This is a genomic window from Parabacteroides sp. CH2-D42-20 (assembly GCF_003670185.1).
GTDB classification, from domain to species: domain Bacteria; phylum Bacteroidota; class Bacteroidia; order Bacteroidales; family Tannerellaceae; genus Parabacteroides; species Parabacteroides distasonis.
In genome coordinates this window covers 1-57,671 of record NZ_RAYG01000013.1, presented here as the reverse complement: position 1 = coordinate 57,671, position 57,671 = coordinate 1, and the positions used below count along the sequence as shown (strand labels likewise).

The 57,671-nt window shown below is 46.2% G+C and carries 43 protein-coding genes (1 of these 43 running past the window's edge); 10 read left to right on the top strand and 33 right to left on the bottom strand.

Going from position 1 to position 57,671, the window contains the following annotated elements:
• On the bottom strand, positions 1–170 hold the beginning of the coding sequence (locus D7V92_RS09950) for an acyloxyacyl hydrolase (protein WP_121772796.1). 1,039 nt of this gene lie to the left of the window's left edge; only the first 170 of its 1,209 coding nucleotides appear in the window; the start codon lies at positions 168–170; the stop codon falls past the left edge of the window.
• Positions 171–190: 20 nt separating this feature from the next.
• Complete coding sequence (locus tag D7V92_RS09945) at positions 191–1,591, bottom strand: sodium:alanine symporter family protein (protein ID WP_005863901.1); 1,401 nt, start codon at positions 1,589–1,591, stop codon at positions 191–193.
• Between the two features lie 175 nt (positions 1,592–1,766).
• On the opposite strand from D7V92_RS09945, the gene D7V92_RS09940 reads away from it, so the two are divergent.
• Together D7V92_RS09940 and D7V92_RS09935 are read left to right on the top strand one after the other, a co-directional pair.
• On the top strand, positions 1,767–4,094 hold the full coding sequence (locus tag D7V92_RS09940; RefSeq protein ID WP_121772832.1) for a TonB-dependent receptor: 2,328 nt from the start codon (positions 1,767–1,769) through the stop codon (positions 4,092–4,094).
• 39 nt (positions 4,095–4,133) lie between these two features.
• The gene (locus tag D7V92_RS09935) at positions 4,134–4,640 is read left to right on the top strand and encodes a flavin reductase family protein (protein ID WP_008778870.1); all 507 of its coding nucleotides are present in this window, start codon (positions 4,134–4,136) and stop codon (positions 4,638–4,640) included.
• Between the two features lie 2 nt (positions 4,641–4,642).
• Here D7V92_RS09935 and D7V92_RS09930 read toward each other — a convergent pair whose 3' ends face one another.
• The 8 genes from D7V92_RS09930 to D7V92_RS09895 form a co-directional block, all read right to left on the bottom strand.
• Positions 4,643–5,407: an AAA family ATPase gene (locus tag D7V92_RS09930; protein WP_036613843.1), complete on the bottom strand. Its 765-nt coding sequence runs from the start codon at positions 5,405–5,407 to the stop codon at positions 4,643–4,645.
• A 125-nt stretch (positions 5,408–5,532) separates the two neighbouring features.
• Positions 5,533–7,179, bottom strand: a complete 1,647-nt coding sequence (locus D7V92_RS09925; protein WP_121772795.1) for a hypothetical protein — start codon at positions 7,177–7,179, stop codon at positions 5,533–5,535.
• 11 nt (positions 7,180–7,190) lie between these two features.
• Positions 7,191–8,477 carry a hypothetical protein gene (locus D7V92_RS09920; RefSeq protein ID WP_121772794.1) on the bottom strand — a complete coding sequence of 429 codons (1,287 nt, stop codon included), beginning with the start codon at positions 8,475–8,477 and terminating at the stop codon, positions 7,191–7,193.
• Between the two features lie 10 nt (positions 8,478–8,487).
• Complete coding sequence (locus D7V92_RS09915; protein ID WP_008773280.1) at positions 8,488–11,427, bottom strand: hypothetical protein; 2,940 nt, start codon at positions 11,425–11,427, stop codon at positions 8,488–8,490.
• 20 nt (positions 11,428–11,447) lie between these two features.
• A complete protein-coding gene (locus D7V92_RS09910; RefSeq protein ID WP_057328947.1) occupies positions 11,448–14,405 on the bottom strand; it encodes a hypothetical protein in 2,958 nt (985 codons plus the stop codon).
• A 132-nt stretch (positions 14,406–14,537) separates the two neighbouring features.
• A complete protein-coding gene (locus tag D7V92_RS09905) occupies positions 14,538–16,229 on the bottom strand; it encodes a helix-turn-helix domain-containing protein (protein WP_121772793.1) in 1,692 nt (563 codons plus the stop codon).
• Between the two features lie 86 nt (positions 16,230–16,315).
• Entirely contained in the window at positions 16,316–17,047 is a 732-nt protein-coding gene (locus D7V92_RS09900) for a helix-hairpin-helix domain-containing protein (protein ID WP_008773283.1), read from the bottom strand.
• 77 nt (positions 17,048–17,124) lie between these two features.
• Entirely contained in the window at positions 17,125–18,489 is a 1,365-nt protein-coding gene (locus tag D7V92_RS09895; RefSeq protein ID WP_008773284.1) for a sodium-dependent transporter, read from the bottom strand.
• A 118-nt stretch (positions 18,490–18,607) separates the two neighbouring features.
• Here D7V92_RS09895 and D7V92_RS09890 point away from each other — a divergent pair, with 118 nt between their 5' ends.
• The 7 genes from D7V92_RS09890 to D7V92_RS09860 all read left to right on the top strand — a co-directional run bounded on the left by D7V92_RS09890 (position 18,608) and on the right by D7V92_RS09860 (position 33,424).
• Positions 18,608–19,567, top strand: a complete 960-nt coding sequence (locus D7V92_RS09890; protein ID WP_057328944.1) for a site-specific integrase — start codon at positions 18,608–18,610, stop codon at positions 19,565–19,567.
• Between the two features lie 642 nt (positions 19,568–20,209).
• A complete protein-coding gene (locus D7V92_RS09885; protein WP_057328943.1) occupies positions 20,210–20,800 on the top strand; it encodes a DUF3575 domain-containing protein in 591 nt (196 codons plus the stop codon).
• Between the two features lie 19 nt (positions 20,801–20,819).
• Positions 20,820–22,280: a DUF3868 domain-containing protein gene (locus tag D7V92_RS09880; protein ID WP_121772792.1), complete on the top strand. Its 1,461-nt coding sequence runs from the start codon at positions 20,820–20,822 to the stop codon at positions 22,278–22,280.
• 36 nt (positions 22,281–22,316) lie between these two features.
• Positions 22,317–24,404 (top strand): Mfa1 family fimbria major subunit, encoded by a 2,088-nt coding sequence (locus D7V92_RS09875; protein ID WP_121772791.1) that lies wholly within the window; start codon positions 22,317–22,319, stop codon positions 24,402–24,404.
• A 166-nt stretch (positions 24,405–24,570) separates the two neighbouring features.
• A complete protein-coding gene (locus D7V92_RS09870) occupies positions 24,571–25,689 on the top strand; it encodes a FimB/Mfa2 family fimbrial subunit (protein ID WP_036651596.1) in 1,119 nt (372 codons plus the stop codon).
• 24 nt (positions 25,690–25,713) lie between these two features.
• Positions 25,714–27,351, top strand: coding sequence for a hypothetical protein (locus D7V92_RS09865; protein WP_172681352.1), 1,638 nt, complete (start codon positions 25,714–25,716; stop codon positions 27,349–27,351).
• 46 nt (positions 27,352–27,397) lie between these two features.
• Complete coding sequence (locus D7V92_RS09860) at positions 27,398–33,424, top strand: hypothetical protein (RefSeq protein WP_121772790.1); 6,027 nt, start codon at positions 27,398–27,400, stop codon at positions 33,422–33,424.
• A gap of 59 nt (positions 33,425–33,483) precedes the next feature.
• On the opposite strand, the gene D7V92_RS09855 is transcribed toward D7V92_RS09860, so the two are convergent.
• The 13 genes from D7V92_RS09855 to D7V92_RS09795 all read right to left on the bottom strand — a co-directional run bounded on the left by D7V92_RS09855 (position 33,484) and on the right by D7V92_RS09795 (position 49,467).
• Positions 33,484–34,140 (bottom strand): ABC transporter ATP-binding protein, encoded by a 657-nt coding sequence (locus tag D7V92_RS09855; protein WP_005860615.1) that lies wholly within the window; start codon positions 34,138–34,140, stop codon positions 33,484–33,486.
• Positions 34,137–34,853 carry a ThiF family adenylyltransferase gene (locus D7V92_RS09850; RefSeq protein ID WP_121736572.1) on the bottom strand — a complete coding sequence of 239 codons (717 nt, stop codon included), beginning with the start codon at positions 34,851–34,853 and terminating at the stop codon, positions 34,137–34,139. Before D7V92_RS09850 ends, D7V92_RS09855 begins: the two co-directional genes overlap by 4 nt.
• Positions 34,854–35,033: 180 nt before the next feature.
• Entirely contained in the window at positions 35,034–37,016 is a 1,983-nt protein-coding gene (locus D7V92_RS09845; protein WP_121772789.1) for a glycoside hydrolase family 97 protein, read from the bottom strand.
• Between the two features lie 34 nt (positions 37,017–37,050).
• A complete protein-coding gene (locus D7V92_RS09840) occupies positions 37,051–38,322 on the bottom strand; it encodes an MFS transporter (protein WP_008773293.1) in 1,272 nt (423 codons plus the stop codon).
• A gap of 11 nt (positions 38,323–38,333) precedes the next feature.
• Complete coding sequence (locus D7V92_RS09835) at positions 38,334–39,260, bottom strand: ROK family protein (RefSeq protein ID WP_005863941.1); 927 nt, start codon at positions 39,258–39,260, stop codon at positions 38,334–38,336.
• A gap of 15 nt (positions 39,261–39,275) precedes the next feature.
• On the bottom strand, positions 39,276–39,998 hold the full coding sequence (locus D7V92_RS09830) for a galactosamine-6-phosphate isomerase (protein WP_008773295.1): 723 nt from the start codon (positions 39,996–39,998) through the stop codon (positions 39,276–39,278).
• Positions 39,999–40,004: 6 nt separating this feature from the next.
• Positions 40,005–40,811, bottom strand: a complete 807-nt coding sequence (locus D7V92_RS09825; RefSeq protein ID WP_005863943.1) for a DUF1080 domain-containing protein — start codon at positions 40,809–40,811, stop codon at positions 40,005–40,007.
• 98 nt (positions 40,812–40,909) lie between these two features.
• Positions 40,910–42,454 (bottom strand): Gfo/Idh/MocA family protein, encoded by a 1,545-nt coding sequence (locus tag D7V92_RS09820; protein WP_034531815.1) that lies wholly within the window; start codon positions 42,452–42,454, stop codon positions 40,910–40,912.
• 72 nt (positions 42,455–42,526) lie between these two features.
• A complete protein-coding gene (locus D7V92_RS09815; protein WP_005863947.1) occupies positions 42,527–44,095 on the bottom strand; it encodes a RagB/SusD family nutrient uptake outer membrane protein in 1,569 nt (522 codons plus the stop codon).
• Positions 44,096–44,114: 19 nt separating this feature from the next.
• Complete coding sequence (locus D7V92_RS09810; RefSeq protein WP_008773298.1) at positions 44,115–47,258, bottom strand: SusC/RagA family TonB-linked outer membrane protein; 3,144 nt, start codon at positions 47,256–47,258, stop codon at positions 44,115–44,117.
• Between the two features lie 262 nt (positions 47,259–47,520).
• Positions 47,521–48,495, bottom strand: coding sequence for a FecR family protein (locus tag D7V92_RS09805; protein ID WP_005863952.1), 975 nt, complete (start codon positions 48,493–48,495; stop codon positions 47,521–47,523).
• Between the two features lie 70 nt (positions 48,496–48,565).
• Positions 48,566–49,036 carry an N-acetylmuramoyl-L-alanine amidase gene (locus D7V92_RS09800; protein WP_008773299.1) on the bottom strand — a complete coding sequence of 157 codons (471 nt, stop codon included), beginning with the start codon at positions 49,034–49,036 and terminating at the stop codon, positions 48,566–48,568.
• Positions 49,033–49,467, bottom strand: a complete 435-nt coding sequence (locus D7V92_RS09795; RefSeq protein ID WP_005863956.1) for an HU family DNA-binding protein — start codon at positions 49,465–49,467, stop codon at positions 49,033–49,035. The genes D7V92_RS09800 and D7V92_RS09795 overlap by 4 nt, the downstream gene beginning before the upstream one ends.
• 194 nt (positions 49,468–49,661) lie before the next feature.
• Here D7V92_RS09795 and D7V92_RS09790 point away from each other — a divergent pair, with 194 nt between their 5' ends.
• Positions 49,662–50,777, top strand: coding sequence for an ATP-binding protein (locus D7V92_RS09790; RefSeq protein WP_005863959.1), 1,116 nt, complete (start codon positions 49,662–49,664; stop codon positions 50,775–50,777).
• Positions 50,778–50,852: 75 nt separating this feature from the next.
• On the opposite strand, the gene D7V92_RS09785 is transcribed toward D7V92_RS09790, so the two are convergent.
• From D7V92_RS09785 to D7V92_RS09745, 10 genes are all read right to left on the bottom strand, one after another.
• Positions 50,853–52,064 carry a 6-bladed beta-propeller gene (locus D7V92_RS09785; RefSeq protein WP_008773300.1) on the bottom strand — a complete coding sequence of 404 codons (1,212 nt, stop codon included), beginning with the start codon at positions 52,062–52,064 and terminating at the stop codon, positions 50,853–50,855.
• Between the two features lie 7 nt (positions 52,065–52,071).
• Positions 52,072–53,286, bottom strand: a complete 1,215-nt coding sequence (locus tag D7V92_RS09780) for a 6-bladed beta-propeller (RefSeq protein WP_121772788.1) — start codon at positions 53,284–53,286, stop codon at positions 52,072–52,074.
• Positions 53,287–53,439: 153 nt separating this feature from the next.
• Positions 53,440–53,580: a hypothetical protein gene (locus D7V92_RS22065; RefSeq protein ID WP_005863964.1), complete on the bottom strand. Its 141-nt coding sequence runs from the start codon at positions 53,578–53,580 to the stop codon at positions 53,440–53,442.
• Positions 53,581–53,596: 16 nt separating this feature from the next.
• Positions 53,597–54,760 carry a 6-bladed beta-propeller gene (locus D7V92_RS09775; protein ID WP_121772787.1) on the bottom strand — a complete coding sequence of 388 codons (1,164 nt, stop codon included), beginning with the start codon at positions 54,758–54,760 and terminating at the stop codon, positions 53,597–53,599.
• A gap of 39 nt (positions 54,761–54,799) precedes the next feature.
• Entirely contained in the window at positions 54,800–55,090 is a 291-nt protein-coding gene (locus D7V92_RS21980) for a hypothetical protein (protein WP_005863966.1), read from the bottom strand.
• Between the two features lie 69 nt (positions 55,091–55,159).
• Positions 55,160–55,381, bottom strand: coding sequence for a hypothetical protein (locus D7V92_RS09765; protein ID WP_005863967.1), 222 nt, complete (start codon positions 55,379–55,381; stop codon positions 55,160–55,162).
• Between the two features lie 11 nt (positions 55,382–55,392).
• Positions 55,393–55,839, bottom strand: a complete 447-nt coding sequence (locus D7V92_RS09760) for a hypothetical protein (RefSeq protein WP_227713785.1) — start codon at positions 55,837–55,839, stop codon at positions 55,393–55,395.
• A 248-nt stretch (positions 55,840–56,087) separates the two neighbouring features.
• On the bottom strand, positions 56,088–56,315 hold the full coding sequence (locus tag D7V92_RS09755) for a DUF4248 domain-containing protein (protein WP_005863971.1): 228 nt from the start codon (positions 56,313–56,315) through the stop codon (positions 56,088–56,090).
• The gene (locus tag D7V92_RS09750; RefSeq protein WP_121772786.1) at positions 56,302–56,916 is read right to left on the bottom strand and encodes a DUF6633 family protein; all 615 of its coding nucleotides are present in this window, start codon (positions 56,914–56,916) and stop codon (positions 56,302–56,304) included. The genes D7V92_RS09755 and D7V92_RS09750 overlap by 14 nt, the downstream gene beginning before the upstream one ends.
• Entirely contained in the window at positions 56,819–57,430 is a 612-nt protein-coding gene (locus D7V92_RS09745) for a DUF4373 domain-containing protein (protein WP_121772785.1), read from the bottom strand. Before D7V92_RS09745 ends, D7V92_RS09750 begins: the two co-directional genes overlap by 98 nt.
• Positions 57,431–57,671: the final 241 nt, after the last annotated feature.

Genomic DNA, 57,671 nt, shown 5'->3' with positions numbered 1-57,671 from the left:
TTTCCATAGCCATCATCTTTTAGGAATTTGCTAGTCGGGGCGACATACGAGGGACGTACGTCGAATCCTATTTTGTGGATAATGGATTTATCATCATCTTGAGCTTTTACCGTACAGGTCCATATCATCATGACCGCTATGTAAAAGCTTATCATCTTGCTTTTTATCATACTTCAATACGTTTGTCTGATCACCAACACTGCGCTTTGTCTTTCAACTCGGGTATCTTGTTCTTATCGAATACAGGGCTTTTAATACCCGCTTTCTTTTGGGCTACGTAATCCTGTAATAATAGGAACGCCTGACGGCTCAACAATGAGATCGCGATCAAATTGCAGATCGTCATAAGTCCCATGGTCACGTCCGCTAGGCTCCAAGCCAAGTCTAAACTAGCCAACGCACCGAACATGACCATTCCACCGACTAATATACGATAAATAAATAAGACACTTCTCTTGGACGTGATAAAACGAATATTCGCTTCTCCGTAATAGTAATTACCGATAATACTACTGAATGCGAATAAAAGGATCGCTAAAGCGACAAACGTACTGCCGATGCTACCCACCTCGTTGCTCAAGGCTTGTTGCGTGAGCTGGACTCCATTGATGGAGCCGTCTAATGGCGCTCCGCTAAACAAGATGATGAACGCCGTGCAGGTACAGATAATCAGCGTGTCGGTAAATACGCCTAATGCTTGGATCAATCCTTGTTTGACCGGATGGGAGACATGCGCCGTAGCCGCTACATTCGGTGCCGATCCCATACCGGCCTCATTACTGAATAGACCTCGTTTAATCCCTTGCATCAACGCCGCTCCGACACTACCGCCTATCGCCTGTTCCCAACCAAAAGCGTTTGACAGAATGGTTTCTATAACAGCGGGTAGGCGGGTGATATTAAACAGTACGATTCCCAACGCCAATGCTATATATCCTAATGCCATGACCGGTACGACAATACTGCTTACTCTCGCGATGCGCTGAATACCTCCGAATATGACGATTAACGTAAGTACCGTAAGAATCGCTCCGATCCAAGCATGATCGATGCCAAAAGCGCCTTCCCAAGCTGCGCAGATCGTATTGCTTTGTACGGAATTAAAGGCAAAGCCAAAGGTTATCGAAATCAATACGGCAAATAATACCCCCATCCATCGTAACCCCAAACCATGTAGCATATAGTAAGCGGGACCGCCAATGAACGAGTCTTTCCCTTTTTCTTTATATAATTGAGCTAACGTAGATTCCACGAATGCGCTGGAAGAACCCAATAAAGCGATCAGCCACATCCAGAATACGGATCCGGGCCCGCCGATCGCTACGGCTGTCGCTACACCGGCTAGGTTTCCGGTTCCTACACGGCTGGCTAAAGATACGGCGAAGGCTTGGAAAGAGGAGATATGCTTTTCCCCTTTTTCTCCTTTCCCGGCAGAATCGCCTAATAATCGGATCATCTCGCCAATCATGCGGAATTGCACGAACCTACTTTTTATCGTAAACCATACGGCGCATCCCAATAACATGATAATAAGGATGTATGACCATAATATATCGTTGACTCCGTTGATCCAATTATTCAATAGCTCCATGATTTATAATCTGTTGTTTGGTTACAAAGATACGTATCTACAAAGCAAATTCATCGAAATATTATTTTTTTATCATTTTCTTGTAACGTTTTCCAAACGGCTGTCGTCTTATAGTTAGAAACAAATGATAAGCGGGAAAGGCCACCCTGCTATATTCGGAAAAAATACGATAAAAATGAAACGGATGATGATTTGGATCATACTGCTAGGCGGTATGGTACAGGGAGCTTTTGCTCAGAACTTGGAGATAAAGGGAATGGTGCGGGACGCTCGCAACAAAGAAATCTTGGAATTTGCAAATGTGGTATTGCAAACAATGGACTCTTCTTTTGTAGCGGGTACGACTACGGATATGAAGGGGCATTTTTTATTAAATAAGATTAAAAAAGGGAGTTATATTCTATCTGTCTCTAGTCTAGGCTTTAAGACGGAGTATATTTCCTTGGAAGGCTTGTCCAAGAATATTTCTTTGGGAGAAATATCCTTAAATGATGATGCGGTATCCTTAGACGGGGTGACGGTTAGCGCCTCTGCCCAGACGAGCCATGCCGATAAAAAAGTGGTCTTCCCATCGGAGCGCCAGATGAAGGCTTCGGGAAACGGTATGGATTTGTTGCTGCAGATGATGCTACCGAGAGTGCAGGTGGATTTGTTGAACAGTGAGATCAAGGCCACGGGAAATGGGGTAGTCCAAGTGCGTATCAATGGCGTGAAGGTGGAACAGGATGAGATCAAGGCCTTGAATCCCTCGGATATCATCCGTATAGAATATCATGATAACCCGGGCTTACGTTATGGCAATGCCGATATCGTGCTGGATTATATTGTTCGCCGGCCGGATACGGGAGGTAGTTTTGGTCTGGACATGGCGCAAGGTATCAATTCCATGTGGGGTGAACATAATGCTTGGGGAAAGATCAATCATAAGAACTCGGAATGGGGCGCTTCTTATCGGATCGGTCCTCGTGATTTCTATGGAATGAAACGGAATAACGAGGAAGAGTTCCATTTAGCGAATGGAACGACCTTGAACCGTGTGGAAATAGGCGAACCTTCGCGCGCTCGTTTGTTCATGCATAACCTGAATGTGAACTATAGCTATCAAAAGCCGGATAAGTATATGTTTAACGCCACGTTCCGCTACCGGAATAATCATCAACCGCATTGGGATTATCAAGGAGTCTTGATGAATAAGGCGAATCCGGAGGATAAAGTGGATATGATCGATCTATCGGGATCAGCCTATCAAGCTCCTGCGCTGGATTTGTATTACCAACGGGATTTGAAGCATAACCAGACCTTGGTGTTTAACGTGGTAGGGACTTATAACCAAACGAAATCGACCCGTATCTATCAGGAGAGTAAACATGAACAATTGTTGACTGATGTAAATAATGTGGTGGATGGTGATAAATACTCGATTATCGGCGAGGCCATCTATGAGAAGAAATTAACGAATGGTAATCGGTTGAGCGGCGGTTTACGCCATAACCAATCTTTCTCGGATAACAGTTATATCAATGGGCATAACTATAAGACACATATGGAACAGATGGAGAGTTCCGTATATGCGGAATTCAAGGGAAAGGTGAAAAAACTGGATTACTCGTTGGGTGTGACCGTGAATCGATCGTCTTATAGCCAACGGGGTGAGGATGCGGATTATGAACGTTATACGGTGAGTCCCCGGTTGACCTTGTTTTATGCTTTGCCCGGGGAGTCTTCCATCCGTTTGAAATCAACGATGGGGAATGTGACTCCTTCTTTGGGTGAGTTGAGTGCGATTGACCAAGTGATCGATTCCTTGCAAATACAGCGGGGTAATCCTAACTTGAAGTCTTATATGAGTTATTATACGGAATTGAATTACGAGTTTCGCAAAGGTCTGTTTTACGTGAATGCCTTGGGCGCTTATGAGTATCAGCCGGACGCTATCATGGACGAGAAATATCTGGAAGGAAATAAGATCATCCAGACTTGGGATAATCAGAAAAACTGGCAACGGGTTGTCGCTTCCGTCAACTTGCGGGTCGGTCCGATCAAGGACATCTTGCAATTTTCTGTCAATGGTGGTATGAACCATTATATGAGTAACGGTAATACCTACACGCATCGATATACGAACTGGTGGTGCGAGGCGAATGTTTCCGCTACATGGAAGAAATGGTCGCTTTGGTATATGGTAATGACAAATTGGAACTGGTTTAAGGGCGAGACGATGAGTGGGGGTGAGAATATCCAAGGAATTCAACTCGGTTATCGGCATAAGGACTTGATGGTTGGCCTGCGTGTCATCAATCCGTTTACGGATAATTATAAGCAGGAGACGGAGAACTGGAACCAATACGCCTCTTTCCGCCGTTCAAATTATATCAAGGAAAGTTCTCGCTTATTCATCGCGACGATCTCCTATAATTTCTCCTTCGGCCGTAAGTTCAGCGCCGGCCAGAAGAAGGTGAATAACGCTGATAATGACTCCGGTGTGATGAGTACCGGTAAGTAAGGGAATATTTTATATCTTTGAGGAAAAATAAAATGAGATATGAAAGCGATTAATCCGAATGAGATCAAAGACAACTTTATCGAGTTGATTGGTAAGGAGTGGATGCTGGTAAGCGCCGGTGATAAGGAGAAGTTTAATATGATGACTGCCAGTTGGGGCGGCGTGGGAGTGTTATGGAACCGTCCGGTGGTGTTTGCTTTTATTCGTCCGGAGCGTTATACCCGTGAGTTTATCGACGCTAAAAATGAGTTCACGATTACTTTCCTAGGACCGGAGCACCGGAAAGCCCATAGCATTTGTGGCTCTAAATCCGGCCGGGAGATTGATAAAGTGGCCGCTACGGGGTTGACACCGTTCTTTACGGAGGCTGGTAATCCTGTATTCGAGGAAGCTCGCCTTACGTTGGAATGCAAAGTGGTCTATAAGTCCGAGATCGAGGAGGCTAAGTTTTTAGATCCTAGCGTTTTCCCTCGTTGGTATGATGAGAAGAACGGCAATGCGCATATCGTTTACATTGCCGAGATCGTAAATGCTTGGGAGAAGTAATCTCACCCAAGCAGTTCTTTCATCATTTGCTCCGTATGCGTGAGGAAATATTTAGTGAGCTGGTAATGCTCTGTTTCCTCATACGGGGTGATGTGCGCTCCGGTATCATCGATGGCATAAATGTCCGCATTCGGATAAGCCATCAAGATCGGGGAGTGCGTGGAGATAATCAGTTGGCAACCGTTATTCACCAGTTCATGGATACGTACCAAAAGGGCCAGCTGCCGTTGTGGAGAGAGTGCGGCTTCCGGCTCGTCTAATATAAATAATGTATTGCAGCTGGCATAATTCAGGAAAGCGCTGAGAAAGCTCTCGCCGTGCGATTGCTCCAATAAACTCCTGCCACCGTAAGCTTTATAGGCGTAGATCTTGCTGTACTTACGTAATTCCAGTTGGGCTTGCCTATCCAATTCGGCCGCATGGTTAAAAAAGGATTCTGCCCGGAAGAAGAAATGCTTTTCCGGTTTTCGGGTCTCGATCAGCTTAATATGCTCGGGTAAGACATTGGCGTAAATCTTGTAGGCCTCGGTTCCGTCATAGAGCATACCCGGTTCTTCCTCATCCCTCTCCTCATATTTACTCATCATCGCTTCCAGCAGGGTGGATTTTCCCGCCCCGTTTTCCCCGACAAGGAAAGTAACCGGCTTGCGGAAAATGAACGATTCCGTGAAACGTACAGCCGGAGCTTTATAGGGATACTTTAGCTCCTCGGGATTGCCGGCTACCAAGTCCGGGTCCAGTAATTTTACTTGCTTCAGATAGATCATACAGAATGTGTTTTGTCGCAAACATAGCGAAAATAATCGGAGATATTGAAGTGAACCCTAAAAGTTAGACAAAAAACTTTTAGGGTTCACTTCATTTTTTAGACAGCCTCTTAATTTTTATCTCGTCAGAGCTTTACTCGGAAGGGACCGCCTACGGAGTTGAACAATAGATCCCCGTTTTCCATGTATTGGATAATGGCGTATGCCCCGTTACCCCGGCTGGTTTGCCCGAAGATTACCCGGTGGCTCGTAGCGCCTGTTCCCCAGTCCAGTCCAGTCACCTCCCAGCCGTCTGCCTCCGTGTAGCCGTTGACGAATACCATATTAGAGGCGGTACTTATAGCCGGTATCATGCTGATTGAACTTACATCCGAACGGGTCCATACCGAATACCACTGGTTTTTCTCTGTATCCCATTGTAAACGCTCTACGCCGAAAGGCGGCGTGACAAGCGGCCCGATGGATAATACGGCCACGATCTTGTCTGGTACGGTGTTAGGTATCACGTTATTTACGACAAAAGCGCCATAACCGGATACTGCCACGGATTGCTCGGATTGTATCCATTCCGTAGAGGCAGATAGCCCACAGGAAATTTCTTTCTGGTCGGCGATGCGGGGATTTTCCGCATCAACGGGAACGGCATCTTCCGGGATATCATCCCGCCAGAAAGCGACTAGCTTCATTCGTTTGGCACCGTCCGTGATAACGACTAGCTTGTCCTCGTCGTCACCGAATCCCATCAATGTCGGTGTAGAACCTGTTCCATAACCCATCTTGATGGCGGGCGCCTCGGGGCCTCCGTCATAAGAAGCGGTCCATGCGCCGTCGGCCTCATCTTCCGATAACTTACCGTTTTTCCATACGAATTTGTGCATGATACCTTTGCCTCCGGGCGTACGGCTGTTGCTGGCTATATAGATACCGTTATGCTCGTCGACAGCGGCGGAGTTAGTGATCACTTGATCGTCCGGTATAAGTTTGACGACTGGGGGCATACTCATTGTGCGATCGATGATGGCGATACCGTTGCCCGATGCGACTACCAAGTATCCATCGTATGTCATTACCATTCCCACCAATGTTTGTGGATTATCCATGTATGGTGCCATATCGACCTGTTTGTCTAAGACGATACCTGCTTTGGGGTTACCTGCTTCTTTCAACTTATAGCGACAGATGACCGTCCGGGCGTTTGTATAGGCATAGTTCTCATTGTCACAAATCACGTAGTTGCCGTTAGACATAGACATTTGTGGATATTTACCCAGAATCTCCACGGCATCGGCGTATAATTGGTCGGTCGAGGTATATTGGGTATCGACCAATTTCCGTAAGTTTTCTTCCGTATTCATTTGGATACCATTAGGCAAGCCTATTTCCGCCACACGCTCGAAAGCCCCATCGGCTATATGAATATAAGATACCCGGTCGCTACACATTCCCCACATATAGTCCGGGTCGGTCGATGAGAGCGTCATTAAATTGACCGGACCACTCCAAGTGGAGGCGCAATCATCCGGATTCATTTGGAATGTGCCGCCTTTTACTGCATAGGGAAAGGCATCGGTTTGCGCCGAGTTGAAATGGGTCAGGCTGTAATGCTCTGACGCTAGATAGGGGTTGGGAGTCGGAACGGTCGCTTCTGATAATGGCGGCTCGTTATCGTCTTTACTGGGATCGTTCTCATCGTCCGAACAGGAAAATAGAGCGCAAGTTGCGAACACGAGAAATGTCATTCTCCATGCTTTTTCTTTTAATTGGTATTTCATTCTTCTTTAAATTAATAAGTTTCTTCCTCAAAATCATCACGCAGGAAATCGTTTGCGGCATACTTGAATCCGTAGGGCCCGTAATCTCCTAAGGCTTTATGGGACAATTGCTTGTCCGGGTCTGTTACTTTATCGATCGGTTCTCCTTCATCATCTTTGTATTCGGTGGGAGTCATTCTGGAGATGGAATATTCCCAATCCTTGTCCGGCAGGATGTTGCGGTACATAATCGCGATAACATCTCCGATCGGTTTCCCGTCGACATCCTGTTTCTCGCTATCCCATACAAAAAGGTTCCAATGAGCGCCCAATTGCTTTTGGGCCTCTACTTTCGCTTGTATCTCGGCGAGTCTTGAATTTTGTTTCAGGCAGATAATGAAGGTCGCCTTTTCTCCTTCTTTCGCATTCGCCTCTTTATCATAGATGGAGTAGTAGGAACGGGTATTGGATGTTGCGCCGAGGCAGATAGACCAATAACGGGCTTTCGCCCCCTCATATTCTTCCACCGTTCGGGGAAGTGGTACCGGGATGAAACTGAATATCAACACCGAGTCGGCATGTATATGGGTGCGGGCGTACAGATAAGCGGTAGAGTTGTTCGGATAATATCTTCCTTTCGGGGCCAAGAAGAAAGGAACATCCCGATTCTCGTCCGATTTTTGGGAGAAGCTTTGACCTGTCACCTTCTCGATGTTAGACTCCGTACGTTCCGGGGCTTGGATCTCTTTCAGCGAATGGATGTCTATGCCTTTTATAGCAGGCAGTGCTACACCTCCATATTCATCCTTATCGCCGTTCGCATTCGTCCCTAAGTAATGCCGGATGCAGATCGCAAGCCGTTTGATGTCTGCGTTCACCCGGCAGATATTCTCTGAGGGAAGTTTCGCTATCAGTGTCTCATCCATGGAGGCCGGTACGACATAGATGGTGAAACGGTTGTCTTTTTCCGACGTGCTAACGAAAGGATTCTCACTCCCTTCGTCCGGAATGATCTCATGATCGTTGATACCGCCGATGGCAGAGCCGGTCTCGTCGTCGTAGAGCGAAAAGCTGAAGTAACGGGCGTGAGGGAACTGCCCTTCGATGCGTAAGGCAACATCGGGATATTCGTTCATATTATACGTATATTCCCAATAGTTGCTGAACAAGTCGGGATAGGCTCCCAGTATCTCGCCATCTCCCCGCAACGTAGCGCTCCATTGTTCTTTGGGGTCGATAATCGTTTCATCTGGTTGGTCATTGTCGGAACAGCCTATGAACGACATGAATAGTAATGTTGTAAATAATATGGATCTCATCTTTGTTTATTTATTGGTAAATTGATTGAAACGGGCAATCCCTGAGATAAGGAAAGCCGTTGTTCTTCGAGTTGTCACTATCGATAATCCAGACACCCTTGCCGCTGAAATCGAAATTATTGAACGTTGAGGTGTTTTTCTTCTCGCTATCACTAAACGATTCGGCGCACCAGCCGCTTCCCGTACCGTCCAGATAATAAAGGTCGTGGTGGTGCCAGATCACGCTCGACTTCCGGGTGCCTACTACGCCGTTGCCATTGGGGGATACCTTTCCGATATTTATACAGCGAACTACCTCCGAGTAGGAATCCACACAACCGACGATGCCTCCATTATCGGATTTCTGGTCGGAAGTGATAGACCCCGAATTATAACAGTCGTGTGTCATCCAATGGTTTTCATCGTAATCGTTTCCTTCCTCTTGGTAACCTAGGATTCCACCGACGTGCGAATCTACGTTATCAGAAGAGATATTGCCCCGGTTACAGCAATAAGCCAGCTCCATGTTGTTTCCGATCGTGATGCCTTTCGGATCTTTTCCCATTCTTCCGGCGATACCACCCACTTGTGATGCGCCATTTGATCCTCCGGCGATCTCTCCGTGGTTGGCAGAGTTCATGATGATCATCTTCTTGCTGTCTCCTTGTCCGAGGATGCCTCCCAAGTTACCGTTGCCGGAATTGCTTACTTTCCCGTAGTTGGCACAATAAGAGATCTTGTGCTCCACGTCATTCATGTCGTCATACAAACGTCCGACACATCCTCCTACGTTCTGGCTTCCGCTTACCTCTCCTGCGTTTACGGCGTATTGGATGTTGAGGTTATGGGTGGTGGAGGTCTCTAATCCGATATAACCAAAGATACCCCCCGTTTGCTCCATGCCTGCGATATTACTGTAATTAATCATGTGCGTGTAAGTACCTTCGGTGAAGTCCACTTTACCCGCGATACCTCCGGTGCATGTATTAGTGCTATTCTCGACAATGTTGGCATTGTTTACGCAGTGGGTGATACTTGCCGTGCCTCTTATATGCCCGACGATTCCACCCACTCTGTCACTACCAAAAACAGAACCTGTGAAACAAAGATGATCCAGATGAGAATGTAAGGCATACCCGACGAGTCCTCCCATAGACGTACCTTTTCCATCTGCTCCCGGAGAAGAGACCTTTCCCGAATAGTTGCTTTTAAAGCTGTCTGGAGAGGGGATGGAGGAGAAGTTCAAGTCACCTATATCCCCTTTGATCGTACTGCTATTGGCATATCCGACCAGTCCGCCGGTAGCGTCGTTGCCATACACCTGCATATCGTTATCGAGGCTGAAGTTTTTCGTTTCCAATGTCCCATGCTCCAATTCTCCGATGATACCTCCGGCGAAATTCGATGTGGCGGTCACGTTTATGTTGATAAGGCAAAGGCCGCTTGTTTTGATATCGCCATACACATAGCCGAACATACCGCCTGCGTACTTATTTGCCTCTACGTTGAGGTATCCGTTATTTACTTGCACGATCTGGTTGGTTTCTGCCAAGTTCAAGTGATTGTCGCATTTTAAATAGCCGAAAAACCCGGCGGCTTTCTCATTACTTTTCACCAAGGAGGCGAATGTGCAGTTGCTTACACTTAGTGGGGCGGTCAAGGTCGCGGTACCAACGAGTCCGCCGGCATCTTTTTGTTCCGAGCGGACAGGAGCCCATATGTTGATATTATTCAAGCTACTGGCCTCGTTGAGTGCCATCTCACCGGCAAGTCCGCCGGCCCGGTCTGCTCCAGCATAAATAACCTTTAGTCCGGAATCCTCTTTCTCTATGGAATGCTGGAGAGTGATATCCTTAAAGGCACACCCTCCCTTCATGATACCTCCGGTTATGCCTCCGGCTCCCCGGTTGCCTGCGTGAACCGTGAAAAGGAAAGGCATGGAATTTTCTTGTAAGTTCGAGAAATCAGTTACCGTAAGCATTCCGTTCTCCATGTACCCGACAAGTCCACCGACATAACTGTTCGCATGGACAGAGGCGAAAAGACGACAATGTTCAGCGGTCAGGTTTCCTGTGGCATGTCCGATAAAGGCACCGATATGTTCGTTGCTGTCGGTGATGCTACCGCTAACGGTTACATTCGTAAGCGTCACGTTTCCTTGCGAAGAGCCTGCCAACATTCCTCCATTCTTTTTAATTCCCTGCATATTGGCTCTGATAGTCAGGTTCTTTATCTGAGCACCGTCATATAATGTTTTAAAAAGACCGACAGTGGTATCACTCTCTGCCTGTGCACCGAGATAGGCGATCGTGATGGACTTGCCGTCACCATCGTATATACCGGCAAAGGACTCGCCAAAAGTATAACGTCCGTCGTACACGTCGCTACGATGCGGGGCTTCGAAATCTGCGGTTTGTTTAAAATAGAGCCCGGCTGCGTGTGCGATGGTATCATAACGGTTAAGGCCATATTCAAGCATGCCGAAATCCTCCTGTGAGCCGATCAAGTAAGGTTTCTCTGCCGTTCCTTCCCCCTCTAAGTCATACTGTACCGTTGAGGCCATGATCGTATGGAGCATCTCGTCCCGGAAAGTGACCTTCAGCTTGGTGCCTAACTTGGTCCCGTCCATAAGGAATGCGGTCAGGTCGTAGTCGCTATCCGGTATCTCGTCTGTCTTCGGGATATAGATGCTGTAAGAAGGATTGCTTTCGCTATGTAGCACGGCAGCGTCGTATGCCCGTATGGAATCGTCGGTATGCGATTTGAGGTGGATCTTGATTTGCTGGATCGTATCGGCGATTTCCCAGATCCCTTTCTCTAGGGTGAAAGAGCTTAACTTGAAGTCTCCCATTTCCTCTAGGCGGGAGCCCTGCTCATTCGACCGGTAGAGTTCGTCATCGCTACAACTTGTCCAAAGGAAAGTTGTCAAGGCCATGAGAAGACCTATGATATGGATTCTTGTTGTATTCATTTTATGATATGTATTAATGATTATTCCTTGATCTCCTCTTCCATTTCCGAATGGAAAGGAACGGGGAAGTTTCCTTTGCTCTCAGTTACATGCCAGATCGAGTTCGTCTTGTTAATATCCCAGTTTTTGTACTTCTTGGGGTCGCAGAGTTCGTCGATAGACAGGTTTGTCAGATAAGAGTTATTTTCGTATATTACCGGTTGGCCATAATAATAAAGGTTCGAAAGCGATGTGAAGTCTCCGTAACTATTAATCAGCGGATCCTTCCATTTATCACCCACATTTAAACAGTTGTGTGCCTCAAATCGGCTATCGCCCCGGCCTACGATACCTCCGGCCTTGGTTGAGTTGCCCTCGTAACGTCCCCCGTTGAGGCAGTCCTTAACGATACCGTATTGTTGCATGTGCCCCACGATGCCACCGATACGGCTAGCGTTGTCCGCTTTGACACGTCCCATATTGACACACTGCGAGATGATGACAGCGTTGTTTTGATAGTCGGTGGCTCCTTCGACAATTGCGTTGACTCCACCCACTAAGGTCGCGACCGTGCCGATCGTGGCGAATACGGCAGCTGTCGTGGTACCGCCGGTAGCTATGCCGGAAACGACACCCGCCGTCGCCGCTGCGCAGATGCAAACTCCTGCGATTACTTTTTGCACGATCTCTTTGATATGTTTGCTCTGCTCAATATGCTCGTAGCGTTCCTCACGTTTATGATTTATGTTGTAGTTGATCGTATTGTTATTATCATCGGAGGTTTCGTAGAAGGTCAATAACGTGTTCGTGTTATTGATAAAATCGGTGGCCGTTCCTTGATTCAGGCTAGAGGGTAATATGCCAGCCGACAGCGCATAGCCGTTCCGGATGTTGGCCATCTTGTCGTTAATGGCACCATCTATCTCTGATACTTTCGCTTTGAGAGAAGCCTCCATCAGCTCGGCTTCCTCCTCGCTCAGCATTTCAGAGACTCCGATCCGGAACATGGTTTTATCAGCGACTAGCAGGAGCCAATCCGCCACTGTTTCTCCAACATGTAAGACATGTACTATTCCTTTAAAAATTTTTTCTCCGGTAGTGGCCGCGGTTTCCAGAGCCGAACCGGCTACCGCTATGACAGGCCCTAATATTCCCAACATACATTCCACGCTTCCTATGACGCAGCTCGCGATAGCCTCGCTTGACCATTCTCTCGGATCGCCGATCTCTCCGACCAACCCGCCGGTCGGACCGGTTCCGCTGTTCAATATATAGCCCATATTTCCGCAATAATTGATCATCGTATAGTTTCCGGCCAATCCGATGATACCACCGGCATAATTGGCATTAACATCCAGATCCCCGAAGTTCTGACTGGCGAAGAAGGCACCCCAAGTAACCTTGCCAACCACGCCACCGGCGCTTTCGCTGTTATTTCCGGATACCTTTCCGGTATTCAATGCGTTATGCACCACCGCTATGGATGTATTTCCGGCGATACCGCCCACGAACGAGCCGCTAGCCGAGGCCGATACCGCTCCCGTGTTATAAACGGCGTAGCATCCTAATTGTGCCTCACCGCAAATACCGCCGACCGAAGATTTACCGGATACCGCCCCGGTATTTCCGCATGATTTTACCAACGTGTTATTGAAAAGCAACTCATCTGAACCCAACCGGGTACTGCCGATAATGCCGCCCACGCCGATGTAACCATCGATATTTCCCTCATTCGTGCTCGCATATATGTAAGAGACACCCGTACCTCCGGCGATACCTCCGGTGGCATACCCGCCGTTGCTCGCATCCGAGGGATTATAGGCCTTGGAGCCTGTGATGTCACCCGTATTTACGCACCCTAGGATAGACAGGGAATCGACAGAACCCACCAAGCCCCCGGCTCCCGTATAGTCCGAGCTCACGGATGCGTGATTCTCGCATTGTTGCAGGTAGGATTGGGAATACAACGAACCGACTCCCAACAAACCGCCGACACCATACGACCCGGAAACGGGGGTGCTCGTGTTAACGCAACTGTCCATTGCGATCATTCCGTACAGGTCTACCACGCCGACCAGTCCTCCGGCCCCTACGCTTCCTTTGCTCGCCTTGATATAACCGCCGGAAGTCGTGCAACCAATGAGCGAGGTCTTATCACGCATATCGCCCGCCGATACCGCCCCTCCGACCAATGCGCCGACTGCGAAATTCCCTTCCATCTTGGGATTCTCCATCCATACATGTTTAAAGATGGCTTTCTCCGTGTAACCGAAGAGGGCGATACCGGTGGAGTTCTGGCGGGTGGCCCACAGGTTTTTGATCTTATAGCCGTTGCCATCGTAAATACCCCGGAACGGATTGTTAGGGACATTACCGATCGATAGCCAGCCGAACTGGTGGTCGCTATCATAGGAAGCCTTATCCATGTTGATATCCGCTATTTGCAGGAAATAGGTACTTGCCGTCAGAAATTCATTCTGGGTTTGATCGTTCGTCATGCTGCGGAGGCGTTTCAAGTGATCGTAACTACTGATGATAAAGGGATCCTCCGCGGTTCCGCTTCCAGACAGGTTCGCCATCTTGTTGTACGGATCGAGAACCCTTACCGTACCTTTCGATATCTCTATCCGGCATCCCAGCCCGTATTCATTCCAAGTGGTATCGGCCTCGGCCTCTGTTACGACAGGAGTAGTCAGGTACAGCAACCGATAGATGCCTTCTTTCAATCCGGTGTCGAGGGTCAGGATCGATTGACCATCCAGACGTATGTGCCCTCCCCTGCGGGTAATGACCGTGCCGTCTTCCGTACGCATCGTACAGATAAACTCGGGGTAATGGAAATTCTCCGTCTCGTCTTGCAGGGTGATTACATATTGAGAGCCCTCGAACGTGTCCCCGTTTCCCGGAGGCGTGACTCCCGAATCGTTATCGTCTTGGCAGGCGAGCAATAATAAGCCACATAGGCAAAAGAGATAAAACGGCCAGCTTGTTTTTTTCATATACAGAGTAATTTGTTTTGGGGACAAAGGTATTTGGGCGTAGGGTTCGGGGCAAGAAAAGAATAGCGACAATTCCGGTATAGGAGAGCGACAAATTCGCTTTTCTCTCGAAAAGCACGAATCCATCGTGGTTTATTTCTCTTTCTCGCCTATAATCTCCCGGTATTGAGAGGGAGGCATCCCGTATCTGTCGCGGAAGGATCGCTGGAAAGTACGCAATGTACCGAAGCCGCATTGTTCCGCTATTTCCTTTAAGGTGACTGGATTTTTTAGGGAGAGCAGATGGCGGGCGTTTTCCAAGCGATACATTGTTATATATTCCAATACGGTCTGGTCGTTTTCTTCCCGTAGGGCATTCGCTAGTGTCCGTTCATTAATCTGTAAGGCTTTGGCGAGTTCTTTCCGGTCTAATGCCGGATTCTGGTAGAGCCGTTCGTTGATCATGAATGCGCCTAAGCGTTGTATGATCTCGTAAGACGTGGGTGGATTGGTGATTTTCGCAGCCGGTTGTCCCTCTGATTCCGGTTCAAGGGATAAGAAGTTCTTCGTCCATTTGTCGCGTTCTTCCAACCGGGTTACGAGTAGCCGGTTCTTTGCGTTTAGTTTATTGGCATAGATAATATATAAGGAAAGTAAGAGGGTGACGAGACCGATGATGATAAAAGCTAGTTGTAAATACCGTGTTTTTTGTAGGTTCTCCTGCTGGGTCTTCTCCACTTCGTATTGGATTCGCAATTCATCAAGCTGGCGTGCGATCTCCTCTTTCGCGATGGAATCGTTGGCTTGGATATAATCGCGATACAGCCGGATACTTTGCTGAGGTTGTCCGCTTAAAGATAATAGTTCGGCCTTGGTTCGTATGTCATTTAGGTAGAAAGGGTAATAATCCCGGTGTGTCTCCAGCAACGTATCGATGTCGGCTATCGCCTCTTTATAGGCTCCTTCCTCGTAATGCAGTAAATAACGGGCCTCATAGAAATGCTCGTAAGCACGGGCGGGGAAGGCGGGAAGGATATAAGTGCGGGCTTCCCGCAGGCAGTCTCTCGCTTCCTCTTTCCGTCCGGCTTTTAGTAGAGCGATGGCACGAAGGGAGAGATGGGTGACAGGGTAATGTCCGCTAGGGTCTTTCCAGCCTTTCCCATTCCAGTAAGCCAGCATTTCACCATATAGGTCGGCGAGGGGAAGTATCTCCTCATACCTCTCGGCTTTCTGGCAAGTCATGATTTGCCATTCGCACAGGCTTTGTGCCGTCGTGAAGGCGTTTAGGCTTTCTTTATAAGAAGGGCAGGTTTGCGAGCCCTCCCGTAATACGGAATATGCCTTCTCGTATAGGTTGAGCTTGTAGAAGATCTGGCCTTGTACCCTAAGGGCCATCGCCATACCTACGGGTTGTCCGATCCCCTTGGCTTGCTGATACATAAGCTCGGCCTCCTCTTGTGCATGGCGATAGGCTTGATCGGAGAACAAGCGGCTGATAAGCAGGTTGTATAAGGCGAAGTAGTAGTCATATTGCCGGGTGTCGAGCAGGAAAGTCATGATAGGGCGTGCCTCTTCCTTGAATCCGGCGGGACGCATATTCGCCATCGCTTGCAGATAGGAGGCATAGGCTAATCCAAGGTCTGCCGTGTCTTTCCGGGCTTGGGCGTTATTGATAACTCGCTTCCAATCGTCGGGTGATTCGCTTTTGCGTGCCTCTTTCTTTAATGTCTCGAAAGAATCCGGGGAGGAGACTGGGTTTGTCGTTTCCGCCTTAACGTAAGGCAATGCCCCGATAAGTAGGAGAGAGACTATGAGGATATATTTTATCGATAAGAAGTATTTCATTAATATATGTTATTTCAAGATCACAAAGATACGGATAATCTGTTTTTGATGGGCATTAAGATTCTATGAATAACCTGATTTTTTATCTATTGGAATGAGAAGTAATGCCGTAACCGCTCCCGGTCGTATTCCGTGAACTCCTCCAGTAAGGCTAGGTTCTCCCAGCCCTGTAACTTGCCTTTCTTCCGGACTTGTCGCTCGATAACCCGGGCCTGTTTATAGCTGACATATGGGTGACTTGCCAGTTCTTTAGCCGACAATTGGTTGACAGGTAGCAGACTTATAGCCGATCGGTCTGCCGAAAACCACGATTTCATCGATTCATAGCGTTTCTCGTCGATACCATATACTTCCCCTAATTGCTCTACACTATAAAAGCCCCCTAATAGCTCCCTGTATTTAATGATCCGTTTGGCGAAGACGCTACCAATTCCCGGAACTTTCTTTAGGGCGGTGGTATCGGCCGAATTTAATTCTACAACTGTTCCTAACGGCCATTTTTCTACCTTTGGATATGAGGGTAAATGGAGGTTTGATTCCCTTCGGATGCGTTTGGGATTTCGTTCGGAGGGAACTTTGTTTTCTTTCGAGTGGAATTTGTTTTCTTTCCGGGTGGGATTCGGGGGATTTCCGTTCGGGGTAATTGGAAGGGAGGTGTCTTGTTTCATATTGTCCGTGACCAGATCATCGGGCAGAACCTTTGTCCGGGAAAAATCCGTCAAGATAATTGCGATCCATGCCATCGCTATTAAGGAAAGGAGTAGGGTAAGAGCCTGCCTTTCCCCCTTGGAGAAATAAAGTAAATCACGCCATTTCATAGTCTTATGTTTTGATTTGTGGAACTTCCACCGACAAAGGTAGAAGTTCCGTTTCTATTGACAAGGAATTCTCGGTATTATTTACCGGTAATCCATCTCAAGATCCCTAATTCGTTCAAGAATACGATACCGATGGCGATTGGGGCCACATATTTCATAAAGAATACGTAAGCGCCGAAAAGACGGAACTTAAGAGCCCCCTCATTGGTCAATTCGGCTTTCAATACTTTTTTATCGACACGTGTACCTACGAAAATACAAGTGAGCATACCTCCCAGCGGTAGCATGATCTTGGCGGTCAGGTAATCCAGTGCGTCGAAAAAGGCCAAGCCTCCAATCGTGAATCCTTTCATCACCCCGAATGAGAGAGAACTGAAAATTCCTAAGAAAAATACCCCTAAGGAAACGATTAAAGCCGCTTTCTTGCGTGTCATGTGGAACTCCTCAAGAACGTAGGCCGTAGCTACCTCATGTAAAGAGATCGTGGAAGTCAGTGCCGCCATCGCTAGCAAGATATAAAAAATACAGGACCACAAGCCACTCAGCGGTAATTGCCCAAATACGTTCGGCAACGTGATAAACACGAGTTCCGCACCAGCGGAAGGGGTGATGCCGAAACTGAATACCGCCGGGAATATCATGATACCGGCCAATACGGCGACAAGCGTATTAATGATTGTCACCTGCCAAGCGGTGGCCTGCATATTCGTATCTTTCCCGAAGTAAGAGGAGTAAGTGATCAGGCAGCCCATACCCAAACTCAAAGAGAAGAAAGCCTGTCCTAGTGCGCTCAAGACCACAGAGGAAGTCAATTTGCTAAAGTCTGGCTTGAAAAGGAAAAGCAATCCGGCCTCAGCGTTCGGTAAGGTCACGGAACGTACGCACATGATCAGCAAGATCAAGAATAAAAGCGGCATCATGATCTTAGAGGCCCGTTCGATACCTTTTTCTACACCCGAGACAATCACGAAGTGAGTCAACCCGATAAAAGCGCCCATCCAAAAGATCGGACGGAAGACATTGGAAGCGAAATCCTGAAAATCGGCCGTATAGTCTATATCCGGCTGTCCATACAAACGGCCACTTAGCGTTTGCCAAACATATTCAAGCGTCCAACCGGAGACGACCGAGTAATAACTTAAGATCAAAAACGCGGCCAAGATACCGTTGTACCCAATCCAGCACCATTTTGTACCGGGAGCCATTTTCTTGAAAGAACCCACCGTATTGCTGCGGGAATGCCGGCCGATGAAAAACTCGGTTATCATTACCGGAATGCCTAGAAATATCATGAAAAGTATGTAGACCAGTAGGAATGCCGCACCTCCGTTCGCTCCTAGCATATAAGGAAAGCGCCACACACTTCCCAGTCCTACGGCGCATCCTACGGTAGCTAGTACTACGCCCAATTTACTACCGAATGTGACTCGATTGTTTGCCATATTATTTATTGTTGCTTTTATGCTTTTAATTGTTACCTATTTTCTTATTTTCGGGAGCAAAAGTAATAATTTGAATTAATTTGTTCGTGTAAAGTATAAATAATTTAGTGAAAGGAGTATGAAACGAGGACGTAAGAAAAAGTTAGCAATCTCATTGATGGATTATATGGGAAAACGAAGAGACATGAAACGGCAGTTAAAGAAAGAAGGGACAGCTGAGTTGTATGAGGTGGCCGTAAGGCATTTTTTAAGATTCGTGAAGAACCCGGGGTTCTGTTTGGCCGATTTGAATCGTGCGTTGGTGATAGATTTCATCACGTATCTTCAGGGAAAAGGATTAGCTACTAATACGGTAAATACGTATATCAGTAGTTTGCGGGCGCTTTATAATACGGCTTGCCAAGAGTCGTTGATTCCTGCGTCGTATTATCCGTTTGAGAATTTGAAACTCCGGCGTGCGATGACGGCGAGGCGTGCGATTCCTGCGTCTTTGTTTCAGCAAATTGCTCAGATCAAGGTGGCGGATGACTCGCAAGTGGAATTATCAATAGATCTTTCCCTATTCAGTTTTATGGCTTGCGGGATGCCTTTTGTGGATATAGCGTACTTGACGAGGCAGAATATCCGGGGGAATGAGTTGGTATATCACCGTCATAAGACAGGACGTATGATCCGGTTGGAGATAACCAGTAGTATGTTGCAATTGATCCGGAAATACGCGGATCGGCAGCGAGCGACCGGATCGCCGTATTTGTTCCCGATTCTTCCGCCCCGGAATCCGGATTATTGGGGGTATAAGCGTAGCTTGGCCCGGCATAATGCCCGGCTGAAACGGATTGGGCAAACTTTACGGTTACCGAATCCGTTTACATCGTATGTTGTTCGCCATAGCTGGGCATCGGAAGCTTTACGTTGCGATATGCCGATGGCCTTGATCAGCCAAGCGTTGGGGCACTCGTCGGAGAAAACGACTCGTTTTTATCTGGAAGAACTGGATATATCACGTTTGGCTCATGCGAACATGAAGGTGATAGGTTCTGTAAATCGGATTCTTGAGAAAAGGATGGATGGTTTGTGAGCTTATTTATGGAATAAGGTTTAGCGTTTCAAAAGGGTTGACGAAAAAGAAACGTTACATCACATCTTATTGTTATTTTTTATAGTTTGCCAATAAACCACACGGAACGTTTCAGAAAAACATGTACGTGTTTTTCTGAAAAGACGTACATGTTTTTTGAAAAACACGTACATGTTTTCGGATAAATATGATCGTGTTTCTATACGATTATCAATCAACGGCTTATATATAGGTCTGTCATAACGAGCTTATTGTTTTTTTATTTTTTGATATTCAAGAGGAATTTTTAGAGTATAGAAATTCTTCCTTTGTTGGGAGAGTGAATCAATAAAGGTGAATATGGTTCATTTTAGAGACATAACTTCCCCTAAATCCCTTATTCAGTGGAAGGGACTTAACAATTTTAACACAAAAAAGTTGTGATAATAAAATATTTATTATGTATTTTTGTGAACTAATAGGGAGGAAGTTACTATTTTGATGCTAAAACTCCTTATTCCATAAATAAGTTCTATGAGGCTCCTTATTCCATAAATAAGTCCACGGGCCATTCTTGCCGTTAGTTGATTTTAGGAGGTTGGGCCTTGAGGGGCAGAAGGGTGAGAAGATATTAAGATTAACAACCATAATGAATAAGAAAGAATGAAGAAGACGATTTTCATGCTATTCTTGTTGGCATTCCCGTTTCTTTCGAGAGCGCAGGGGGTGCCGGTCGAAGGGAAAGGCTCCATGATTGGGATCAAGAGCAATATTCCTTATTGGGCTACTGCCACGTTTAATTTGGGGGCTGAAGTTTATCTCGCCCGTCATTGGACACTTGAGTTGGAGGCAGGCTTGAATCCGTTCAGCGGCAAGAACGATGATGGGAGTTATGGCCGCTCACTGAAGCATTTGCGTCTGCACCCGGAGTTGAGGTATTGGTTTTGCGAGACGTTTAACGGTCATTTCCTCGGTGTGCATACTCCGTACCTATTATATAATGTAGCCGATATCAAATGGCTGGGTACAGAGGGCGAGCGTCACCAGGGATGGGGTGCGGGAGCTGGTGTCAGTTATGGATACTCTTGGCTGCTGTCTCGCCATTGGAACTTAGAGGCCACAGTGGGCGTGGGTTATCTGTTCTTGAAGTCGGATAAGTATCCTTGTGCGAATTGCGGCCGCAAGCAAGAAGGGATCAAGAAGCATTACTTCGGGCCTACGCAGGCGGCGATCAATCTCATTTACCAATTTTAAATCGATGGAGGACTGAAAAATGAAGAATCTACAAGGATGGATGATACTTGGGATCGCCTGTTTGGCCGGTTGTGTGGGTACTACGATTCCCGTACAGGCGCAGCAGACGGCTACCGCCATCGTCGTGAAGGAGCGGTTGGTGGAGCATGTGGGCGATCGCTTGATAATTGATATGAAACTAACGCTGGACGAGTTGTCGCTACCGGCCAACCGGAGTTTGGTTTGTACGCCGCTGATCGAGCGGGGCGATAGCGTAAGGGCTTTGCCTCCCGTGATCGTGAACGGGCGCAACCGCCAGATCCAGTACGAGCGATCCAAGCGTGATGCGATGGCGAACGGAGAGTTTGTCTTACGCCGTCACAGTGGGAAGGAGCAGACGTTCGATTACCATGCCTCCATTCCTTTCGTTAAGTGGATGGAGCGTTCGGAGGTGTCGCTGGTAGCCGATTTTTGCGGTTGCGGTTGGGAGGCATTGAGTAATGATAAGTCGCCGCTTTTCCCGATCCGAATCGCGGAGCCTGTGGTATTGCGGCCGCTTTTGGCGTACGTCACGCCGGAGGCAGAACGTGTGAAAGAGCGTGTGAAGGAAGGAAGCGCCTTCCTCGACTTCCCGGTAAACCGTACGGAGATATATCCTGAGTATCGCGACAATCCCTCGGAGTTACGCAAGATCCTCGAGACCGTGTCGTCGGTGAAGGAGGATCCTTACGCTACCATCACGGAGGTATATATCAAAGGTTTCGCATCGCCGGAAGGTACCTATAAACATAACACGTATTTGGCCGAGCATCGCGCCAAGGCGTTGATCGAATACGTGAAAGGCCTTTATCACTTTGAGCAGGCCCGTTTCACGGTGGATTTCGAGCCGGAGGACTGGGCCGGATTGGAGAAACGGGTGGAGAACTCCTCGCTTGCGGACAAGGAGGAGCTGCTGGCCATCATTCGTGCGGACGAGCCGAAGGATTACGACCGTCGCGAGGCGAAGCTGAAGGCGTTGAACGGGGGGGCCTCGTATCGGGTACTCTTGCGTGATATTTATCCCGCCTTGCGTCATTCGGATTACGCGGTGCGCTACACGATCCGTTCGTTTACGGTAGAGGAGGCCCGTGAGCTGATCTATTCGGACCCTAGGCAGTTGAGTCTAAACGAGATGTTTCAGGTGGCGCAGACGATGGAACCGGGTAGCGACGCTTACCGCGAGGTCTTCGAGATTGCCGTGCGTATGTATCCGGAGGATCCGGTGTCGAATCTGAACGCCGCCCTTACGGCGATCGACGCAGGTCGCTTGGAATCGGCCCGCCGTTATTTGGCGAAGACTTCCGATTCTGCGGAGCGTACCTTGGCGGAGGCGGCCATCGCCATGCTGGAGAACCGCTTGGACGAAGCGGAGGCTCTGCTGGGCAAGCTGTCCGGCGATCCTTCCGTAGCCTCGCAGGTGGAGGAGAACTTGAGGCAGATCGCAGAGAAACGGCAAGAGTGAAAATAGGATAAGATAACAGACAAAAATTTTAATATTATGAAAAAGAAAAAATGGTACGTAGCGATGGCAACGGCGCTTTTATTGGCGGCCGGTTGTTCCGATGATCTCGACAACGGAAAAAATAACACCGGGGCGGAAGAGGATGGCGAGAAGGTCTATATGACGGTGAACGTCTCTACGGTTTCGCAAGGAACGCTAACGAAAGCAGATCCTACTCCTTCTAATCCTAATCAGGGGGGAGCCGGTTGGGGCGAGGATGGTAATGGTTCTCTTGGTGAGCTTTCCGGCTCTAAGGAGGGTATGGTATATGATGTTAATATATTCTTGGTGCCAACAGATGAAGAGTCTTTGGGGGATGGCAATCAGCTGGAGTTACTAAATACTGACAATGGTAGTAGTATACAGATCGCAGGCCAAGGTTATTATTCGAATCTGGAAGGTATTGATGCGAGTTTAGGTGGAACTGAGCCTGGTCATGGTGACGGAAAGGTTACGATGAAAGTAACCATGAAGAATCCTCTGACACAAGATAAGAGCAATTATCAGGTATTTGCCGTTATTAATGCGGGAGGAAGGTTGACTGGTATTAGTACGTTGGCAGACTTGCGCGATAGAGTTGCCGCAAACGATAGGGCATTGTGGACTCCTGCTAGTAATATGGCGGATTACCATCATTTTGTAATGTCTACACATAAGATGATAAGTGGTGCTATTCCTTCTAACGGCAGTTCTATCGTTGAACTTTCTGCTGCGAATATGGATGAGACAAATCCGGCTCAGACAACGGTGTTCGTAGAACGTTTAGCCGCTCGTATTGATTTGGCATACTCCTCGAATTTAGATCTGACTAATATACCGGGAACTTCTCCTGTAAAGAATAAGGGCACGTTCACGTTGAAGAGGTATAAGGTAGTGAATCAGTGGAAGGGCGAAAGTTATCTTTTTAAGCAAGTTTCTCCTACGGTACAGTATAACTATGGTGCTAATGCGGTATTGCCGGCAGATGGTACCAACGATCCTGCTCGATATTTAGGTGATGAGAAATGGATATGGAAGAATAATGATACTGGTGCCGGATTGTTCAATTATGTGTTAGATCCGAAGATCCGGGAAAAGAAATTGCCAGAAGGGGAAAGTTCTTCTTGGGATCAATTTAAAGATTCATATGTCAATTATTTTAATCCGAGCAATTCAACTGATTTGAATAACTTGGATAAGATGGTGTCTATGCCTACTTCCGGATTAAGCTATACACAGGAAGTAAGTGGTGATAGTCGGACATATTACCCGGTTGTTTATACCAAGGAAAATACGTTGGATCTGAACTCGCAGGTACATGGCTATACTACTGGTGTAATCTTCGAGTCTGAATTTACTCCGAGTAACGACTTTAAGGTGAGTTCCTATGAAAATGGGGAGATCAAGTCTGTGAATTTGCCTAATGGTGATAAAACGTTTCTTTCTGCGGCTCATTATAATAGTAATGGTTCTGTGTCACGTCTTGTTTATAAAGATGTGAAGAGCGTTGCTGCCCGTGCGTTCAATTTGGAAAACGACAAGAAAAATTTATTGAAAGGCTTTATGGATGGTTGGGACGATATAACTGCGGATGTCAATGCTGTGAAGAAGGCGGTTCAAGGTATGTCTTCCCAAAATGGATTAGAAAGTGCGTTTAAGGAATATTTGGATGGGATTCTAACTGGTACAACCACTCTTGATGAGACTATAAAACAGAAATTGACTTATGCGGCTTTTAGAGATCAAGCTTCGCATCTTCCTTCTAATTTTACTCCTGTATCTCAATTCAGCTCAGAGCAAATCGGCAATTTATACCAATACTATAATGTTTCCCTATACAAAAGCGGAAGAAGCTATCACAAGTTCTGGATCCGTCATGATGATAACGGAAACGATGGTCTGATGGGCGTGATGGAATTCTGTATCGTACGCAATAACGTGTACCAGTTGTATGTGAAAGGTATTCGTGGCTTGGGCGATCCGTTACCTTATACCCCGGGTAAGGATGATCCCGGTACGCCGGATGAGAGTGATGATGTCACTATCGACGTGACTATCTACGTGAAGGATTGGGTAAAACGTACGAACAAAGACATTATCCTATAACTTTACCCTTCGGGGGATTCTTACGATGGGCATTGTAAGCACTTTATGCTGCCCATCCAAGCAACCTTACGATGCCCATCATAAGAACCTTATAATGGGCATCATGGTTTACCTCCATTTCCGGTAGTACGGGCGGAGGATTACTGTGTATCTTAATAAAATGATTATGAACCGTTTATTTCATACCTGCAAACAGTTGATTGGCATAGCCGCCTTGTCCGTGGGGCTATACGCTTGCGATTGGATACACGACGACTCGCTGCCGCTTTGCGAGTTCCGCCTGTATTTCAAGTACGACTATAATATGAAATTCGCCGACGCTTTCCAGCATGAGGTAGACTTCGTTACGCTCTTCTTCTGCGACCAAGAAGGGAACTTCCTCTTCCAGCGGCGGATCGAGAAGAGCGAGCTGGACGAGCGGAACTCCATCGCCCTCGACATGGAGCCGGGTACCTATCAGGTAGTCACTTGGGCCGGGCTGGACAAGGGCAGTTACGCATGGAACGATCCTGCCGAGGCGTCGCAGGCTGTCGAGAGGGCGCAAGACGTCAAGGTACGTACCTTGCGTGAGGACGATACGACACAACCCAACGAACTGCGCCCGCTTTGGCATAGCCTCGATACCTTCACCGTGACGCGCGACATGCCCGAGGCCGACACCATCTCACTCGCCAAGAATACCAACAAGCTGCGTGTCGTGCTGCAAAACGTGATGGGTGAGGACATGGATGTGAATAACTTCTCCTTCCGGATCGTGGCTGACAACGGGTATATGGATTACGACAATTCCCTGCTGCAAGATCCCACCATCCACTACCTGCCTTATTATACGGAGAACGTGGAGTTGGGAGCCGACCCGACCCCCGGCGCTACCGTAGGCGGGCAATACGTGGCCGTGGCCGAGATGAACACCATGCGCCTGATGGCGGGCCGCAACTACCGCCTCATCATCCGTCACCACGGATGGGAGAAGGATGTGTTGAACGTGAACCTCAACGATTACCTCCTTCTCACCAAGATGGAGGGGCACCGTATCTCCCCGCAGGAGTATCTGGACCGGCAGGACGAGTATTCTATCATCTTCTTCCTTACGCCGAAGGTATGCCCCGATTGTCCGGATAAGCCTACGCCTCCGGATCCTCCGGGACCTGATAATCCTGACAATCCGGATAACCCGGATAATCCCGATGGTCCCGATCCGGAAGACCCTACGATCGTGGGGTACGCCTGCTTCAAGATACAGGTGAAGGATTGGGTGATTCGTATCAACGATGGCATATTGTAAACAGAGATTTATTAAATATCGCTAATGATGAGACGCTATACCATATATAACCGATTGACGGCGGTCGCCGCCGGTCTTTGCCTCTGTTGGCTTTTTATGGCTTGTGGTGAAGACCGGGGGGGCGATCTCCCGGATGACGACCCGAATCATTGTGTCGTGACGATCACTTTGCGGACATCCCGTTCGGTACGCCCGCCGCAGACGAAGGCCGGAGGGATGATGACGAAGGCGGATGAAACTACTGAGACGGATTTCTGGGCAAAAGATGAAGAATACGAGCGAGACATCACGAACTGGCTGGTGGTGGCCTATGATGAGAATGCGGATTTGGCCGGATATATATCCGGCAAAGATGGAACATGGACTCCGGATATCAGTAATGAGGATTCTCGTACTACGGTGGAGATGAAACTACCCCTTGGCACATACCATTTTTATGCGTTCGCCAATTTACAATCGTTGGAAGACGGTACATCGTTGTATCAAAAAATTACCGAAGCCCATTCCTTGGCGGAACTGTCGGAGGTGAAGATATTGGACTCGGGCACGAGTATTGATATAAGGAATGAGGAGAAAAAGGGTAAATTCGGAGGCGAGGAAGCGTCTCGAAAGCGTATTCCTATGAGCAGCTACGCCCAAAAGTATACGGTATTGTCCGCTCCGGCAGAGAACAAATTAGAGATTCCCTTGATCCGCATGATCGGCAAGGTGCAAGTGGAGATAACCAATAACTTAAATAAATCCATAACCGTAAACCAATTAGACATCATGAACCTCCGCAAGGGAAGCCTGCCGATCTGGCTCTTGCCTTGGGGAAATGAGAATTATTTGGAGTTTAAGGATAACAAGGACTTGGAAGAGCCTTTGGCTCCATCTTTTCCGAAAGATGCGAATCCTCCTGTAGTAAGTCTAGAAGATCTTTATACGGAATCTGTCAAACCCGGTGATAATGAAAAAGAAATACAAGCCAAACCTGTGGACGGCGAGAACGGTAGTAAACGAGCTTATATTCGCTACATTCCTGAGACCAATGCGGCCGTCGGAGAGAACGGCGGTGGTATCCACCTCGGTGTAGAGATCGAAGGCCGCCCTCGCACGGAGCATCTCACGGGTTTCGACTTTGTGCGCCGCAACGACCTGCTGGTCATCCCCGTCTTGATAACCAACATCGCAACGAAATTGGAAGTAGCCGAGCAACGCCTCCCCATCGGGGTCTACCCGACCGCCTTGGTCTATGGTGAGAAGACGGGCGTGCAAATACTGACGCCTGTTGAGCATACCCTGCAAGCCGCCGGCGACTTGTCGATCCGTTTCGAGATATCTAGCATAGAAGGCGTGACAGGAGATTTCACGATCAAAGGTCTCCCGCAGGATGGAACGGTTACGGAAACAGCGAAAATTAGTTCGATCCAAGTAAAAAGCGACGAGAAACGTCTCATTACGGCCGTAAACGGAGAGGATTATGACGAGAAACAGCGTTTCTACCTTCCCGAGGCTTCGATCAAGGAAGGAAAGAAAGGTTCCTTCACGATCCGCACCCAAGAGCTAGGCGGAAAGGCGGAGGCTACGATCATCCTCACGCTTGTGGTAAACTATAACGTGGATGGGGAGAAGCAAGAAATGCAAATCCCTTACACCATCAAGATCAGAAACTACAAATAACAACCATAATATAACAACAATAAACTAAAAAAGGAGGACCTGACGGATGAAACCATCAATCAACCTACGATATAAATCCTTGTTATTAACTTGCTTGTTAATTTTTTCCGCTGGTGTGGCTGTGCCGGCGTGGGGGCAGACGTACACGATCAATTATAAGAATGGTTCACCCCAAACCGGTATTACCGAACGTGTGGATACGGTGTATGTGGCAGATGGGGAAGAGAGGGAGTTGTTTATTCCTGAGTTGAGGAATAATGATGGTGTATCGGATCCATATTATAGATGGTATGTGCGTTGGTATCGAGAGGATGGGAATAAAAACATGCTGTCTATAGAGGGCAAGATCGCAGGGACAGATATTACTTTTGACGAGGATCATCCACCAGTATTAGGAGGTACGGTTCTTAGTGCTGCTACTTATCAAAAGACATTGAAATCAACCAGTGATGGCAAATCTCTTTTTGCATATGATTTTTTTTATAATCCAAGTGGAAGCAATGAGGAATTGCGGAAGTCTGCTAGTGCCACGGGAGCTTCTACTGTCAAATATAAGGTCAATACTGTAGAAAATGACGTAGTGGTTTGTGATGTGAGTCTGAATACAGACCTTGTGGGATCTGGAACAAATGAAATTATAGAACCGACACTCTCTATACGTTATAAGTTTGTTATTCGTCCAGCAAGTGTTATTGCTGGACAAATAAGAAGTTCTGGTGCGGATCAATCCAATGCATTTATAAAAGAGGATATATTTACGTCGCAGAGTAATGAAATTTTTAATGTACAACTAGGTTCGATCGCAAATAATTATGCGTGGTATGAGGGTGAAAATATAATAAAAGGAAAGACCTATGCGTACAAATATGTTTGTGGTAATAGTACTAAGACTGGTAAATTAAAACCATTAGAGCAAATAGTTGATTCTTTAAATATTACAGAACAATCTATATTGGAGGTTTGGGCTGTTGATGAAACAGGAGGAAAGAGAAGTCCTTTACTTTATAAATACACGTTGATACCGATCAGCGGCGCAGGATTTGTATTAGAGGATAATTTGAATACAATAACAGATCCAAAGCGGAAACCGGATGAACATCCAGATATTTATGAAATGATTGGTTATATAAATTTTGACCGGGGAGATTCAATTACACTTGAACAATTAAAGAATAATTATACTTTAAATATGGTTAAACCTCAATTTCCTATGGCAGATACTGATAAGGGAATGTGGTTGGAGCCAGATGTTACGGGCTATGCGCCATTGGATTATCATCGTACACGTGGACGTTTGACTCCATTGCAAAATCAATATGGATTATATCGTACTGCCAATTTATTAGAGGTTTCTGAAACAAGAGCAGAGAAGGCTACAACTATTGTTTCATATGGAAATTTTAGCTCAAAGAAAACTACGAATTTGCAGTATTACTGGTTTCCGACTTTAAGAGAGAATGCTCCTAATAATGATAGATCTAAAAGAAGTTCTGTTGCGCAAAGGACAATATATGACCGAACATATTATAATACAAATCACCAAAAATTGGGATTTTTCTATTATGTAGATGCTGCGAATCTGCCGGGACGTTTGGTGAAGATTAAATTAGACGGAATAGTTTGTAGTCATACGGGTATTTTGGTGAATTTTTGGGTAAATGATATGACTACAAGAGCGAATGAAACTTCTACAGGTTCGAAAGCCGGCAAACCTATTCCTCCTAATATTAATATAAATTTTATAGGTAGGAAAAATGGAGCCGATGTGATTCTTCATCGGTTTACTTCTGGAGATGCTTTGACAAATTATACAATGCGCGAAGCATATCAAGGGTATGAAACTAATGAATACATTGGTAAATGGCAGCAATTAATGTATTCATTTTCATTCTCTGAAAGATCTAATGACTTTGATGAATATTATTTGGAGGTGCAAAATAACGCCATCCATTCATATGGTGCGGACTACGCCATCGATGGTCTGCGTATTTATCGCTCCATACCGAAAATTGACGTAAAGCGAGTGGACGTGTGTTCCTCTGCCAGTCTAACCGTTGCCACGGATTACGAACTTCTACTCAAGAATATGGGTTGGAGCATTAATCCGGATGTATTGTCCGATCTGAATATGGGGGATGGAATAACGGAAGATTCAAAGCATATATGGAAATACCGCTATGGTTTGATGGGTGGAGATCCAACGAAAAGAAATGATAATCTTAATGAAACGATCGGAAACGTTTATATTGGAGCTACCGATAAAAAGGAAAATGGGGATATAACGAAGCCTGAAGATTGGATTACATTGAATACGGATTTGAAGGACTATAAGAATGAGAACTATAACAACCGAAGCAAGGTGTATCGTATTATCGTTCCGACTAAAGATGGGTTAAAGCATCAAGGATTTGAGGATCTGACAAATTATGAAACTGCGATGCGACGACAAATTGTCGTAAACCTGCGTATGATCAATGATTTCTTATATGATGTAGCTGAGCAAGGAGTTTGGGATGAAGACATAGATGCGCATGCCCAAAAAACAAATGGGGATCCGTTCCCGAAAGAAGAGTATATCGCATATTTGAAACAAAATTTGGGAGATCTTTGTGACAAATCAGGATCAGAGTGGAACTATAAGATTCCTGATCCGAAAGACATGGAGAGTCAGATAGATCAAATAATGGATGGATATGACAATAAATATGAAGAACTGATACGAGCCGTATGTTCCGTGATGGGTATTTCTCGTCCTCGTGTGCCTTGGTGGGATGAAGGAAATAGCAATACCATCCATTTGAGTGCCATTGATGTGGACAAGACTGAGTTGAGATATAAAGGTGAGAGACCTTACGGAAGCGGGACGAAGGTAGAGCCTGCCTCCGGTAAGTATGATGTGGTAATCTTTAGTGCGGCCGCGACAGTTACTAGCGATAAAGTCGTGGATTTCCCGAATGCCTATGCGGGAAGTAGTTTCCAAGATCCTTGCTTGCTGACTACCCCTTTCACCGTACTCCCTTCCTTCACGGTCGTAGCGAATACCAAAAGTGATTTGCCGGAGGGCATGATCGCTTGCGAGGGACGGATCAGTCAGATCGAGGAAGCGACCGTATGGGTTGAAGAGGTGGATGATGACCAAAATCTGACAGGGGAACTGAATAAGTTTGAAGAGATAGAAGCTTTCAAGAATTATTCATATACGTTCGATTGGTTCTTGGGCGACTCGCTGGAATTTGCGGCGTTCCATGAGAGGCATGGGGTATCATTAGAAGATATATTGAGGTCTTATAGAAATCAACTTCCTGATGAAAAGAATGCCTTGTCTTTCCAGGCAGAAGCTTTGATTGAGTATTGTAAAGACAAATATAAAGATAAGCCTGATTTAATTGAGGAATTGAAGACACTGCTCTTAGGTGATGTGGACACAGAGCCAAAATTAGTGATTGGCGGGAAGTTTGGATATGCGGAATTCCGTTGGGTAAAAAAAGTGGTAGCGATTCCTTATCTGCCAGAGAGTATTACTGAGAGTGATCGACGCAAATGGCTCTTTTGCGAAAGACCTCAGGAAAAAACATTGGAAGCCGCTCCCGCCCCGACACTGTTAGTCGGTTTTCCGGATGTGGAATACCCGGAAGAAATGGCTCATTATCCCAATGTGCCCCTGCGTATCGGCTTGCCGAATATCATAGAAGGAAGCATAAACGATATTCCTATTCAAGGAGAAGGCTTGACAATGGGTATGGAAGAATCTAACCAATTGGGTAAGCCTAACGGTAACGCTACGACTATATTCTTGCGGCAAGGGCAGACTTATATAGAGGTAGGTGATTTGACGGCTTTGTCTGCGAAAGCTGAAACTGAAACAGATAATGGCGGCGGGTTATTCTCGATGACCTTTAAGGAGGATGCCTATGAAAAATTCGCCGAAGGCCAAATCTATTCACTTTATATTCCATTCGGTGAATATAAGGATGGAACTTTCGTAGAAGGCTCTTGCGAGGGATATGCGACCTTACTTATCAAGATCGTACCGGAATACTTGACTTGGACGGGTAAGAACATCGGTGAGGATGCTGAGGCATGGTATAATGATGCGAACTGGCAGCAATCCACGGAAGGGGATTTGTATATAGATCAAACGGGAGAAAGCAAAAAGGATGCCAACGGTAATGATCTTGTGACTGCCGCCTTCGCCCCGCTTCATTTCACCCGTATCACGATCCCGGGAGGGCAGACACTGGAATTGGAAGACTTGAAAGAGGATAAGAATTTACTGCAAGGAATTGATACGACATCTAAAACAAAGGCTACCCAATATATCCAATACGATATGGCGGTAAATAAGAATGATAAAGGACTTATCGTAGCTCCGTACTATATAAATAAGGTAAAGGCTATCTATTTCAAACCCGAGGCGCAGTTACGCCGTCAGCAATTCCTGACGTACGACACTGCCCGTGTGGAATTCGAGATGACACCTGACGCGAAATATTGGATGGCATCGCCCCTGCAAAGCGTATTCGCCGGCGATATGTACACCGTGAAGAACACGGGCCGTCAGAACACCTATGCTTTCGCCGATATCACCTACAGCACGGCTGACAACGACCGCCAAGCCCCAGCCTTCTACCAGAAAGCTTGGGACAAGGCGATCACGATGTACGTGCCGAAGAGCGAAGCAGATCAAATAGCTTCTTTTCCGGAGAATGGTTTGGATACAACTCATTACGAGGTAGTCCAATCCAACTGGAGCCGTGAATATAACGATGTGAATGTGCCCTACGCTTTAGGAAAGGGATTCTATGCCAGCGCAGAAAAGAAGAATGCGACCGGCTTAGGTGAGAAAGTATTGGTACGCCTGCCGAAAGCGGATGACTCCTACAAATATGAACCGTGGAAACCGGATACGAAAAGCGCTACATTGAGAGCCGCCATGACCAAAGCCCCGACTTTAGCAAATCGGATCAATGCTGGTAAACTGGCAGATAACAAGTCGATCAAGGTGGTATTGACAGATGTGAATGGAACGGAAGATTGGTGGAATACGGATAATGGAACCGTCCGTGTTATTGCTGATGGTGACGGCAAGCACTTCCTGTTGGGTAATCCTTATATGTATCCGTTGGATATCGTTCGTTTCTTGAAAGAGAATGAGGCTATCTTAGAGCAAAAATATTGGACATTGGATGTGAAGGAGGGTCTTGTTGTCGGTACGCCTGATGTGGCATGGGAAAATGAAGATACTGATGCTGCTTCCGGAGCCGTTATCGCCCCCATGCAGGCCTTCTTTGTAGAGCTGAAAGATGCGGCTCAAACGAAAGCGGAAGGTACGGTAACCGGTGCCGATCTGAAGGTCGTTCGTTTCGATCCCTCCATGATGCAAGGAGAGCCGGAGAAGGTCTCTTCTTCCTTGCGTACCGCTACGGCCAAAAATCCGGTCTTGAGGCTGACAGCGGAGCGGGATGCATATCGTAGCACGGCCTTGCTGACGCGGCAGGATGATGCCACGAACAACTATGAGGCAGATAAGGATGCCGTAATCTTGCTGGATACGGAACTGGAGGAGATCCCGCAGGTGTACACCATCGCCGGGACTCGTGCCGTGGGCGTGAACGTGGCACGACGGGTCGACCAGATACCTCTTGGCGTATATGCCGGCGAGGGTAAGGGCGAGGTTACACTGACGATAGAGGGTATCGGCGATTGGGCGGAGACGCTTTACCTGTACGATGCCGTGACCCGTAAAAGTACGGAGCTGTCGGGCGATACCTACACCCTGCGTCTGGACGGCAGCAGCCATGGACGTTACTTCCTAAGTGCGGGCTCGCCTACTGGTAATGAGGGGGTAGGCGATGCGGAATCTATTTCTGTTTATTCCGCCGCATCGGGTAAGGTAGTGGTCAGCGCTAGCGAGGCGTTGAAGCGGATACAGGTGTTTACGCCGATGGGTCGTTTGGTACGTACCTTATATCCCGCTCGCCCGACTTATACGTTCGCTCTCCCGGCAGGCATCTACATCATTCGTGCGGAGATCGCCCACGACCAAAAGACGGTGAAACTACGGGTATTATAAATAAACCCGTTATAATAGACAAGGGGGTGCAGTTCTAAGTGAACCGCACCCCCTTGTTGTTAGTTCGTTTCTACCACTCCATCCTTGATATGGATCACCCGATCCGTGTTTGTAGCCAGTTGTTCGTCATGCGTCACGATGACGAACGTCTGGTTCATCTGGTCTCTTAACTCGAAAAAGAGGGCGTGCAATTCTTCCTTGTTCTTGGTATCGAGACTTCCGGAAGGTTCGTCGGCTAGGATAACCGCCGGATTGTTGATAAGCGCACGGGCTACCGCTACCCGTTGCTTCTCTCCGCCGGATAGCTCGGCAGGCTTGTGTGCCATGCGATCGGAGAGTTTCAGGAAGTCCAGCATCTCTTTCGCTCGCTTCTCGGCCACGGCCGATTTCTCCTTGGCGATCAGTGCCGGGATCATCACGTTCTCCAAGGCCGTGAACTCCGGCAATAATTGATGGAACTGGAAGACGAAGCCGATATTCCGGTTGCGGAAAGCCGCCAATTCCTTATCGCCCAATCGTCTTGTCTCCGTGCCATTGATAACCAGCCGCCCGCTATCCGGTGCGTCGAGCGTGCCGATGATTTGCAACAAGGTTGTCTTACCCGCCCCGCTAGGGCCTACGATAGCGACAACCTCGCCCTTGTTTATCGTGAGGTCGATGCCTTTCAATACTTGTAAGGCTCCGAAACTTTTCGTTATTCCTTCGGTTTGTATCATATCAAGTTTCTTAGAACGTGCGAGGCAAGGAAACAACCGAACGTTGCCGGCATATAAGAGACCGTTCCCGTGGTCGTACGTTTACATGTTTCGTTTTCAATTTCGATCACGGCGTCCGGATCAGCGAACTCGGTGGAAAATACGACGGGAATTCCCTTGCTTACGCCTAGAGGACGCAACCGTTTCCGCACCGCTTTCGCAAGGGCGCAATTGATTGTCTTGGAGATATCCGCAATCCGTACCAAGGACGGGTCTACCTTAGCGCCCGCCCCCATGGAGGACACGATGGGGATCTTATGGATATATGCTTGGTACATCAGGTATACCTTGGGACTTAGGGAATCGATGGCATCTACCACGAAATCGAGAGGGGCCGATAGGAGTACCTCCTCCGTCCGCTCGTCTCGCAGGAATTCATTCAGGACGGTTAGTTGCAACTGGGGATTGATATCGAGCAAACGCTTGGCTACGACCTCGGCTTTCGGCATCCCTAGGGTGGAATGAAGGGCGGGCAATTGGCGGTTGATATTACTCTCGTTTACCGTATCGGCGTCTATGATTGTCATCTTTCCTACTCCGGCCCGGCAAATCTGCTCGGCGGCATAAGCTCCCACACCTCCTAACCCAACTACCAATACATGGCTACGGGATAAGCGCTCCATACGCTCGGCTCCGAACAAAAGTTCCGTCCGTGTATTCCAATTGTAACTCATTTATATACTTTTGAGGACAAAAGTAATCAATTGTTCCGGTTCCTCCAATACTTGCTTTTATCCGAAAGCTTTGTGTCTTGTTACTGCACGGGCGTTGCAGCGTTACTGTATGGGCGTTGCAGTATTACTGCATCAGCCTTGCAGTACCACTGCAACCCGGGTTGCAGTGGGTGGATTGTGTCAGATGGGTTGAATATGAAAGACCGATCCTCCGTCGGAGGCCAGCGGAAGGGTGATTTTATCCCTGTAGGTGATCTCCTTAACCTCTTTTACGAGTTTGTTCGAGTCTATATTCGTATCTTCAGCATCTTTATAGATCGTTATCTTATATTTCTTGTCCTTATCCAAGAACTTGAGGTCTACATCGATACTGCGTGCTTGGCTGTTATTGATCGTACCGACAAACCAATCCTCTCCCTTTTTGCGGGCGATCGTTACGTATTCATTGACGGAAGCGTTCGGAACGACTGTTTGGTCCCAAGTCGTAGGCACGGCTTTCAGGAACTCGAATCCCGGTTGTCCCTCGTAAGCCTCCGGCGTATCGCAAATCATGCCGAGATAGCTCTCTAATACCACGTACATCGCTAACATATGGCAACGGGTACTCATTACATAAGGGTTACGTTCTTGGTTCTTGAACTTATCCCTTGGCAAAGAGCGGAAACCACCTAAATGATAATCTGTCGCTCCCGCTAATAAACGGGTAAAAGGCATATGGATGTCATGATCCGCATCGGTATCCTTGTCCCATTTGCAATGCTCGTAATTAAGCGTACCCTCGCGGGTGAACTCGTTGGGATAGGTACGGTTCAATCCAGACGGCTTGCAAGCTCCGTGGAATTGCACGAATAGATGATGCTTGGCCGCCTTCGCCAAGAACTCTTCTTGGATACGGATCATCTCTTGATCATCTCGATCCATGAAATCGATCATCATACCGGCGATTCCCCATTTCTCGAATTGGGCGAAAGCCTCGTCTATCTTCGCGTACAGAGGTTTCCAGTTGGTCCATAAATGGATACGTACGCCTTGGCTCTTGGCGTAATCGCAAATCTCCTGCATATTGAGGCTCGGAACGACTTTCAAGATGTCCGCTTTCGGACCCGGAGAACCGAATCCGGCTCCATCCTCGTCATACCAAGCTTGCTCGGCGTTCCCGTAGATCGAGTGATAATCCAATCCGTTACGGGCTACGAAATCAATGTAATATTTATTCGTGGGGAAATTGTTTCCGCCAAGGAAAGTCGTATCTGGAACGACATTCCCGTTCCACCACGTAAAAGTAGTCTTACCCGGCTTAATCCAAGACGTATCCTCTATCTTACAAGGCTCATTGAGATTCGTAAGGATATTGGACGCTATCAAGGAACCGATTTGATCGCTGATCATCAAGACCCGCCAAGGAGATTGATGGGGTAGGGATGCCTCTACCTTGATACGTTCTTGTCCCAGTTTAGGTGATAGTTTCCCGAGAAGAGCCCCGTTTTCTTTCCATAGGTACATACCGGCGTAATTACGAACCGCCGCCTCGGTAATCGCCATATAAACATGGTTCGGGAAAGAGAACAGGGCGGGCATATCCATCAATCGTTTATTATCCATGTCGGCATAATCCGTGACCGTATATTTACCTTCGTGGGAACTTTGGTAGTTGGGGAGGAATAAAGTGGTTACGTTCGGGTTACTTTGTAGGTTGAAGGTGGTTCCCTCGTCATACATGATATACGAATCCCATCCTTTTTGCTTCGGAAACTCATAGCGGAAGGCGATACCGTCATCGAAAGCCCTTACGACCAGATTAATCTTGCGGAAAGGTTGAACGGTTTCCTCTAGCGGGATGATTACCTCTTTGGAAAGGCTATGTATATGTTTCGCCTTACCGACGATCAATTCGTAGGTCTCTTCCTTCGTGCTGAACACGGGTTTGTTGATCTTTACATTTTCCCCGAACGCCCCATTATCGAAAGTCAACGTTAGCGGAGAGTCTTGGATCAGGGTTTGTTTATTAAACGCTACGCTGTATACCGGGCTATTCTTATCCAAAACCAAGGAGAACTTGATCTTTCCGTTTGGAGAAGACAACCGTACGCTTTTATTTGCGTATAAAGAGTGAGCGCAAAGTATAAAAAATGCCAGAATGAGGTAGATTGATTCTTTTTTCATGGATGATAATTTTATAGGCCAAAGATATACATATTTATTTTGTACGGTTTAACTGCTTCAACAATTCTTTAAGGCTGACGGTCTCATTCTTGACCAATGGTTTTGCCCAATAGGAAATACTCAAGATATAGCCCAGCGTGATAAATAGGAAAAACATGGAATAGCGCAACCCGATCAGATCTCCAAGTCCCCCAATGATAAACGGAATCAATGCCCCACCGAAAATACCCGTACACAGGATACCGGAAAAAGCCCCATGATGCTTATCCACGGAGTTAAGGGCTAAGGCGAATATCACCGAAAACATGATCGAGATCGAGAAGCCGCAACAAGCGAAAGCGATAATCGCTACTTGCGTAGGACCGAAGAGCGCTATCGCTAAATTAAGGATCGCTATCATCGAGAAGATACGTAACATCAGCTTTGAGTCGATTAACTTAACGATCACCAATCCCAACAAGCAGCCGATGGACATCAATCCCCAGAACCAAGCAACCGTGGTAGCCCCGGCTCCTTCCGGGCTGACCCCATGATACATATTCAAGAAAAGGCTCATCCAATTCGCCAATCCTTGCTCGGTTCCCACATAAGCGATAATCCCTAAGAAATAGAATATAACTTGTTTTTGCCTGAGCAATTCCTTATAATTCTGTACCGTTCCCGCCTTCTCATCTTCCTTTAATTCTACTTTCGGGAATTTGACATAAGAGATAACCACTAACATGATGACAAAAACAATCGTAAAGATAAAATAGAGCGAGCTCCAAGGTAAGCTCTCCGGCGTTATCCCTTTGAGGAAACGGATGAAGAAGTCGTTTGCCGAATCCTCACCGGTTAATTTCCGCATAAGTCCGGCCAAGACGAACGGGCTCATGAAAGAAGCGGCCCCGAATACGATCTGGGCCAATACCTGATTAAAGGCATATTTTTTCTCTCCACCCGCCTCACGCATCAAAGGCAATATGATCACCTGTAGCATCGCCATGCCCAGACCGATAGCGAAAAGGGAAGTTAATACGATAGGGTAGGTCGGGAACATGACGAAAAGCCCCGCACCCAAAAATGCCAGACTGAAAGCGATCAATAAGGAAATCTTTCCCCCGAAACGCTCGATGATCATTCCTGCCGGGATCGACATGATGCCATATGCCAAGAAAAATGAGAACGGTAAGAATGCGGCCAATGTCAGGCTCAGCCCAAAACTATCGATAATCATCGGTAGCATAGGGCCTAATATATTGGTAACAAAAGAAATGACAAACCAAATACACAAGATGAGGAGTACGATCCAATTATTCTTATTCATGATAGATAGATTCAATGATTAAACACCAATGCCGCCGCCCCGAGGCATCCGGCCTTATTTCCTAATCGGGCAAGCTCGATAGTCGTGAAGTACGAGGTTTCCTTCATCACGTATTTCCCGACCTGCTCCCGTATATTGTCAATGTAGAAATCTCCGGATTCCGAAATGCCTCCGCCGATAATCACCTTTTGCGGAGCGAAAATGTTGATAAGGCTCGCTACGCCTAGGGACAGATTCCGGAAATGATCCTCCATAGCGAGTACGGCCTCTTTCTCCTGAGCTTTATAGCGCTCTACTATATATTTTCCATCGATACGGGAAGGTATCTCCCGTCCGTTCTTCTCCAATAATTGCCGGTATAAGGCGATCAACGCACTTACGGAAGCGTGTGCCTCTAGGCAACCGGACGCTCCGCAAGTACATTGATTCCCATTCAGACCATGAATAATTAAGTGCCCAAGTTCGGTGCCCCGATTCCGGTAGCCGCCATAAAGCCGGCCGTTCAAGAACAAGGCACCCCCTATGCCGGTACCCACCGTCAAGAAAACGATATCGGAGAGACCTTTAGCCGCCCCATATATCACCTCGCCCAACCCCATAAGGTTTGCGTCGTTGTCGATGAATACCGGTAGATTAAATTCCGCTAACGCAAGATCCAATTGTTGGTTATCTAGTTCAGGAAGATTATTGGCAAAGAGAACCACCCCATTATCTACTACGGAAGGTACACCTATGCCAATTCCGTAAATCCCCCAATCCCGGGAACGGGCGTAGTCTGTCATTTTCCGTACGATACTTTTTATGGTATCGGATAATGGGCGTGGATTCTCTTTTGATTGTGTGGTTTCCGACGATTCGTAAAGAATGTCGCCATTCTGGTTCACAAGAGTATATTTTATGCTTGTTCCTCCAATGTCTAATGCGATAGCGTATTTCATGATAATTGTAAAAGCTTAATTAGAACTATGCGCCGCTTCCCTGTCGATCAGGCAAATCACGTTCGGGTGCAGCCACAATAAGGAGGCCGGCAACTCCGTCGAGATCTTCTGTTCAAGGAAAGCTTGAGTAATCTCCCTTTTCTTTATCCCGTTGATAAGAAGGATAATCAGGCGTGACTGAAAGATATTCGCCATGCCCAATGTCAGTCCGTATCCCGGTTTCTCCGTATCCCCGGCGATCATGGGATGTTGCAATGATTTCTGGGACAGATGAGCCACATGGCAATTCGTATGTAAGGAAGGAGCCGGCTCGTTCAAGGCGATATGGCCGTTCATCCCTATTCCTAATATACAAATGTCGATAGGGCCTTTTTGATCCAGTATCTGTTGGATCCGCTCACATTCCGCCTCAGGGTTCTCCGGATCGCTTTGGAACGCTATATACCGGTCTTCCGGGATTTGAAGCGGACCTACGAAATAGTTCCGTAGATACGACTCGCACGTACCCGGGTGGTCCATCGGGATTCCTCCCCATTCATCAAGCTTTAGTACCGTGAATTGGGAGAATAATTCCGGTTGGCGACCGGCTTCCTCTACCAGCAACTCATACATCCGGGTAGGAGAGCCCCCAGTGGCGGCACAAAGCGTAAGTGCCTTGTGCTGCCCTAACTCTGAGGTAACAATCTCTTTTGCCTTAAGGCTTAATGCCTCATAAGATTGACAAATCTCTATTCTCATACGATTTTAGAGCTCTTTGATTCGGATATTGCGGAAGCAAACACCATAACCGTGGTCTTGCATACCGATGTAACCCGGTTGTTTTCCGCATTGTAGCATCAAGTCGTAAGCTTCCGGGCATTTCTCCGGACTCGTGCTGAACTTGCTGAACTTACTATGATCCACTAACGCGCGCCATACCGGTGTACCGAACTGGAATTCCAGCACTTTCACGTCGTTCATGTAATGGATCACGCGTTGGTTATAGACAACGATTCTCGTCTTGTTCCAGTTTCCGTACGGTTTTACGGGTTGTGGATCCGGCATAATCATGTCATATACGGCACCGGCCTGACGGTTACCGTCGCAACCTTCCCATGCGTCCGGCATATTCTCGTTGTCGAGTAACTGATATTCTGGGCTGGAGTAATAAATAGGTGTACCCTCAATTTCTTGCGCTGTATAGAAGATACCGCTATTACCGGCCTTGTCGATCTTCCATTCGATCTCGAAAACGAAATTTTTGAACTTCTTGTCGTAGATCAAGTCGCCGAAGCCCGTGTCTGCCTTATTGTCGCTACCTTTATAGGTGATCGATCCGTCTTCAACCACCCAACCTTGGGGTACATCCTGACGGCAATAGCCGCGCCATCCGTTCAAGGTCTTGCCGTCGAACATGGTGATCCACTCGCCTCCCGTAGGGATACCGTCGCTATCGAGGGCTTGGGTTTGGGCGGTTTGCGTTCCGGCATCGTTGGTATTACCGCCGGAGGTACATGACAAGGCCGATGCGAATAAGGCTACGGCCATAATACTGCTATAAATCTTTTTCATCGCTATTATGAATGTTTGTTGTTTGTTAGAAACTTGTTAGATAATTATTAGGAATTTGTTAGGTTCCTGTTAGGTTCCCGTTAGATTCCTGTTAGCTTTTATAACTTCAGGTCTTCCCATCCATTGCGGTATTTCCGCTTGATGAATTGGTTCGCCTGCTCGAAATTGGTGATACGCATATTCGCTCCATCCCATAGGAAAGTCTTGTTTCTTCCCGGATAGATGAAGCCTTCACGCTCTCCGTAGATCGAGTCGTTATGTTTCACTTGTTCCCGGATATTATGGCTCCGTAAGATCAAGTTACCCATCAATACGGTCTCCGTCAACGGACCGGCGTATCCTTCGAACGGAGATTCTACGTCCGCCTTGTCGTACCCTGCGATACAAGAGTCGACCCATGCCCAATAGTGGCCATTCGTGCCCCCTTCGATACGTTTATATTTATGAGGAATGTTCACGTCTTTGTCGAATAAAGGTTTCTTGTTCGCTTTTACCCCCTTCGGCCAGAATCTTGGATCGGAACCACCCCAGCCACAAGAAGCCATACCTTTCGTACCTACGAATACGGTTGCGCCTTCCACGTCCATCATATCCAAGTCTCCCATCGTGCAGGTCATATCGGCATCTGGGTCGATCTCCTCGAAACGTTCCGGCATGATACCGCCGTCCATCCAATACAGACTCAAGTCGCTTCCGTCTTTCTTCTTGAATTTATAACGGATCGAGCTGGCTACCGGGCAACTTTCAGGATAATAGGCTTCTTCGAAGATACCGGAGTAAACATTGGTCGTGCTGCAAGAAACCTCGGTCGGATAACCTAATTGAAGCAATTTGAATGGAGGGCCGATGATGTGGCAACCCATATCTCCAAGAGCGCCTGTACCGAAACGCCACCAACCACGCCAGTTGAACGGAACCAAATTATCCACATAGTCTACATACTCCGCTGTTCCTAACCATAAATCCCAATTCAAGCCTTTAGGAACAGGCGGTTTCTGGTTCGACCAAGGAATACCTTGCGGCCATACGGGGCGGTTGGTCCAGCAATATACTTTCTGGATGTCACCCAACAGATCTGCCTCGAGCCATTCACGAAGGGTACGCATACCGTCGCAAGAGTTACCTTGGTCACCCATCTGGGTCACGACCTTATATTTCTTGGCAGCCTCGGTAAGGATACGTGCCTCGTAAATATCGTGCGCGATCGGTTTTTGCAGATATACGTGCTTACCCATCCGCATAGCGCCGAAAGCTTGGATCGCATGGTTATGATCCGGGGTGGAGATACATACGGCATCGAAGTTCTTACCTTCCTTCTCGTACATCTCACGGAAGTCGTTAAAATACTTAGCTTTTGGATAGGTCTTGCGAGCGTCGACAGATTGACGGTCATCCACGTCGCACAGACAGGTGATCGCCGCGTTCTTATGCGGCGTATTCATTAAGCTACCCAAATCGGCGGCTCCCATACCGCCGCAGCCTATTTTTGCGATATAAAGCTTATCGCTGGGAGCTACATGTCCTAATCCCGCTACGGTAAAGCTGGGCAGGATCGTAAGGGCGGCAGCGCCTGTGGCTGCCATCCCAAGGAATTCCCTTCTAGAGATTCCAGTCGGACTGGATTGTTTATTTACCTCTTTCATAAATTTGTTCATATTATGATTAATAATTGAATTGGGGTCTAAAGAATTGAGATTAAAAACAGACTGATATGATTAGAATGCCGGATATCCCGGGTTCTGAACCAAATTATTATTCTTCTGCCAAGCCTTGAACGGGATCGGGAAGATCTTACGATATTCCGGAGTCTGTTTCGGCTTCATATATCTCGGTTTCAGATAAGTCCCGAAGCGGATCATATCTTGGCGGCGGACAAATTCGAATGCCAACTCATAACCACGCTCGTTATAAATATCATCTAATGTCACGCTCGTGTAATTATGATCGGAATTACCATAAGCCCTTTCCCGGATAGCGTTTACCAGACGAGTAGCTTCACCGAGATCCCCGCCCATGCGAACCAAGGCTTCCGCTTTCATTAGGTATACATCAGCCAGACGGAAAATAGCGATATCGTTCTCCATATTGGTATTTTGCATGCCTTTCTCATATACCCACTTATTGATACGTGCGCCGTCTTCTTGGTGAACTTCGCCCCACGGGGTTAAGTTACCGTCCGCATCGGTTTTCTCTGTTCCCGGTACTACATTTAAGTCGATCGTATGGATCAAGTCATGTCCTAGGGTCGTTTTCAAAATCTCTCCCGTGCTAGGGTCGATCATCGGGCCGATCAAGAACGAACCTTCGTAACGAGGATCTTCCGTATCAAATGTACGAACAAAATCCGGTTGGGCGTTGATACCGTTCCACATACCGCCGGTGAAACCTAATACATCGGGATCCAGATAATGTAATGTCCAAAGATGGATGGAGTTGCCCCACTCATCGGATGCCTTGTAGCAGATCGGGAGAATGATCTCTCGTGATACCTCGTTATGAACCTCGAAATTGGTTTTCCAATTCGGTTCGATGATATATTCGAGTTTCATGATCTCGTCGCACTGCTCCACAACACCTTTCCAGTTCGGTTCACCGATCCATTCCTCGGCGTTGAGGTACATCTTCGCCAATACCATGCGGGCAGCACCTTGTGTAAACTTACCGTAGCTGGCATCTGATACATCGGAGCGCAAGTTCGGGATGATCTCGGTTAATTCCTTAACCACATATTTATAAATGTCCGCACGGCTTGTGCTGGAGGGCAAGGAGGTATCCTCAAAATCTGTCACTAGTGGAGCGTTACCGAAGATATCTACGATTACATAATACCAGAAAGCGCGTAATCCTCTTAACTCGGACAAGTATTGAAGCTTAAGCTCATCGCTCATGGCTTCGCTTTTCTCTATAATATTATATACGGAGTTAACCGTAGTTAGGCCTCCCGTACAATAATCCCAGCAATTTTCTACAGAGTAAGAGTTCGGTTTCCAGCTATGCATACATTGTTCCATATACTGTCCACCGTCCCACCAGTCACCACCTACACGTGTCGGTGCCATCAAGATATCGGCTGTCATATCGGCCGCCCCCCAAGGACCGTCGTAGGCTAGCATATTTTTCAAAGATTGATATGCCGGAGCCATGATTGCGTTGATCTGCTTTTCCGTTGTCCCGAATTCGTCGGTAGGAAGTTTGTCGTATACGTTCTCGTCCAAATCCATGCAAGAGACAAGCGCTACCGGAGCGAGTACGGCACATATTATATTTTTGAATAATCTTTTCATGATCGTTACTGTTTATGTATTAGAAATTCAAGTTTAATCCAACAGAGAATGTGCGTGCCTTCGGATAAAATTCACGAGGTTCTACACCCGGGGTTAAACCGTCTCCTGAATCCATAGGGACTTCGGGATCAAGACCTTTATATTTCGTGATAACGAATAGGTTTTGTGCCGTGAAATAAACACGGATACCGTTCAAAGCTTTGATCTTATAACCTAAAGTCAAGTTGTCGAGACGCATAAAAGATCCTTTCTCTAAATAATAGTTGGAGAATCTAGGAGTTTCGCTTAACGTATAGGTCAATGGATCGTCCAGCGCATTCGTTCCCGGCAGGAATCCGGATTGAGCGTATGCCATGCGGGTCGCGTTCAATATATCATTACCGATCGTTCCACGCAAGAAAAATGATAAGTCAAAATTCTTGTAACGGAAAGAGTTGGTGATACCGTAAGTCAATTTCGGCTGTGCGGAACCGATGTAGTCGTAATCCGCCGGATCGGAAATCTCGCCGTCGCCGTCTTTATCTACCAAGATATATCTACCGTTCTCGTCAATACCGTTACAAACCAAACCGTAGAATTGTCCGATAGGGCGTCCTTCTTCCAATACGTGCGTACCACTGGAGCTTCCACCCCGGATGAATACGTCACCTAATAAGATCTTATCCATCGTGAATACATCGTTGGATAAACGAGTTACCTCATTTTCATTGTGAGCCAAGTTCAAGGAAATGTTCCAGTCGAAATCCTTTGTGCGGATAGCGTCTGCGTTCAAACTCAGCTCGATACCCGTATTACGCATATCACCTACGTTTGCCATGATCTTATTATATAAATAAGGAGGGGTTGGTACCGGATAGGTATAAAGCATGTCAGAGGTCTTTTTGTTATACCATTCGATACGACCTCCTAGGCGGCTATCCAATACGGAGAAATCAAGTCCGATGTTCAACATCGCTGTTTGTTCCCATTTTAGGTCCGGATTGGCGTTCTGGCTGATCTTATAAGAAGGCAACCAAGAACCGGTATCATAATATACACCATCTGTGCCGTAAAGCTCGAGGGTTTTGTAGGGGTCCAATCCTGTTTGATTACCAGTGATACCATAACCGACACTTAACTTTAAGTCGTTAAGCCAGTTTACTTTTTGCATAAATGATTCTTGGGTGATATTCCAACCCACGGAAACGGAAGGGAAGGTACCCCATTTGTTATTCGTTCCAAATTTGGAAGAACCATCCCGGCGTACGGTAGCTGTCAACATATATTTCTCATTGAAGCTATAATTGGCTCTTGCGTATAAAGAGATCAGGCGACTTTGCCATTTCTCAGACTCCGCGTCTCCGGGGTTCAGGTTTTGTCCTGCGGCCAAATTGTTAGCGCCTAATAAATCAGTGACGAAACCACGGGTCTGTACGTGAGTCTCCTCATAGTTCTCCTCTTCCCAAGAATAACCGATCAAGGCATTGATCTTATGCTTATTGAACTCTGCCGAGTAATTGGCGGTCCATTCCATCAAATCCTTATCACGCAATCTCGACCAACGTTCAGCCTTACCGCCATCGTTGTAGCCGGCTTGAGACTCGATGCTACTGTATTTACTCTCATCTTCCGTGTTCCGGCTTTTAGCTAAAAGAACTTTAGCCTCTAAGCCATCGATAATCGTATAACCGACATCAGCGGTTCCATAGAAATTATTGATGCGGTTCTTATGTGTATTCTCTTTCTGGTTACGTACCGGGTTTCCTTGGTCGTATTCACGTGTGTCGAACCAAGATCCATCCTCTAGCTTAACCGGACGTACGGGAATCATATTGTAGGCAAGCAAGAAGTTTGTCGTATTTGTCGGTGCGTTATCCGTAACGGTAGCCACGCCGGTGATGCTTACTTTCAAACGATCCTCCAGCGCACGTTGGGAGAATTGGAAACGGGCGTTGTAACGGTTCATGGAGTTATCGCGTGCGATACCTTCACGTTGCATATAAGAAAGGGAACCTCTATAGTTATGGTGTGAACCACCTCCTGATAAAGACACGGCATGATCCTGTTGGAAACCGATTCTCGTGATCTCGTCGAACCAATCCGTGTTCGCTCCCATGTCAAAATCCTTACCATCCTTACCCGGGGTAGAGGAAGTATAGCTACGCCATTGGTCCGCCGTCAGCAGATTCGGCTTGTTGGCCAAGGTAGATACACCGAACGCTCCATTATAAGCGATGGTCGGTTTGCTGGCGTAACCTTTCTTCGTAGTGATAAGGATAACACCACCCGCTGAACGGGAACCATAGATAGCGGCTGAAGACGCGTCTTTCAAGATAGAGATAGATTCGATATCCTGCGGATTAACCGTAGACATGTCCATGCCCGGTACATTATCGATAACAACCAACGGACCTTGGTCCTTTTGCAAGGTTGACATACCTCTTAATTGAATCGTCGAGTTGCCCGTTACGTCGCCGGAACCCGTATTGATCGTTAAACCGGCCACCTTACCTTGTAACAAATCCGCTGCGTTACGAGTCAGACCTTGGTTGAAATCCTCAGCGGTCACATTGGTGATAGAGCCGGTAATCTCACGTTTTGTCTGCGTACCGTAACCTACTACGACTACCTCGTCCAGTTTTTGAGTGTCCTCTTTCAGGTTTACATTGATCTCGTTTTTTCCGCCTACCGGTTGCAACTGTGTCATGTAACCGATATAGGAAAACTCAAGGGTCGCGTTTGAGGATACTTCCATCATGTATTTACCGTCCAGATCCGTAATCGTACCGTTGGTCGTGCCTTTCTCGACAACGTTAGCGCCGATAATAGCGTTTCCTTCCGCATCTTTAACGACACCGGTAATACGTTTTTTAGTTTGCTGGGCGACAATGTTTTTATTAAATACATTGATATTCCGTCCTTCGATCGAATATTTCAAACTCGTGTTGCGTAGTGCTTGCGATAAGATATTTTCTATGGACTTATCGGTTGCGTTCACGCTCACTTTTACGTTCTTTACGTCAGAATCCACATAGAAGAATAAGAAATCGCTTTGTTTTTCTATAATAGCGAATAGATCGGTTAGCGGGGCCTGATCCGTCTTCACGGAAATCGTTACAGATTGTGAATAGGAATTAGTCGCTACCGCTTGGAACAGTGTCAAGAAAAGTAAAATAAAGGACATTTTTAGGACCGAGAGCATTTTTTTTAAGTCTTTGGACCTAAAAGACCTATAATACGAAACATTTTCCATATTTTTGTACTGATAAAAGGTTGATAATATGCGTCTGCCACAAAATTTGGTCGTGGAGTAGCAGAAGCAGGAATTAATTCTTTTTAATGGGGCCGGCTGTATTTTTGCAGCCGGTTTTGTTTTTTTGAAAGATATGATCCGTGTTATCTCATAGGCATTGCTTGTTTTTTTAAGATGTGTTGATATTTTTATTTTATTGAATATAGTAAGTTCCATCTCTTTGTGACCATTTGATCGGCAAACTGCGAGATATTACTTGTAAAATCTCCTTTAAAGATTGATCCTCGCTGAATGTTCCGGATACAGTGACATTCGGGTCCAGCAATCTCTTGTTTTCTATATGGATCGGGATCTCGTATCTTTTCTCAAGCTCATTCAGCAAGGTACAAAGCGCTATTGATTTATACTTTAGCAAGCCGTCTTTCCATGCCAGATTTTCTTTTGCGTTGACGGATTGGATATCAATCTTGTTCGTTGAACGGATGAATGTAAGTTGCTGGTCGGGAGCGAGTAAGACTTGTTGTGTCGGGCTTTCGAAACGGATAGACCCTTCCAGCAGGACGGCTGTGATCTGATCCTTCCCTTTATCGGCTTTTACACTAAAGGTCGTTCCTAATACCCGTATGGAGGCATTTCCCATATCGACGATGAAAGGTCTTTCCGGATTTTTCGCCACCTCGAAATAGGCTTCTCCTTCCAAATTAACCTTTCGCTGATCCGTACCGTATGCGTCAGAGTAGGTAAAGCGACTATTCCGGTTCAAAATGATCTTCGTACCATCATCCAATGTAAAATGAGATTTATTTTTATCGGTTATATAGGTATAGAATTGCTGAACCTTCCCTTCCCGGGTATTTAAGTGCGTCGTAGCGAAAAACAGAACAAGAAAGGCGATTGCCGCCGCAATGGGAGTAGCGATGAAACGGATCAGCCTCAATCTCTTTTGCCTGCTTTGATCGTCGATCTTCTTTCTCAAATTATCGAGGGACACATTAGGCATTAAGGAATGGCTGAACGAGACTTCCGCATCCCAATAACTCTTTAGCAACCGAAATTCTTTTTTGTTCTTTTCGTCTGCGTTCAGCCATTCGCTCAGCGAAAGAAAATCTTCCGAGGAGCTGTTGCCACTTAATATCCTTGTGATAATATGATCTATGCTATTCTCCATTTTAAGTTGTTTCTATACTAATAGTCGCAACCAAATTTGAAAACCCTTAGTGGGAGCATAGATTTTTTACTTATTTTTTTCGTAGCTCATACACGAGTTCTTTGTATTCGGGGATCGCATTGAATGAGGGGCATTGTTTGATCCATTCATCCGGCGAGATCGTCCCGTCTCCGTTTAAGTCCTCCGAGAGATCCCGGTGCCCACAGACCCATGAGCCGGGAAAGCAGATTAAGAGATGCCGGATCAAACGTAACAACGAGGTCTTTTGAGCCTGTGTGCGGGTATCCCGTGGCTGTCCGGTGATGTCCAGTCCACCCTCGTAGCAAATCCCGATGCTGTGTTTGTTGTGTCCTCTCGCATGAGCCGGAATTTGCTCTAGCGGGCGCAGGTTCACCACTTCTCCCGATTTACGGATGTAGAAGTTGTAACCGGCACGGAGGAATCCCCGTGCCTTGTGGTCACTCTCCAGTTGCTTCGGGCTATAGTCCGTATTCTCACGGGTTGCCGAGCAATGAATCACGATCAGGTCAATTTTTCTCATATCTCGTCCGGGCTTTCGCTATCAGAACCTGCGCTCTTTTTCGTAACCTCCAGAGGCTCGAAATTCACCTCATTGCGGGTAGTCCGCAGGGCCGAGCCCGGGAAAAAGATAATACGTGCCCCCTTTATCTTGGTGGCGTCGAAGTCCTCGGGCGTATTCGTTCCTTCGGAGTTAATAGACATACGGAAGTTTCCAAATTCTCCCAATTGCACCACGTTGCCGGAGGAAAGTTCCAGATCCATCGCCCAGTTTAATGAATCGAGCACCGCTTTCACGTCCGCCGACGAAAGCGTGGAGCGAGAGCAAATCAGTTTACATAATTTGTTGAGGTCCGAAGTCCCCGACGTTTTAGCGATCGCGTAGTTCTTTACTGAGTCTTTCTCTGCGCCGTTCAATACCTTACGCTTTACTACTTTAAATTTCACTGCCATAATTTTGAATTTTAAAAGGTTAATTACTAATGACAATGCAAAGATAGAGCCTCTGAAAAACGGGAATCGGCGAGTGTCGGTGAGTGTCGGTGAGTGTCGGGATATGTAAGTAGTAGTCGGTTTACTTGTTATTCTGGTTTTTTATTACGTAATTTGCGTTACGTGAATTGCGTAATGCAAATAAGATGCTGAATATGAATAATCCTTTTTTAATAGTTGGTTATCAAGGTCCAGAATATTTTTGTGATCGGGAGAAAGAGACAGAAGTGATTTTATCCGCTCTTCATAATGGGAGAAATATCACGTTGGTAAGCCCTCGCCGTATGGGAAAGACCGGTTTGATCAAGAATGTTTTTTATACGCTACAAGAAAAGGAGAAGAATGCCAAGTGCTTCTACTTAGATATTTTCTCTACTCAAAATTTGCGTGAGTTTGTCGCTTTGTTGGGAAGGGAGATCTTAGGTAAGCTGGATAGTCTCTCTCAATCTACGCTGAAGACCTTGCTTTCTTTTTTTAAGAGTTGCCGTCCCGTGATAACAATGGATGAGTTATCGGGCATTCCGTCTGTATCCTTGGATATCGTCCCTTCGAAAGAGGAGGAGACGCTGAAGGAGATTTTCGACTACTTGCGGCAGTCTGGAAGAGAATGTTATCTGGCTATTGACGAGTTCCAGCAAATCATGGAATATCCGGAGAAAGGGGTGGAAGGCCTATTGCGTTCTTATATTCAATTTTTGCCGAATGTTCATTTTATCTTTTCGGGGAGTAAAAAGCACTTGATGGAATATATATTCTTCTCAATCAAGCGCCCCTTCTATCAATCCACCCAAAAATTATTTTTAGACAAGATCAGCAAGGAGGTGTATTTTTCCTTTGCCCATTCTTTCTTCGAGAAGGAAGGGAAGGAGCTTCCGGAAGAAATATTTGATAAGGTGTACACATGGGTAGATGGGCATACTTGGTATGTGCAATATCTTTTGAACCGTCTCTTCGCTTTACCGGAAAAAACACTTTCTCCGGAGCTTCTTGATTCTCTCATGATGGAGATCTTACGGGAAGAAGAATATACCTACCAGACTTATTTCCAATTGTTGACATTTAATCAAATCCAGCTATTGAAAGCGATCGCCAAGGAAGGGATCGTCCGGGAGGTCAATGCTGCCGCCTTCATCAAAAAGTATGATTTGAAGGCGGTGAGTAGCGTGAATACTTCTTTAAGGATCTTAATAGATAAGGAGTTTATATTGAGGCAACCGGATGGGTATATCGTGTATGATAGGTTCATGTCTATTTGGCTCAGCCGGATATGACAACGGATGAAAAATATTTAGTTGACACAGTTTGCTCGTACTACCAAAAATTATTCCATTAATATTATGATGGGATTATCTTCTTTGCCCAAATGCCAAAATATTTGTTCTCTTTTTTCTACACAACACGATCAGTTGATTTGTGTCCTCTCCCCAACTTTCGAACTGTTTTTGCAAGGTAGGGGATAGGGTGCGTTTCTTATCCTTTATCCATTGCGCTAGGTCGAACCATTCCATGGTCGTAATGTATAGGTCGTTAGTACTCCAACGAGGCCAGAAATTGGGGCCACCTAAAATATCGTCGGTGATTTTCATCCCGTCCTCATTTTTCACAACAAAACCCTCCCTCTCTTTTTTATCGTAAATCACGAATTTGTAATCATTCTCATTCTCTCCCCGTTGAGTCTGCTTTTGCCTGACTGCGGTGAAAAAGAAGTAACGATCGTCTTCCTCCAATCTTGGTATATTCCAATAATTAATCGCATTTTTGTTATATGCGTCCTCGGAATACCAAGCCTCGTACTCTATGGGCATCTGGTATTTACCCATATCTAGATAGAGATAAGGTCTCCATTTTGTTCCCGATAACTGATATACGGTATCTCTTGACGAGCGGGTTTTCATATAAACATTCTCTTTATATTTCGAGAATTCTCTCAATTCAGAGGAGGAGACAAAAGAAAATCCCTCGTTGAGACTCTCTATCCCATAATTCGGATTGGGCATGACAGTAACGGTATCACCCGCTAAACTCAATGCGCAAGCCATATATTTATCTATATGCATACAAAGATTACAAGTCCATAATACAGAATCCACAAAGACTATATTAAAAAAGTAATCATTAATTTTCTCCTTCCGAAGAAAATTTCCATCGTAATCATAATATAAGATCTGTTGCGTATCCGCATGGATGATCTCTTTTCGAGTAGGATTTATATCTATGCCTAGAATATAGAGATATTCGTCGGGTCCTTGTCCTTGACGGCCTATCTGTTTAACGAATTCACCGGTTCTCGTAAATTTGTAAATTCCTTGCCTTGTGTGAATCAACCAGAAATTATCACCGCAGACAATGTTTAAGATGCGGGAGATTACGATATCATGTGGAGTCTTCAACTCTAAATACTCAATGGTATCGGCTATCTCGGAGATTTTCATCTTTTGCTCTGTCTCTATGCATCGCTCGAAAAGTATGGTTCGCAACTTATCCGGATTCTCTGGGTTTCGATTGCATCCTACCGTTAAAAGTATGCATATCGCTGAGATTGTGATTATGGCTTTCATGTTTCTTTTATTTTGTTTTCAATTTTCCTATAAAGACGATACAATTATCATCATCGGTAATTCGATTATTCAACTCTTTTACTTTTCTCAACACCTCCGGAGATAGTTTTTGATTGGAAATCAAAACTTTTTCCAATTGCTCTTTTAATGCGTAAGGTTCCATGATCGCAGTGAAATAACCTCGATTGAAGGACGGATTGGTAGGCCCATCTATATTCCCTAGCATATTCCATTTCAAATTCACGAAACAACCTTTAAGGCTTTGTTTGTCTACTAGGATTTTCGGGAAACGGGGTAACTCATTATTCCAAGAGGTTTGCGTATACCAAGTGACTAGAAAGTGATTGGGCAGCTCCGTGAAATAATGGCAGATCGGCTCATGACCCGTATGCATCGTAAAAACAGGGTGTAGCGTATTCGAGTCTATGTCATAATGATAAAGTGTGTCTTGCGAGGCTATACAATTATGAAGATAGAAGTCGGAAGCGTTGGTATTCAAGCACTCCCGTACCTCATAATCGTAAGTGCTTGGGATCAACATGAATTGGTCGGAGACCGGATATTCTTGGATGATATTGCCTTCGAAATCCTGTGTCCAGATCAATGCGGTGGGAGTTCCCTGAAAAGGTATGCACATGACGGTTACTGTTTTTTTCTCGTCATTGATAACAAATCGTCCTTTATGGGTTATATAGGCCAGAGGAATGTGTTTTTGTGGCTGCCCGTCGAGGTCAAACACTAATATCTTAGAGGCACGAATCTCCATTAGATAGATTTTATTATTATTTTCATCTAAATACTGATCATAAATAGATAAGTTATATTCATCCGGCCCTTGTCCTTGGGAGGAGATCTTTCTGATGAAATCCCCATTACGGTTATAGAGCTTACAGGAAGAGCCTGCCCTAAAAGATTTCACTAAAATATAATGGTCACTCACGGCTATATGGGTATCTTGTCCTGCGGCGGTCAGTGCGTCTTCCGAATTTTCTAGGCGAATAACTTGAAAGGAAGATAGCAAGGAGCTTAATGGTAAATTGAATGTATCCTTTACGGAAGAAAAGTCTAAATTAGTCACCGGATCTCCTTGCAGATTAATAACCTGTGCTATGACCGGGCAATTATCCAAGGTCAACTTTCTGGATACATTTGTCTCTTTATTTCCGCATGAGGAAACAACCGTTAGTAACGTGATCGATACGTAATATATGATTTTATTCATGCGTTTTATTATTTAAACAATGAATATTACACAAGTTGAATCATTCCATGAAAATGGAATGATGATTTGTGTTTACAGAGTCCTCACGACAAATATATACTTCTTCCTGTATATAAGCAAATAATATCTCCGATATTTTCGTAAAGGTGTTGTCTAGCATTTATTGAGGCTCTTTTTGTTGGTAGTAAAGCCCTCTATGTTCACCTCAGATCGTTCCAATGCCTTATCCGGATGACGGCATCCTTCGTGTTGGCGTGATTCCCTATGACCACCAGCTGATGAATTGTTTTCCATCACTGTTGATATTTTTTTACTTTTTAGATTTCACCAACATTACCACCCGATTGTCATCCTCTTCCAATGTCGCGGCCACTTCTTTTAGTTTGCCTTTCAACTTTCCCTTTTGATAGTCCCGGCAAAGATCGAAAGCGTTCAGGGTAGCCCATGATTCACCTTGGGCATTGATAGGGGTCAGCATAACCATATAGAATTCATTTTTAGAAGTATAATCTCCATTGTATATAATATACCTAGAAAACTCCTTTTCTTGGGTATCATACACAAAGTAGGTTTTAGGGAATCCTTCTTCTTTCCTGAAATCATATACGTTTTTTATACCTTCCATGAAATAATAGCGATTGGATATCAACCTCGGAATCAAGAACACTTCCGGATCCATGGTATGGATAGGTGGCGTTCGTGCGATAAACGGACGTAAACTGCAATCGGGCATCAATGTGTAGATCGTATCTGATGAGGGTTCTAATAGAATCCAATTACCATTAAACGGAGTGATTCTGCTGTAAGATCCCGGTCCGGCAGCTCTTGTACTATTTTCCATCCGTAAGACTTGAAAAAAGTACTTCTTCTCTTTAAAGGAAGGTCTTATTTCCTTGGTTATGCTCCCGTCCTGCTTCGATACGAGCAGGAAGGGTATCTCAGCATTGATTTCATCGTAACAAATCAGATTTTCTTTGTCATAATTGAATATTTCCCAATAGAACTGAGAGTCACTTTCTGTTTTCTGCTTCAAACTGCGTTTAAAATTTCCCTCTAAATCATAAACCTTTATTCTTTTCTTATAGTGATCATTTATAAATATTTCATTGTTTTCTTCGTCCAACGTAACACATCTAAAATTTATATATTCTTCCCCTCCTTGTCCTTTACGGTTTATCTTACGGATGGCCTTTCCGCTCCGGTCATATACGAATATATTCCCATCATTATTATAATTTGCCACTATTATGTATTTTTCACCAACCGCTTGTACATATCCCTGATTAATAAACTCATCGTTTGTTTCCAGAGGAATGTATTCCACATCCATGAAGTCTTGCAGTACCAGTTCTTTTTTGGTTGAATAACTTTCATTTACATCTACGGTAATAAACTCATCGGTCGATGAATGACTGCCTCCACACCCTGTCACTACAAACAGGATGGTTACTCCTATAAAACTGAATGTTTTCATTTGCCTATTATTTTATTTATTGTTTATTCCGCTATTTTTTTACATGACATAGGTTAGAACGTCTTTTCTTTTGCTCAAGGTTATACATTTATTCTTTTCTGTTTCCAGCTCTTGTTCCAGACGTGCTTTTTCTATGGAATCATGCGATAACTCATAGCGTTTGGATAATAAAGCCGCTTGTTCCCACTGTTTTTGTGCCAAGGCGCTATCCGGATGTTGGGGCATTAATCTCTCTACCTTCTGGAAGATTGAAGGGTGATGGTTTGGCCTATCACAAGAAATAAAATAGGTTAAGCCTAGTATTAAGAGGTAAACAAAGGTTTTTCTCATAAGTCCATTATATGTAAGGGGTAAAAGTAATAAAAAAATTTATACTATCACCTACCGTTTTCTTATTTCTTAATAGTTCCTTTTCTCCTTATATTTGTAATCCACCCCGAATAGGGCGCCGGCGAAAGTGGAGACCTCACCGAAGCCGATTAATACGGAATTATGGATCTCTCCCGTGGGGCTACACCAGAATCCCATGAACAGCAGCGAGAGGCCGGCTAGGCATAACATCACGGCTACTGTTAATTGTATATTTATTCTTTTCTGATACTTATTTCTTTTATGGTTCATAGGATGAGTTTTTATTTTGTCGAGGTCGTTTTTTTGAGAATCACGATGAGGGCAAGGCCCGGCGCTAGCCATAGCCACCAAGGGGTCGCCTGTCTTTTTCGCTCCTTGCTCTCCTGCGATACGTGCGTGGCGGTACTGGTTTGCGTGGATCGTTGGGCGCTGGATAGGGAAGAGGTGTCCGTTGCCGATCGCCGGGATTGTTCTTGCAGGGTGGCGGTGGTCACGGACAGCGGATATTGCCGCCCGGAACTGTCGGGGGAAGAGAAGGTTACTTGGCGCAGGGTGGCCGATAGGTGATTCCGGCTGTCGCTTTTGGCTTGGCGAAAGAGATGGTCGATACGGATTGCCGAGAGGGAGTCTTTCTCGTGTTTATACAGCCTTTGCTTGTTATCTCGTGAAACCGAGCAAGACAATGCGGATAGGGTAATTAGCCCGATACATACAAGTTTATTCATCATTTCTTTTTTCCGCAAAGGTAAGAGACTGAAAAAAGGGCAGTCGGTCAGTGTCGGTCAATGTCGGGATTTGTACCCGAAAAAAAGACGTACGTGTTTTCGGAAAAAGTCGTACGTGTTTTTCGAAAAACATGTACGTGTTTTTTTGAGAACATTTACGGCCGTGATTCGCTCGAAAAAAAGAGTTGGATTACGGGAGAAATCACCGTTATGCCGTTAATAATGGAAAATTGATAATTGAGGCTTGGAAATTAAAGATTCCAATTCTCGGGGTCGCCCATATGATCGACGATGGTCCGCACTTGCAAGGGCGTGTAAAGGCGGATGCCTTTACGATAGCCGATGGCTTCGAGGGCAGACAGTAGCTCCGGGTCCCGGCGGATGAAACGGGTCAATTGCGTGGAGGCCGAGGAGGGGAGTACGTTCGGGAAATATAAAAGGGCCAACTCTTGATGGCCATAGATTCTATTCGTGTTCATGGTGTTGCTGTTTTTGTTCTTTTAATCTTAAATACTCTTCATACGTGATACCACTCGAGGAGGGGGTGGTCGTGGCGGGAGCTACCGTGTCCGGTTGCCGGTAGCGGACGCTCTCTTTCCGTCGCTCGTCCATGAATTGCAGGAGCGAGGTCGTGATGGTCAAGGCATCCACCGATCCGTAGAAGCGTCCGTACCGCCCGCATTTCAGCCGGTGGAAGAACAGGAGCATCTCGGAGGCTTTTAAAAATGGGTACTCTGTGAGAATCAAGGCTGACAGCTCTTTTTGGCGGCTGACGGGCATTTTCTCTTTTACCCCCGCGAACAGGTTTACGTTCTCCAGCTGGATGCAGATCCATACGATAGCTACCGGTTCACCGTAGCCGACGGCTATCGTGGCCAGCGTAGGGGCCGTGCCCATATAGGTCCGCTCCGGGTGACGGGCGGCGGCGATCTGTAGATCGGGGGTGAATATCGATAGGAAACCTTGGGCGTCTCCGTATCGTTTACGCATGTCGGCTAGCGCTTGTGGCGTTGGCTGCCATTTGGAGTAACTCGGCTCTGCGGCCTGCCTCTCCGTTATCATTTGAGGTCGAATGTTCATTTCTAGCTTGAATTTTTGTTACCGTGTTTGTTTTATTTCCTTTTCCTTTTCCTTTTGGGGCTGTTTCTGTCGCTAAAACCGGGGTTTCTGTAACAGGAACCGATATTTCTACCGTAGAAGTAGGGGCGGTCTCTTCCCGGATTTCCCATTCGGGGGAGATACGGGATATGCTCCGCTTGCTGATTTCCCGATAGCGGGATTGGATTCCGAAAGATGTGAGGATTCCTTGCAGGGCGAATAGTTCCTGATTAAATAATCGGATCTCAACACAAAATCCGATGATCTCACGGATCTGTTCTTCCTTCAGATTGAGCGTAAATCCGATATCAAAACAGAAATCGTCCGTGTATCGGATGTAATATCCCGTGGTGCCATACGCTTCACACAGGATCGCCATGTAGGTGGAGAAACCTTCGCATCCATAATTTTGAAATAAGCGACGTATTTTTCGATCGGACAGCATATCGGTGTCCAGTGGAAAATAACTTAATCCTTTCTTGATTGGTCTCGACATAATTTTTTAATTTAGTGTGGCATTCAGATTAGTTTCCCGTACGAGGGATGAAGAAATAGGTTTAAGGTTCGGCTAACAAACTCGAAAACGAAATTCGACACTCTCTTCCAACTCTATTTTGATGCGAACTTAGTTATTTTAGATGAATATAGACTCTAAATAGGGTATCCTATATTATAATGTACCCGATATCCGTTGCCGTAAAAAACTTGCAAAATAATGCCCGATAAATTTGGATCGT

Bases quoted from the DNA above. Each gene is read 5' to 3' on its own strand.
- D7V92_RS09945 (WP_005863901.1), bottom strand. From the start codon at position 1,591: ATGGAGCTATTGAATAATTGGATCAACGGAGTCAACGATATATTATGG.
- D7V92_RS09940 (WP_121772832.1), top strand. From the start codon at position 1,767: ATGAAACGGATGATGATTTGGATCATACTGCTAGGCGGTATGGTACAG.
- D7V92_RS09935 (WP_008778870.1), top strand. From the start codon at position 4,134: ATGAAAGCGATTAATCCGAATGAGATCAAAGACAACTTTATCGAGTTG.
- D7V92_RS09930 (WP_036613843.1), bottom strand. From the start codon at position 5,407: ATGATCTATCTGAAGCAAGTAAAATTACTGGACCCGGACTTGGTAGCC.
- D7V92_RS09925 (WP_121772795.1), bottom strand. From the start codon at position 7,179: ATGAAATACCAATTAAAAGAAAAAGCATGGAGAATGACATTTCTCGTG.
- D7V92_RS09920 (WP_121772794.1), bottom strand. From the start codon at position 8,477: ATGAGATCCATATTATTTACAACATTACTATTCATGTCGTTCATAGGC.
- D7V92_RS09915 (WP_008773280.1), bottom strand. From the start codon at position 11,427: ATGAATACAACAAGAATCCATATCATAGGTCTTCTCATGGCCTTGACA.
- D7V92_RS09910 (WP_057328947.1), bottom strand. From the start codon at position 14,405: ATGAAAAAAACAAGCTGGCCGTTTTATCTCTTTTGCCTATGTGGCTTA.
- D7V92_RS09905 (WP_121772793.1), bottom strand. From the start codon at position 16,229: ATGAAATACTTCTTATCGATAAAATATATCCTCATAGTCTCTCTCCTA.
- D7V92_RS09900 (WP_008773283.1), bottom strand. From the start codon at position 17,047: ATGAAATGGCGTGATTTACTTTATTTCTCCAAGGGGGAAAGGCAGGCT.
- D7V92_RS09895 (WP_008773284.1), bottom strand. From the start codon at position 18,489: ATGGCAAACAATCGAGTCACATTCGGTAGTAAATTGGGCGTAGTACTA.
- D7V92_RS09890 (WP_057328944.1), top strand. From the start codon at position 18,608: ATGAAACGAGGACGTAAGAAAAAGTTAGCAATCTCATTGATGGATTAT.
- D7V92_RS09885 (WP_057328943.1), top strand. From the start codon at position 20,210: ATGAAGAAGACGATTTTCATGCTATTCTTGTTGGCATTCCCGTTTCTT.
- D7V92_RS09880 (WP_121772792.1), top strand. From the start codon at position 20,820: ATGAAGAATCTACAAGGATGGATGATACTTGGGATCGCCTGTTTGGCC.
- D7V92_RS09875 (WP_121772791.1), top strand. From the start codon at position 22,317: ATGAAAAAGAAAAAATGGTACGTAGCGATGGCAACGGCGCTTTTATTG.
- D7V92_RS09870 (WP_036651596.1), top strand. From the start codon at position 24,571: ATGAACCGTTTATTTCATACCTGCAAACAGTTGATTGGCATAGCCGCC.
- D7V92_RS09865 (WP_172681352.1), top strand. From the start codon at position 25,714: ATGATGAGACGCTATACCATATATAACCGATTGACGGCGGTCGCCGCC.
- D7V92_RS09860 (WP_121772790.1), top strand. From the start codon at position 27,398: ATGAAACCATCAATCAACCTACGATATAAATCCTTGTTATTAACTTGC.
- D7V92_RS09855 (WP_005860615.1), bottom strand. From the start codon at position 34,140: ATGATACAAACCGAAGGAATAACGAAAAGTTTCGGAGCCTTACAAGTA.
- D7V92_RS09850 (WP_121736572.1), bottom strand. From the start codon at position 34,853: ATGAGTTACAATTGGAATACACGGACGGAACTTTTGTTCGGAGCCGAG.
- D7V92_RS09845 (WP_121772789.1), bottom strand. From the start codon at position 37,016: ATGAAAAAAGAATCAATCTACCTCATTCTGGCATTTTTTATACTTTGC.
- D7V92_RS09840 (WP_008773293.1), bottom strand. From the start codon at position 38,322: ATGAATAAGAATAATTGGATCGTACTCCTCATCTTGTGTATTTGGTTT.
- D7V92_RS09835 (WP_005863941.1), bottom strand. From the start codon at position 39,260: ATGAAATACGCTATCGCATTAGACATTGGAGGAACAAGCATAAAATAT.
- D7V92_RS09830 (WP_008773295.1), bottom strand. From the start codon at position 39,998: ATGAGAATAGAGATTTGTCAATCTTATGAGGCATTAAGCCTTAAGGCA.
- D7V92_RS09825 (WP_005863943.1), bottom strand. From the start codon at position 40,811: ATGAAAAAGATTTATAGCAGTATTATGGCCGTAGCCTTATTCGCATCG.
- D7V92_RS09820 (WP_034531815.1), bottom strand. From the start codon at position 42,454: ATGAAAGAGGTAAATAAACAATCCAGTCCGACTGGAATCTCTAGAAGG.
- D7V92_RS09815 (WP_005863947.1), bottom strand. From the start codon at position 44,095: ATGAAAAGATTATTCAAAAATATAATATGTGCCGTACTCGCTCCGGTA.
- D7V92_RS09810 (WP_008773298.1), bottom strand. From the start codon at position 47,258: ATGTCCTTTATTTTACTTTTCTTGACACTGTTCCAAGCGGTAGCGACT.
- D7V92_RS09805 (WP_005863952.1), bottom strand. From the start codon at position 48,495: ATGGAGAATAGCATAGATCATATTATCACAAGGATATTAAGTGGCAAC.
- D7V92_RS09800 (WP_008773299.1), bottom strand. From the start codon at position 49,036: ATGAGAAAAATTGACCTGATCGTGATTCATTGCTCGGCAACCCGTGAG.
- D7V92_RS09795 (WP_005863956.1), bottom strand. From the start codon at position 49,467: ATGGCAGTGAAATTTAAAGTAGTAAAGCGTAAGGTATTGAACGGCGCA.
- D7V92_RS09790 (WP_005863959.1), top strand. From the start codon at position 49,662: ATGAATAATCCTTTTTTAATAGTTGGTTATCAAGGTCCAGAATATTTT.
- D7V92_RS09785 (WP_008773300.1), bottom strand. From the start codon at position 52,064: ATGAAAGCCATAATCACAATCTCAGCGATATGCATACTTTTAACGGTA.
- D7V92_RS09780 (WP_121772788.1), bottom strand. From the start codon at position 53,286: ATGAATAAAATCATATATTACGTATCGATCACGTTACTAACGGTTGTT.
- D7V92_RS22065 (WP_005863964.1), bottom strand. From the start codon at position 53,580: ATGGAAAACAATTCATCAGCTGGTGGTCATAGGGAATCACGCCAACAC.
- D7V92_RS09775 (WP_121772787.1), bottom strand. From the start codon at position 54,760: ATGAAAACATTCAGTTTTATAGGAGTAACCATCCTGTTTGTAGTGACA.
- D7V92_RS21980 (WP_005863966.1), bottom strand. From the start codon at position 55,090: ATGAGAAAAACCTTTGTTTACCTCTTAATACTAGGCTTAACCTATTTT.
- D7V92_RS09765 (WP_005863967.1), bottom strand. From the start codon at position 55,381: ATGAACCATAAAAGAAATAAGTATCAGAAAAGAATAAATATACAATTA.
- D7V92_RS09760 (WP_227713785.1), bottom strand. From the start codon at position 55,839: ATGATGAATAAACTTGTATGTATCGGGCTAATTACCCTATCCGCATTG.
- D7V92_RS09755 (WP_005863971.1), bottom strand. From the start codon at position 56,315: ATGAACACGAATAGAATCTATGGCCATCAAGAGTTGGCCCTTTTATAT.
- D7V92_RS09750 (WP_121772786.1), bottom strand. From the start codon at position 56,916: ATGAACATTCGACCTCAAATGATAACGGAGAGGCAGGCCGCAGAGCCG.
- D7V92_RS09745 (WP_121772785.1), bottom strand. From the start codon at position 57,430: ATGTCGAGACCAATCAAGAAAGGATTAAGTTATTTTCCACTGGACACC.